Annotated in this window: 50 protein-coding genes and 1 rRNA gene (1 of these 51 running past the window's edge); 30 read left to right on the top strand and 21 right to left on the bottom strand. The window is 69.3% G+C overall.

Annotation, left to right across the window (positions count from 1 at the left end; genetic code table 11):
* The 4 genes from BO221_RS39130 to BO221_RS39115 all read left to right on the top strand — a co-directional run.
* A protein-coding gene (locus BO221_RS39130; protein WP_073566004.1) for an ELWxxDGT repeat protein crosses the window boundary here: on the top strand, positions 1-917 show its 3' portion. Its footprint begins 538 nt before the window's first position; only the last 917 of its 1,455 coding nucleotides appear in the window; its start codon lies off the left edge, out of view; its stop codon occupies positions 915-917.
* A 101-nt stretch (positions 918-1,018) separates the two neighbouring features.
* Positions 1,019-2,671: an ELWxxDGT repeat protein gene (locus BO221_RS39125; RefSeq protein WP_158079992.1), complete on the top strand. Its 1,653-nt coding sequence runs from the start codon at positions 1,019-1,021 to the stop codon at positions 2,669-2,671.
* 168 nt (positions 2,672-2,839) lie between these two features.
* Positions 2,840-3,166: a hypothetical protein gene (locus BO221_RS39120; RefSeq protein WP_073566002.1), complete on the top strand. Its 327-nt coding sequence runs from the start codon at positions 2,840-2,842 to the stop codon at positions 3,164-3,166.
* 81 nt (positions 3,167-3,247) lie between these two features.
* Complete coding sequence (locus tag BO221_RS39115) at positions 3,248-3,502, top strand: hypothetical protein (protein ID WP_073566001.1); 255 nt, start codon at positions 3,248-3,250, stop codon at positions 3,500-3,502.
* 117 nt (positions 3,503-3,619) lie between these two features.
* On the opposite strand, the gene BO221_RS39110 is transcribed toward BO221_RS39115, so the two are convergent.
* Both BO221_RS39110 and BO221_RS39105 read right to left on the bottom strand, forming a co-directional pair.
* Positions 3,620-4,339: a collagen-like protein gene (locus BO221_RS39110; RefSeq protein ID WP_073566000.1), complete on the bottom strand. Its 720-nt coding sequence runs from the start codon at positions 4,337-4,339 to the stop codon at positions 3,620-3,622.
* A gap of 198 nt (positions 4,340-4,537) precedes the next feature.
* A complete protein-coding gene (locus tag BO221_RS39105) occupies positions 4,538-5,275 on the bottom strand; it encodes an SDR family oxidoreductase (protein ID WP_073565999.1) in 738 nt (245 codons plus the stop codon).
* Between the two features lie 166 nt (positions 5,276-5,441).
* Between BO221_RS39105 and BO221_RS39100 the strand changes: the two genes are divergently transcribed.
* Together BO221_RS39100 and BO221_RS39095 are read left to right on the top strand one after the other, a co-directional pair.
* On the top strand, positions 5,442-6,374 hold the full coding sequence (locus BO221_RS39100) for an AraC family transcriptional regulator (protein ID WP_073565998.1): 933 nt from the start codon (positions 5,442-5,444) through the stop codon (positions 6,372-6,374).
* A 22-nt stretch (positions 6,375-6,396) separates the two neighbouring features.
* Positions 6,397-7,647 (top strand): hypothetical protein, encoded by a 1,251-nt coding sequence (locus tag BO221_RS39095; protein WP_073565997.1) that lies wholly within the window; start codon positions 6,397-6,399, stop codon positions 7,645-7,647.
* A gap of 2 nt (positions 7,648-7,649) precedes the next feature.
* On the opposite strand, the gene BO221_RS39090 is transcribed toward BO221_RS39095, so the two are convergent.
* The 10 genes from BO221_RS39090 to BO221_RS39045 form a co-directional block, all read right to left on the bottom strand.
* A complete protein-coding gene (locus BO221_RS39090; protein WP_073565996.1) occupies positions 7,650-7,982 on the bottom strand; it encodes a MazG nucleotide pyrophosphohydrolase domain-containing protein in 333 nt (110 codons plus the stop codon).
* Positions 7,983-8,028: 46 nt separating this feature from the next.
* Entirely contained in the window at positions 8,029-9,480 is a 1,452-nt protein-coding gene (locus tag BO221_RS39085) for an NAD(P)/FAD-dependent oxidoreductase (protein WP_073565995.1), read from the bottom strand.
* Between the two features lie 5 nt (positions 9,481-9,485).
* Entirely contained in the window at positions 9,486-10,874 is a 1,389-nt protein-coding gene (locus BO221_RS39080) for a radical SAM protein (protein WP_073565994.1), read from the bottom strand.
* Complete coding sequence (locus BO221_RS39075) at positions 10,858-11,730, bottom strand: hypothetical protein (protein ID WP_073565993.1); 873 nt, start codon at positions 11,728-11,730, stop codon at positions 10,858-10,860. The genes BO221_RS39080 and BO221_RS39075 overlap by 17 nt, the downstream gene beginning before the upstream one ends.
* Complete coding sequence (locus BO221_RS39070) at positions 11,727-13,130, bottom strand: hypothetical protein (protein ID WP_073565992.1); 1,404 nt, start codon at positions 13,128-13,130, stop codon at positions 11,727-11,729. Before BO221_RS39070 ends, BO221_RS39075 begins: the two co-directional genes overlap by 4 nt.
* Before the next feature lie 34 nt (positions 13,131-13,164).
* Positions 13,165-14,616, bottom strand: a complete 1,452-nt coding sequence (locus BO221_RS39065) for a ferritin-like domain-containing protein (protein ID WP_073565991.1) — start codon at positions 14,614-14,616, stop codon at positions 13,165-13,167.
* A gap of 98 nt (positions 14,617-14,714) precedes the next feature.
* Entirely contained in the window at positions 14,715-15,965 is a 1,251-nt protein-coding gene (locus tag BO221_RS39060) for an MlaD family protein (RefSeq protein ID WP_073565990.1), read from the bottom strand.
* Positions 15,962-16,780: an ABC transporter ATP-binding protein gene (locus BO221_RS39055; protein WP_073565989.1), complete on the bottom strand. Its 819-nt coding sequence runs from the start codon at positions 16,778-16,780 to the stop codon at positions 15,962-15,964. The genes BO221_RS39060 and BO221_RS39055 overlap by 4 nt, the downstream gene beginning before the upstream one ends.
* Before the next feature lies 1 nt (position 16,781).
* On the bottom strand, positions 16,782-17,549 hold the full coding sequence (locus tag BO221_RS39050) for an ABC transporter permease (protein WP_052517498.1): 768 nt from the start codon (positions 17,547-17,549) through the stop codon (positions 16,782-16,784).
* Positions 17,550-17,623: 74 nt separating this feature from the next.
* Positions 17,624-18,142 (bottom strand): hypothetical protein, encoded by a 519-nt coding sequence (locus tag BO221_RS39045; RefSeq protein ID WP_073565988.1) that lies wholly within the window; start codon positions 18,140-18,142, stop codon positions 17,624-17,626.
* Positions 18,143-18,333: 191 nt separating this feature from the next.
* Between BO221_RS39045 and BO221_RS39040 the strand changes: the two genes are divergently transcribed.
* Positions 18,334-18,708, top strand: coding sequence for a hypothetical protein (locus BO221_RS39040; protein ID WP_073565987.1), 375 nt, complete (start codon positions 18,334-18,336; stop codon positions 18,706-18,708).
* Positions 18,709-18,773: 65 nt separating this feature from the next.
* Here BO221_RS39040 and BO221_RS39035 read toward each other — a convergent pair whose 3' ends face one another.
* Positions 18,774-19,133 carry a hypothetical protein gene (locus BO221_RS39035; RefSeq protein WP_073565986.1) on the bottom strand — a complete coding sequence of 120 codons (360 nt, stop codon included), beginning with the start codon at positions 19,131-19,133 and terminating at the stop codon, positions 18,774-18,776.
* Positions 19,134-19,314: 181 nt separating this feature from the next.
* On the opposite strand from BO221_RS39035, the gene BO221_RS39030 reads away from it, so the two are divergent.
* Together BO221_RS39030 and BO221_RS39025 are read left to right on the top strand one after the other, a co-directional pair.
* Positions 19,315-20,397, top strand: coding sequence for a hypothetical protein (locus BO221_RS39030; protein WP_233166458.1), 1,083 nt, complete (start codon positions 19,315-19,317; stop codon positions 20,395-20,397).
* A gap of 156 nt (positions 20,398-20,553) precedes the next feature.
* The gene (locus tag BO221_RS39025) at positions 20,554-20,736 is read left to right on the top strand and encodes a hypothetical protein (RefSeq protein WP_073565985.1); all 183 of its coding nucleotides are present in this window, start codon (positions 20,554-20,556) and stop codon (positions 20,734-20,736) included.
* Positions 20,737-20,742: 6 nt separating this feature from the next.
* On the opposite strand, the gene BO221_RS39020 is transcribed toward BO221_RS39025, so the two are convergent.
* Entirely contained in the window at positions 20,743-21,621 is an 879-nt protein-coding gene (locus tag BO221_RS39020; protein ID WP_073565984.1) for a LysR family transcriptional regulator, read from the bottom strand.
* A 116-nt stretch (positions 21,622-21,737) separates the two neighbouring features.
* Here BO221_RS39020 and BO221_RS39015 point away from each other — a divergent pair, with 116 nt between their 5' ends.
* From BO221_RS39015 to BO221_RS39005, 3 genes are read left to right on the top strand one after another with little or no spacing between them, the layout of a single operon-like run.
* Positions 21,738-22,034: a YiaA/YiaB family inner membrane protein gene (locus tag BO221_RS39015; protein WP_043388374.1), complete on the top strand. Its 297-nt coding sequence runs from the start codon at positions 21,738-21,740 to the stop codon at positions 22,032-22,034.
* 22 nt (positions 22,035-22,056) lie between these two features.
* Complete coding sequence (locus tag BO221_RS39010; protein ID WP_198956276.1) at positions 22,057-23,616, top strand: AAA family ATPase; 1,560 nt, start codon at positions 22,057-22,059, stop codon at positions 23,614-23,616.
* A 3-nt stretch (positions 23,617-23,619) separates the two neighbouring features.
* Positions 23,620-24,348 (top strand): hypothetical protein, encoded by a 729-nt coding sequence (locus BO221_RS39005; RefSeq protein WP_073565983.1) that lies wholly within the window; start codon positions 23,620-23,622, stop codon positions 24,346-24,348.
* Between the two features lie 17 nt (positions 24,349-24,365).
* On the opposite strand, the gene BO221_RS39000 is transcribed toward BO221_RS39005, so the two are convergent.
* Positions 24,366-25,532 (bottom strand): DNA replication/repair protein RecF, encoded by a 1,167-nt coding sequence (locus BO221_RS39000; protein ID WP_073565982.1) that lies wholly within the window; start codon positions 25,530-25,532, stop codon positions 24,366-24,368.
* A 47-nt stretch (positions 25,533-25,579) separates the two neighbouring features.
* The gene (locus BO221_RS38995; protein WP_073566262.1) at positions 25,580-26,797 is read right to left on the bottom strand and encodes a hypothetical protein; all 1,218 of its coding nucleotides are present in this window, start codon (positions 26,795-26,797) and stop codon (positions 25,580-25,582) included.
* 150 nt (positions 26,798-26,947) lie between these two features.
* Here BO221_RS38995 and BO221_RS55110 point away from each other — a divergent pair, with 150 nt between their 5' ends.
* The 8 genes from BO221_RS55110 to BO221_RS38960 all read left to right on the top strand — a co-directional run bounded on the left by BO221_RS55110 (position 26,948) and on the right by BO221_RS38960 (position 34,937).
* Positions 26,948-27,094, top strand: a complete 147-nt coding sequence (locus BO221_RS55110) for a hypothetical protein (protein ID WP_158079991.1) — start codon at positions 26,948-26,950, stop codon at positions 27,092-27,094.
* 1 nt (position 27,095) lies between these two features.
* Entirely contained in the window at positions 27,096-28,031 is a 936-nt protein-coding gene (locus BO221_RS38990) for a LysR family transcriptional regulator (protein ID WP_073565981.1), read from the top strand.
* A gap of 68 nt (positions 28,032-28,099) precedes the next feature.
* Positions 28,100-29,674, top strand: coding sequence for an aromatic amino acid hydroxylase (locus tag BO221_RS38985; protein ID WP_073565980.1), 1,575 nt, complete (start codon positions 28,100-28,102; stop codon positions 29,672-29,674).
* A 164-nt stretch (positions 29,675-29,838) separates the two neighbouring features.
* Positions 29,839-31,149 carry a type II toxin-antitoxin system HipA family toxin YjjJ gene (yjjJ, locus tag BO221_RS38980; protein ID WP_073565979.1) on the top strand — a complete coding sequence of 437 codons (1,311 nt, stop codon included), beginning with the start codon at positions 29,839-29,841 and terminating at the stop codon, positions 31,147-31,149.
* 313 nt (positions 31,150-31,462) lie between these two features.
* A complete protein-coding gene (locus BO221_RS38975; RefSeq protein ID WP_073565978.1) occupies positions 31,463-32,218 on the top strand; it encodes a hypothetical protein in 756 nt (251 codons plus the stop codon).
* 43 nt (positions 32,219-32,261) lie between these two features.
* Positions 32,262-33,068 (top strand): hypothetical protein, encoded by an 807-nt coding sequence (locus BO221_RS38970; protein ID WP_073565977.1) that lies wholly within the window; start codon positions 32,262-32,264, stop codon positions 33,066-33,068.
* Between the two features lie 19 nt (positions 33,069-33,087).
* The gene (locus tag BO221_RS38965; RefSeq protein ID WP_073565976.1) at positions 33,088-34,152 is read left to right on the top strand and encodes a cysteine synthase A; all 1,065 of its coding nucleotides are present in this window, start codon (positions 33,088-33,090) and stop codon (positions 34,150-34,152) included.
* Between the two features lie 62 nt (positions 34,153-34,214).
* Positions 34,215-34,937: a TetR/AcrR family transcriptional regulator gene (locus tag BO221_RS38960; protein WP_073565975.1), complete on the top strand. Its 723-nt coding sequence runs from the start codon at positions 34,215-34,217 to the stop codon at positions 34,935-34,937.
* On the opposite strand, the gene BO221_RS38955 is transcribed toward BO221_RS38960, so the two are convergent.
* Positions 34,925-35,812, bottom strand: coding sequence for a hypothetical protein (locus BO221_RS38955; RefSeq protein WP_073565974.1), 888 nt, complete (start codon positions 35,810-35,812; stop codon positions 34,925-34,927). The two genes, BO221_RS38960 and BO221_RS38955, sit on opposite strands and share 13 nt — an antisense overlap.
* Positions 35,813-36,074: 262 nt before the next feature.
* Between BO221_RS38955 and BO221_RS38950 the strand changes: the two genes are divergently transcribed.
* The 5 genes from BO221_RS38950 to BO221_RS38930 all read left to right on the top strand — a co-directional run bounded on the left by BO221_RS38950 (position 36,075) and on the right by BO221_RS38930 (position 42,793).
* A complete protein-coding gene (locus BO221_RS38950; RefSeq protein ID WP_369865936.1) occupies positions 36,075-36,455 on the top strand; it encodes a response regulator in 381 nt (126 codons plus the stop codon).
* Positions 36,452-40,243 (top strand): SUMF1/EgtB/PvdO family nonheme iron enzyme, encoded by a 3,792-nt coding sequence (locus BO221_RS38945; RefSeq protein WP_073565972.1) that lies wholly within the window; start codon positions 36,452-36,454, stop codon positions 40,241-40,243. Before BO221_RS38950 ends, BO221_RS38945 begins: the two co-directional genes overlap by 4 nt.
* A gap of 216 nt (positions 40,244-40,459) precedes the next feature.
* Positions 40,460-40,927, top strand: coding sequence for a hypothetical protein (locus tag BO221_RS38940; protein WP_073565971.1), 468 nt, complete (start codon positions 40,460-40,462; stop codon positions 40,925-40,927).
* A gap of 136 nt (positions 40,928-41,063) precedes the next feature.
* A complete protein-coding gene (locus BO221_RS38935) occupies positions 41,064-42,347 on the top strand; it encodes a hypothetical protein (protein WP_073565970.1) in 1,284 nt (427 codons plus the stop codon).
* A 44-nt stretch (positions 42,348-42,391) separates the two neighbouring features.
* Positions 42,392-42,793 carry a hypothetical protein gene (locus BO221_RS38930; protein ID WP_073565969.1) on the top strand — a complete coding sequence of 134 codons (402 nt, stop codon included), beginning with the start codon at positions 42,392-42,394 and terminating at the stop codon, positions 42,791-42,793.
* 4 nt (positions 42,794-42,797) lie between these two features.
* Here the strand turns inward: BO221_RS38930 and BO221_RS38925 are convergent, their stop codons facing one another.
* The 3 genes from BO221_RS38925 to dnaN form a co-directional block, all read right to left on the bottom strand.
* The gene (locus BO221_RS38925; RefSeq protein WP_073565968.1) at positions 42,798-45,941 is read right to left on the bottom strand and encodes a sensor histidine kinase; all 3,144 of its coding nucleotides are present in this window, start codon (positions 45,939-45,941) and stop codon (positions 42,798-42,800) included.
* Positions 45,942-46,022: 81 nt separating this feature from the next.
* Positions 46,023-47,192 carry an acyltransferase gene (locus BO221_RS38920; RefSeq protein ID WP_073565967.1) on the bottom strand — a complete coding sequence of 390 codons (1,170 nt, stop codon included), beginning with the start codon at positions 47,190-47,192 and terminating at the stop codon, positions 46,023-46,025.
* A gap of 34 nt (positions 47,193-47,226) precedes the next feature.
* Positions 47,227-48,333, bottom strand: coding sequence for a DNA polymerase III subunit beta (dnaN, locus tag BO221_RS38915; RefSeq protein ID WP_073565966.1), 1,107 nt, complete (start codon positions 48,331-48,333; stop codon positions 47,227-47,229).
* 274 nt (positions 48,334-48,607) lie between these two features.
* Here dnaN and msrB point away from each other — a divergent pair, with 274 nt between their 5' ends.
* The 5 genes from msrB (at position 48,608) to BO221_RS38890 (ending at position 56,262) form a co-directional block, all read left to right on the top strand.
* Entirely contained in the window at positions 48,608-49,072 is a 465-nt protein-coding gene (msrB, locus tag BO221_RS38910; RefSeq protein ID WP_083682103.1) for a peptide-methionine (R)-S-oxide reductase MsrB, read from the top strand.
* Positions 49,073-49,158: 86 nt separating this feature from the next.
* A complete protein-coding gene (locus tag BO221_RS38905; protein ID WP_073565964.1) occupies positions 49,159-49,653 on the top strand; it encodes a DUF6748 domain-containing protein in 495 nt (164 codons plus the stop codon).
* A 146-nt stretch (positions 49,654-49,799) separates the two neighbouring features.
* Positions 49,800-52,043, top strand: coding sequence for a porin family protein (locus BO221_RS38900; RefSeq protein WP_143195942.1), 2,244 nt, complete (start codon positions 49,800-49,802; stop codon positions 52,041-52,043).
* Positions 52,044-52,058: 15 nt separating this feature from the next.
* Positions 52,059-54,374, top strand: a complete 2,316-nt coding sequence (locus tag BO221_RS38895) for a hypothetical protein (RefSeq protein ID WP_143195941.1) — start codon at positions 52,059-52,061, stop codon at positions 54,372-54,374.
* A 10-nt stretch (positions 54,375-54,384) separates the two neighbouring features.
* Positions 54,385-56,262, top strand: a complete 1,878-nt coding sequence (locus tag BO221_RS38890; protein ID WP_073565961.1) for an ATP-binding protein — start codon at positions 54,385-54,387, stop codon at positions 56,260-56,262.
* A 93-nt stretch (positions 56,263-56,355) separates the two neighbouring features.
* On the opposite strand, the gene rrf is transcribed toward BO221_RS38890, so the two are convergent.
* Positions 56,356-56,472: ribosomal RNA gene (rrf, locus tag BO221_RS38885) — 5S ribosomal RNA — on the bottom strand.
* Positions 56,473-56,531 lie beyond the last annotated feature (59 nt).

Here is a 56,531-nt window from a genome sequence, read left to right as displayed (position 1 = left end):
GAGAGCTGTGGGTGAGCGACGGCACGGCCGCGGGCACCTTCATGCTGGAGGACCTGAACCCGGGCGCCGGCAGGTCCAGCCCGCGCCGCATGACGCGCACGCCGGATGCCTTCTATTTCGTCGCCAACGTGGGCTTCGACGTGAGGCTGTGGCGCAGCGTGGGCGTGGCGGGCGCCACCCCGGTCTTCGAGGCCGTCGAGGACAACGTCGTCTTCAGCATGACGCCGGTGGGCAGCGGGCGGGTGTTCTTCCTCGTGGACAACGACGAGGGCGAGGCGAGCCTGTGGGTGACGCGGGGGACGATGGAGAGCACGCGGGAGCTGCGCTTCTTCCATGGGGTCTATCCGCATGACCTGACGGCCTTGAACGGGAAGCTCTACTTCAGTGCCGGAAGGGGGAGGAGCGGACTGGAGGGAGAACCCGAGGGCGAGGAGCTGTGGGTGAGCGATGGCACGATGAGAGGCACCCGGCTGCTCAAGGACATCCACCCGGGCCCGGGAGATTCCCGGCCGGGCTCGCTGAAGGTGCTGAACCGCAGGCTCTTCTTCGCCGCGGACGACGGAGTGAGCGGGCGCGAGCTGTGGGTGAGCGATGGGACAACGGGCGGCACGCATCTCTTCAAGGATCTCGAGCCGGGCGCACCGGGCTCGTCTCCCACGGAGCTGACGCCCATCTACGACACGCTCTTCTTCAGCGCGGAGACGTCGGGGACGGGCAGCGAGGCGTGGGTGAGCGACGGCACGCCCGGCGGCACACGTGCGCTCACGGAGCTGTTCCCGGGGCCCACGGGCTCCAGTCCGAGCGGCTTCATCCGCTCCGGCTGGGATGTCTTCTTCAGCGCGGATGACGGGGTGCACGGCCGCGAGCTGTGGGCCCTGCCATTCCGTCCCGAGGACCGCTGCGGCCCCGTGCGATAGCGAACCCTCGCGCACGTCCCGTGGCCAATGGGACAACACATGCCCCCTCGCCAGATTCGCCGCGCCGCATGAATCACCTCATGCGGCGGAGGGGGGAAAACATGAATCGACGTCATTCCTGGCTCCGGCTGGCCGGAGCCTGTGTGCTATTCGCCGCCTGTGGACCCGTGGAGGAGCCGGCGGAGGAGGCTGTGTCCGCCCCGGAGCAGGGGGTACTGGAGGCAGCCCATGAGCGTCCCGGTTGTGCCTGCCAGCCTCCCGTTCTGGCGGCGGAGATCACGCCGGGCGCGGCGGGCACGAGCGTGCGTGCCATCTTCGACCTGGACGGAACGCCGCTGGTCAACGTCGAGGATGAAACGGGCACCAACTCCCTGTGGAAGCTGGTGGAGCGCGAGGACGCGGAGTGCGGAGGGTCTCGCTGGGACGCGGTCTTCCTCCGGGGTGGCTTCATCGGGCTCCCGCTGGTCGTCGCCTTCGCCATCGAGGACGGGACGCTCTACTTCACCGCCAATGACGGAGTGCTCGGCGCCGAGCTCTGGAAGACCGATGGCACCCCCGAGGGCACGGTGCTGGTCGAGGACATCCAGCCAGGTGGCGGCGGCTCCCTGCCGCTGAACTTCCTCCTGCTGGGCGAGACGCTCTACTTCACCGCCGATGATGGTGAGCACGGCCGCGAGCTGTGGAAGAGCGACGGCACCGCGCGGGGTACGCGGCTCGTCGAGGACATCCGCCCCGGCCCCCTGGGCTCGGAGCCTTTCGGCATGGTGCGGGTGGACGACGAGCGCATCCTCTTCACCGCGGACGATGGCGAGCACGGCCGCGAGTTGTGGACGAGCGACGGCACCCGGAGCGGCACCCGGCTCGTCGAGGACATCTTCCCCGGCCCCATGAGCTCCGAGCCGAGCTCCCTGGTCCAGGTGAAGCCCGGCGTGGTCCTCTTCGCCGCGAACGATGGCGAGCACGGCCAGGAGCTTTGGAGGAGCAACGGCACCCCGGGCGGTACGCGGCTCGTCGAGGACATCCGCCCCGGCCCCGAGGGCTCGGACGCCCTGGTGAACAGCACCCAGTTCACCGTGGTGGAGCGGAGGCTCTACTTCTCGGCGAATGACGGCGTGCACGGTGAGGAGCTGTGGAGGAGCGACGGCACTCCGGGTGGCACCCGGCTCGTCGAGGACATCCGCCCTGGCCCCGAGAGCTCCCAGCCCGGCGGCCTGAAACCGCTGGATGGGCAGCTCTTCTTCTCGGCGGATGACGGCGTGCACGGCCGCGAGCCCTGGCGCAGTGAGGGGAGCGAGGACAACACGCTGCTGCTGGCGGATGTCTTCCCGGGCCCGGGCACCTCGTCGCCGAGCGGCTTCTCGGCACGCGGGAAGGTCTACTTCTACGCCGTCAGTCCCGAATTCGGGCACGAGCTCTGGGTGACGGACGGCACCCGGAGGGGCACGCACCTGGTGAAGGACATCCGGCCGGGCCCGGCGAGCGCCTTCGCGGGAGATCCCAACGACCCATTCCCGGTGGGAGGAGGCCTCATCCTCTCGGCCTTCGAGGACGAGCATGGAGTCGAGCTCTGGTGGACCGACGGGACGGAGGCGGGAACGATGATGGCGGACCTCTTCCCGGGGCCGGCGAGCTCGGATCCCGTCAATTTCTCGCGTGTCGGCGAGTGGGTGTTCTTCACGGCGGATGACGGCGTGCACGGGCGGGAGGTGTGGGCCCTGCCGGTGGCGTGCTTCCCGAAGACGGGCGGACGCTGAGCCCTCCGGAGGAAAGGACCCTGGTCGAATCCGGGCGAGCGGCGCATGGAGGGAGAGCCGCTCGCCCAGGAGGCAGCCAGGCGTGACCTGGCATCCGCGCCTCCGTCACGACTGGGATTGCCCGCCTGCTGGTGACTCCCCACGTTTGCGGCGGGAGAGGAGTGCGCCATGGTCCGTGGAGTCAGCCGCCCCAGCAACTACTTCAGAACCCGGACACTCGTGGCGTACGGCATCGCGTATGTCATCGCGGCCGTGGCGGTCGTGCTGGGCTACCTGATGCGCTCGGTACCCTGGCTGGCCGTGGGCGTCTGGCTCGCGGCGAGCCTCACGGTGCTGCTCATCGACCGGACCATCGTCGAGCGGACGCCCCACGGGGACCACCGCGAGGAGCCGGACAATCTCGGCGCCATCTTCCGGGGCACGCCCGCGGCCCTCACCGTCATTGGCATCATGGCGCTGGCCGCCCTGCTCGTTTCATTTTTAGCCCACTGGTAGGGAAGATTCCCGTCACAACCGGGAAGTGGACCCATCTGTGAGTGTGCGCAGTGAAACCCCACACAGCATGGAGCACTTCTCATGATGACCCCACCCAATACCTTCAAGAGCTTCGTGATGTACGCGCTGGGCTACGCGATCACCATCGCCGCGCTGCTGCTTGACATCCGCTACGGCCAGGCGATCTTCGCGTTCATCGCGTTCGTGGGCTCGATCGCGGTCACCGCCCACCTCCTGTACCGGACGGCCCGCGCCATGGCGTTCAGTCCGACCGCGGACCGCCTGCAGTCCGTTCCCGTGCGTGTGACGGCAGGCGGCCAGCGCCTGGCCGCCTGACCGCTGGTGCGAACTCCTCCGGGCAGGCATTCCGGGGATGAAACTCATCCCCCATCATGCCCCAGGTGGTTTGACCCTCACGCTTACATCAGGGACGTCAGCGGAGGGTCATGAAGCTCAGTAGAGCTTGCAGCAGATGGCGTTAGCGGTGGCCTTCGTAGTAGTCGAAGCCGCGCCGCGCAAGACACAGGCGTAGACAAGCTCTCCACTCACCGACATCACGTCGGAAGCCGTTCCGACGCCAGGCATATTCGAGTGGCACGAGCCACCCGTCAGGAATTCCCCAGGCACACAGCCCGCATAGGACCCAGGCAGGGAATAGCTATTCACCGCAGGTCCGCTCACGACACGGCAGGACATCTCCCTGGGGGTACCCGGCTCGCCTTGAATGCCCGGCGGCCCCTGCTCCCCCGTATCGCCCTTTTCTCCCTTCGGGCCCACCGCGCCCATGGTCACCGCAAAGGCATCGTTCTGCTCCACGTTGGAACCGGTCGACATCGTCAGCCGGTAGGAACCGGACCGCATGAGCATCGGAGGCAAGGTGACGACCACGGTGGAGGGACCGTAGATATTGACGGTCACCCCGATCTCCATGAGGTGGACGATGGGCGGGGCACCCGTGGGCGTATTGAAGTTACGGCCATAGATGAACATCTGCCCCTGGGCGTAATCCACCTCCACGTTCGTGATGGTCAGCCGGTTGAGCGTCTCCTGCGCCTGCGCCTGTGCCGAGATCGTGAGTCCCGCCATCAGGCCCGTCAGAATGCCCATCCGGGCGGTCATGGACGACATGCGCAGTCCGACCGCCAAGGTCCCATCCCTGAAGAACTTCATCATGAACAGTGATCTTCTCTTGTGATGTGTGAATTTGCGATGCGCATGGAGACGCGCACCACTGGCATCCACCCTACAAGGGCATCCACTCCACAGCAAAAGATTGTCATCCCAGGCGGGCTGCTGCTCAAAATAGCGAGGGCAGCCCGCATCAGGCACATTTGTAGGAAAATGAGATTCCCATTTGCCCGAGCGACGCAGTCAGTTCTTGTTGGCGGTCGGCCGCACGATGACTTCGCTGACGTCGACGTCGTCCGGCTGCTCGATGGCATACAGGATGGCCCGGGCGACAGCGTCGGCGGGAATCGCGATCCGGCGGAACTCCTTCATCCGATCACGCGCCGCTGGATCCGTGATGCTGTCCGCGAGCTCCGACTCGGTGACTCCCGGAGAAATCACCGTCACCCGGATGTCGCTCCCCGCTTCCAGGCGAAGCCCCTCGGAGATGGCGTTCACGGCGAACTTGGTCGCGCAGTACACGGCCGCCGTGGGCGAGACCCTGTGTCCCCCAATGGACGAGACGTTGATGAACTGCCCACGCCCCTGCTTCTTCATCACGGGCAGACCCGCCGCGATGCCATGCAGCACGCCCCGGATGTTCACGTCGATCATCCGGTTCCATTCATCGACCTTCAGCTCCTCCAGGCCGGACAGCGGCATGACTCCCGCGTTGTTGATGATCACATCCACTCGGCCGAACGTGGCCCGCGCGAACTCGACGAACGCCTCCACGTCCTCCCGGCGCGTCACATCCAGCGGCCGGTAACGGGCCGAGCCGCCTTCCGAGTTGATGGCGCCCACGAGCTTCTCGAGCTTGTCGGTGCGCCGGGCGCCCAGGACCACGTGCGCGCCGCTCCGAGCCAGCAGGCGAGCGGCCGCCTCGCCAATGCCGCTGCTCGCTCCGGTGATGACGATGACCTTTCCCTTGATTCCAGACATGATGCGCTCCTAGTTGGTTGTCCCAAAAACTCCCCGGCGAGTGGGTGCCGGGAGTGAGCAATCAATAGAAGGTGCGTAAAAAGGCCGGTAGCCCATTCCCGGCGGGTTCTTGCCTGATCCTGCAAACGGCCAGGAAAAGCCGCCGGAGCAGGAGTAGGTTGAGGGCATGGCGACCCCGCAGAACCCTCGTTCACGCAACCCGCGCATGGCCGAGCTGGCCCAGGCCATCGAACGATTCGCTCCTCGCGACGGCGTGCACCCGACGGCCATCGAGCGCATGGGCCTCATCCGCTCCTCGCGGCCCGGCGAGCCGGTCCACGTCCTCCATCAACCCGCCCTGTGCATCATCGCCCAGGGCAGCAAGCAGGTGATGTTGGGCGAGGACGTGTACGAGTACGACGCCTCGCGCCACCTCGTCGTCTCCGTGGACCTTCCCATCACCGGCCAGGTGCTTCAGGCCACGTCCCAGATGCCCTATCTCTGCTTCCGGCTCGACCTGGATCCGGGGGAACTCGCCGACATGCTCCTCCAGGCACGTCTGCCCGCCCCGGCCCAGCGGACCTCCGCCCGAGGCATGTACCTCGGAGACACCTGCCCGCTGCTGTTGGATGCGGTGCTCCGGCTGATGCGCTTGCTGGACACACCCGAGGACATTCCCGCGCTGGCGCCGCTCGCCATGCGAGAGATTCTCTATCGTCTGCTCAAGGGCGAGCACGGCTGGCGGCTGAATCAGATCGTCACGGCCAACAGCCAGGCACAGCGCATCGCCCGGGTCATCGGCTGGCTCAAGGAGCACTTCGCGGAGCCGCTGCGCATCGAGGACATCGCGCGCGAGGTGCACATGAGCACGTCCTCGCTGCACCACCACTTCAAGGCCGTCACGGCCATGAGCCCGTTGCAGTATCAGAAGCAGTTGCGGCTCCAGGAGGCTCGCCGGCTCATGCTCAGCGAGGACGTCGACGCGGCCACGGCGGGTTTCCGCGTGGGTTACGAGAGCCCCTCCCAGTTCAGCCGTGAGTACAGCCGCCTGTTCGGGGCACCGCCCGCGCGGGACCAGCGGCGGCTGCGGCAGCTCCAGGAAGTACAGCTCGCGTCCTGAGTGACGGCTCCGCGGATCCCTCATGGACTCCTCCTCCGCACTCCCCGTTGCCCGAGGAACGCGCGAGCTGCGCCGCCTGCTGCGGCAGGCCGTGGACCTCCGTGGCCTCGAGCTGGAGGGATTCCGGCGCTGGCTCACCCACCAACTGCCCTACTGGGAGTCGGACCCTGCTTTCGTTCAACGCACTCGAATCCGCGACCTGCGGCGGGCCCATCCCGAGCTCCGTGCCCTGGAGCGGGCCTGCCGTCGCGCCACCGCCGCGGACGAGGCCTCTCCCCAGTTCTCACGCCTGCTCCAGATAGCAGAGGAGCTCACCAAGGCTGGAAAAGCCATCGCCGGACTGGGGGCCGCGCTCGCTCGGGCCGAGCCGGAAGCACAACCGGGCCTGCGGCGGAAGCTCGCGGGCTTCCAGGACAGACAGCAGACACTTCAACACGAGCAGGGGCAACTGACCCAGGAGAGCCCTCCGCGGCAGGAGTTGCTCCGCCTGCGTGAGGAGTCGAGGCAACTCCGCTCACGCCTCGGGCTGGAGCGCGCGGAAGCCGAGCTGGCCGAGCTGTTGCTGAACCAGGGGCGCCGGTCCGGACACACGGGTGGAGACTTCGAGCAACAGACCCTCGCACTGACGTGGCAACACATCGTGCCCGAGTTGCTCGGGAGAGCACGGAGGGGGGCCACGGCGCGCCTCCGGGTGCTCACGGGCGTGGGGCTCGGCGCGGCGCGGACCGAGCTCGACCAGTTGCTCATCCGTCAGCCGCTCCGCCCCGGGCAGCCGGTGGAGGTGCTCGCCCTGGTCGAGGTGAAACGCAACCTCAATGACGTGGCCCACGGCTTCCGCCGCCGCCAGGAGAACCTGGCCTGGTTCACGGGGGATACCGCGCACTACGACCCGAAGGAGTACCGGACCCGCTCCTTCCGCTCCGGGCACTTCGACCGGGAGGCCATGCACGAGCAGGACGGCGAGCGCTTCGTCTTCGCGCGAGCCTCCTTCAGGCACTTCCGGCGAGAGCCCGGCCAGGGCCCGTACCTTCGCCGCCTGTACTTCATCACCCGCACGGGCACCCTGGCCGGAGTCTCGGCCGCGGCGCTGGCCCGAATCCGCCACCGCGTCGCGACCGATGAGCGCTTGCGGATCCAGGACGACACATCCCTGCGCGAGCTGCTGCACTGGTGCCAATCCCTCGCGGAGCCCCTGGAGGCTCCGGACGTGTTCCGGCTGTACTGCTCGGTCCCGGGGCGAGCCCGTCAGGTGCTGGTGCTCCGCCGGGAGTAACCTCAACTCCAGGTGCGCTGCTGGTTCTTGGCGTTCTTCTCGCGGAACGCCTGCTCCAGGTCCACGTCCACCCGGTTGGCGATGGCCACCAGGTAGTTGAAGACATCCACCAGTTCCTCGGCGAGGTTGGCCTTGGCCTGCTCGGTGGGCGTGCCCTGCCCCTCGTCGAAGAGCTTGTTGTAGCGGCGCACCGCCTTGAACAGCTCGCCCATCTCCTCGCCCATGAGGAAGCAGTTGTGCACCAGGTCCACCTTCAGCCATCCATGCATCGTCTCGAGTTCGTGGATGTACCGCTGGTAGTCCTTCATCGACGCGTTTTCGGGGAGGGTGATCATGCCCTCCTTCCTCGCTGGCGAGCCTCCCGGCTGTCAACCACGGTGCTCAGCGGGGACCGCCCGCGGTGACCTCGGTGAGGAGTCCCTGACGGTAGAGCCAGCCCATGATGGCCACACTCCGCCGGAACGGCATCCGCCTCGCCCATGAGTCCGCGAGCTGCGGCATCGTCAGCCCCTCACCGGGCACCTGGCCGAGCCATTCCACCAGCGGCGCCAGTTCGACCCCCTCCAGGTAGGCCACGGGCCTTCCGAGCCGGGGATGGCTCACTGCCCGGCGAAGCTCGATGACGTCTCCGACGATGCAGGGCGTGTCCACCACGGCCGCGTCGCTCGCCAGGCGCCAGCGGCGGTGGCTCAGTCCGTCCTCCGACAGGGGCGGCCTCACCTCGGGCGAAGCCACGGCGGCTGGCGCGAGGGCCCGCCGCTTCCAGAAGGGCCTCTCCTGGTAGCGCCTCGCGTCCCGGTAGTACCCCGCCGCCCAGGCCGCGTGCTGCCCGGCGGAGGAACGCTGGTCCTCCGTGTAGAAGCGCAGCGCGGCCTCCGCGTGCCCGGGCCGGGCGAGCAGCGTGTGCACCGCCACGGCGCCGCTCAGGGCCGTCTGCAACGCCTTCTGCACCCCCGAGGAGGACAATGGATCAATGGAGAAGCTGGCCTCGCCCACCTTGATGCAATCGCGCTCGATGGGCACGGTGTCGCGGTAGCAGGTCGCGTCGCAGGCGAGCACGCTCCCCACCAGGCGCGGTGCCGTCCAGGCCTCCAACAGGCTCGAGCGGCCCAGCAGCTCCCGGTAGAAGGACTCCAGCGTCCGCCGCCCGATGCCCCGCTCGCGCAGCAGCTCCGGGTCCACGAAGGCCATGGCGTTGAAGGTGCCATCCGGCAGGTGCGCGCCCCAATACCAGCCATCCGGCCCCGCCTCCACACGGGTCTCCGGGCCTTGAGGCGTCTCCCCCCTCCAATAGCCATACAACGCCAGGGTCCGCGCGGAGACCATCTGCTTCCGGCCCCCCAGGCATGCCGTCCGTCCGCTCGCGTCCGCGAGGAACCGCGCCGACACGACGAGCCGCCGTCCCTCGTGAAGCACCGGCAGCTCCCAGCCATCCGCGGTCCGCTCGGGCCGCTGCGCCACCGCCGGCTGGAGCACCCTCACGCCCGCCGAGGCCGCCGCGCCCAGCAACAGCGCATCGAAACGTCCCCGGTCCACCAGCAGTCCGGGCTCCCCCGCCCGCCCCCGGACGCGCCTCCCGGTGGGCTCCTCCCAGCACACGAGCGACTCCAGCGCGGGCAGGAAGCCTCCCCGCCGCACCTCGTCCACCACCCCGAGCGCATCGAGCAGCGGCCACACCCCAGGCGTCAGCGACTCGCCCACGTGGGGCCGGGGAAAGGCGTGGCGCTCCACCACGCAGACGGCATGGCCGAGCCTCGCCAGCCGAAGGGCGAGCGCGGCCCCCGCCGGACCTCCGCCGATGACGCACACCTCCGTCTCGAGCCGGGCTTCCACGCCACTCACCCGGCGGCGGGAGTCAGGCCGAAGTAGTCCGGCCGAGCCTGGGACAGCCGGCTGTAGGCCTCCAGGCAGTAGTGCAGCCAGCCGCGGATGTAGTCGCAGGCCGGGCGGCCCCGTTGGATGACCTCGTGGTGGCATCCTCCGCTGCACATGTACCGCGCCCAGCACGAGCGGCACGGCTCCTGGCGGTGCACGTGGCGATCCGTGAGCCAGCGCGACTGCCGCGTCCGGTCCACGCCCGTGGCCACGTCGCCCATGGCGCCCTCCTCGTCCCCCACGAAGCGGTGGCACGCGGCCAGCTCGCCACTGGCGGAGACGCCGAAGTAGCCCGCGCCGGCGCCGCAGGGATAGGGGCGGTGAGTGCCCTTGTGAATCTCCCGCATGGCATTGACCATGTTGGAGAACGGGTAGCGCTGACCGGCGATGAGCCGCCGCTCGAACTCCCGTCCGCAAGCCACCATCTGCTCGAGCATCAACTCCAGCTCGGCGTGCCCCATCTCGTCACGGCCCGTGGGCGAGCTCAGCATCGGCGAGAAGCCGACGCTGTGGAACCCCATGTCCACGAAGGCATCGAGCGTCTCGCGCAGTGCCAGGTTGCGCGGCGTGACGGTAACGCGCGCGGAGACCTGCATCCGCCGCTGCATGGACAGCAACGGCGCCACGTTCTCCATCACCCGCGCGAAGCTGCCCTGGCCGCCCTTGAAGGCGCGCAGCCGGTCATGCGTCTCCTGGAGCCCGTCCAGGCTCACCGTCACCGCGAAGCCGTGCTCCTCCAGGAAGCCGGCGTCCTCGGCGTTCAGCAGCGTGCCATTGGTGGTGAGTGACAGGGTCAGAGAAACACCCCGGGCCCGGGCCAGTTCCTGGGCCCGCTGCGTCGCGGCCCGGATGACGCTCCGGTTGAAGAGCGGCTCCCCTCCGAGGAACGACAGGTTGACGCGCTCGCCCTGGCTCACGTCGCGCAGCAGCAGTTCCACCGAGTCCAGCGCCGTTTGCAACGGCATGTTGCGCGCCGGGCCACCGAAGTCTCCCTGCTGCGCGTAGCAGTACGTGCAGCCCAGGTTGCACTTCTGCGCCACGGCCAGCGAGAGCGCCCGCACCGGTGGAGACTCCACCGGCTGGTCGTCGATGAAGGGCGCCTCGGAGACTCCCAATTCCTCCAACTGCCGCCGCAGCGATACCTCGTCCCGCGCCAGCCGCGCACGGTCGAGGGATTCGAATACCTCGGCGTCCACGTCGAAGAGCCGGCTGCCGTTCACCACCAGCAGGTGCTGGCCCTGCTCCGTCTGGAAGAGGTGCACTGAGGGCGCGTGAGGCACGGACAGCGAGAAGAGCCGCCGCGCCTCGGGGGTGGCCAGTGGAGCGGCCAGCACCTCACTTGGAGCGCGCATCCGGGGGGCCTCCCTCCGGCAGGGTCACCACGTCCTGGTCGTGCCCCTCCACCTGGAAGTGCAGGGACTCCTGCCAGTGGCGGAACAGGTCGTCATACGAGACGAGCCGGGTGTCCTCGCGGTTGTCCAGCACGTACTGCTGGGGAGCCTCGGGGCTCCGGTCCTTCTGGAGCCAGTTGATGCCCACGCTGGTGCCCTGCGGGCCCTGCTCCACGTTCACGTAGTCCGGGCGGCTCGCGGCCCAGTAGTAGCAGGCGCACTCGCGGTAGTCGTTCTGCCACGGCGAGCACAGGCCCTGGGTCAGCTCGCCCGGCTCGGCCAGCTCCTCGGCGATGACGGCCAGCGGGCCCTGCTCACCCTTCGCGAAGAAGGGCCGCAGCTCCAGTTCCTCCACGCGTAGCTGCTTCTGGTCCTTGGGGATGGCGGCCGGATACTTGGACTCCTTCAGGGTGAACTCGCACCGGACCTTCTTGCCCGCCTTGGTGTGCAGCAGCTCCGCCAGGGCGTTGGACCACTCCATGAAGGTGACGCCCTCGGGGTTGGTCGAGGTGGTGAGCTGGATGGGATCCGAGCCGGGGCGTTGGGGGCCCATGACAGGCACGACGAGCGGCTTCCCGTCCACGCGCAACAGCCGGTGGCCCACCAGGTCCTTGAAACGCGGCTCCGCGTCGAGCACGTAGTTGTCCGCCTCGTGCATGGTGATGCCCACGAAGATGCGGCGCCACACGTTGCGGAAGTCGAACTCCAGCCCGGGGAAGCAGTTGGAGATGGCGGACGAGGGCAGCGTGCCGGGAGGATTGCCGGCGGCCCGGTAGCGGAGCTGCGCGGACAGGTTCTTCGGATCGAGCTTCTTCATTCCTCGTCCCCTCCCGGCTTGGACTGCTGGAACTGGGCCCTGCGCGCGGCCTTGCGGATGATGTCCACCTGCCGGCGGGTGAGCGCCAAGGCGCGTCCGTCCGCCCCTCGCATCAGCGCGGGCATCTTGCGGCGTCCCTTGTTGCTCAGGTCTCCCACCTCGTCATGGCGCCGCAGCACGTCCGAGAACCACGGAGCCGCCCCGCTGCGCAGCGCCGTGAAGACGTTCTGGTGCAGGGACTTGATGGTGAGGTTGTCCACCAGCGAGGGCGCCATGATGGGCTCGAAGAGGCGGCCGGTGTCCGCCGTGTCCTGGCGCACCATGGTGCTGGCCACGTCCACCTGGCCATTCACCGTGTTGCCGTTCATCACCGCGGTGTTCATCAACCGGATGGTCTCGAAGGCCCGCCGGACGATGTCCTCGGCCGCCTCGAGCGAGGCGTCACGCGGCTGGGCCTCGGGGCCGTGGAGCGCCTGCTCCAGGTCATCCTCCACCGTGCGTACCGGGAAGCTGTCCGGCGCGAAGGCGGGCGGCCCCGCGCCAATACGGGCGAAGGCCTTCAGCGGCTCGGCCGCGCCCTTGAGCTTGAGTTGCACGTGCACCAGGCCATCGCACTCGTCGTCGATGTACCCGTAGCTCACCTGCTCCTGTTCGCCCGCCTGGTTGGTGCGCGAGAAGCCGGCGTAGATCTGCGCGGGCATGGTCAGCGTCGGGCCCGCGCTCTCGGCGTAGCCCTGCCACTTGCCCTTCTTCGGGTCGTACAGGACGTCCGCGATGTTCTTGTCCGGGGTGGGCTTGCCGTCCGCGCCCTTCAGGTCAGGGCTGGAGCCGTACACCTTGCCGTGGGCGGGGATGAAGCGCAGGCGGATCTCCGGAAACTCCTCGGTGGGCCGGATGTAGCGCACCGAGCCCAGCGGCAGCACCTTGCCCGTCCGGAAGTTGCGGCACTGGCCTTCCAGCTCATGGATGGCGTGGTCGGAGAAACGCCCGGTGCTCGCGATGATCTTGTCGTTGCGCTCGCCAGTGCGCCGGAAGATCTTGATGTTGCCGACGCGCACCTCCCACTTCACGTCCGAGGGGCCCAGCCCGTTCTCGGCGAGCAGCTCCAGGGTGAGGGGGACCAGGCTGTCCTTCGAGGTGACGGCCCACACCTCGAGGAACGGAGCCACGGGCCGGATGAGGTCCTCGGGCGACTTGAAGCGGATCTCCGTGGGCAGGAACGCCTCGGAGATGGCACCCGAGACCGGATCCACGCGGAAGGTGGGAGCGGGCTCGAGGCGCCGGAACCCGAGCGGATCCTCGGGGTCCACCGCGAGCTCGTAGTTGTCGAGCGGCTCCGAGGCCGCGCCAAGACGCGCGATGGCCAGGGGGGGAAGGATTCGCAATTCCTTGATGGTCACGCCAGTTCCTCCGGTGAGGCGGAGCGGGTGCGGCTCAGGACTTCGGGATCATCTTGCGGACGCTCGCGAGGGCCTCCGCGTCCAGGTCTTCCAGGGCTCGGAGATAGTCGGTGTGCCGCTGGGGGTTTTCCCTGCGCAGCTCCGCCGTGAGGTGCTGGGAGGACTCCAGCAGGTCGCGGTGGAGCCTCCAGCGGTCCGCCTCCGTGGCGGGCAGGTCCAGCGAGTAGGGCATCTCGAAGGGAGGCCCGGCCACCTTGCCCGACCCCGACGTGTCCAGCGGCAGCTCCACCAGGATGTTGGAGAGGGAGCGCACGTTGTACATCTCGCCGAAGGTGCGGTTGATGAGCAGTCCTCGCGCGGTGAGCGCATCCCCCTGGCCGAGCGCGCCGGCGAGCTCGTAGGCGTGCGAGAGGTTCACCAGCAGCATCCGGTAGCGCAGGTTGAACAGGTACGCCCACCGGGCGGTCTCGGGGTGGGTGATGGTGACGCCTGGAGCCGCCGCGGCGGCCGCGCGGGACGTGGCCTTGAGGGGGCTCACCACCCGGTTGGCGTCCAGGTCCAGCTCCGTCTTCGGGTTGATGGGCACCGGCCGCGTGGGCACCCACTCGCCCTCCGGGTAGTCCCGATAGATGTCCAGGAAGCGGCGGAAGTGCGATTCCTCGTCCACGTCCGGGTCGAAGAAGCGGGCCTCGCCCTGCTTGCCCACGGCGGCCAGCGCCTCGACGGCCTCGTCGCGGGTGCTCACCGGCCGGACGATGACATCGGGAGTCTTCTGGCGGCGGGTGGTGGTGCTCTGTCCCCGGGCGCCGCGCATGTAGCCGCGCCCCCACTCGTCCCACGAGGCCTGGAACGTCGTGGTGGCGGCCTGGAAGTCCGCGTCCTTCACATACTCGGGGTTGGCGAGAATCTTCTGCATCCGGTCATACAGCACCCCCACGCGGTGCAGGGTCTGACCGGAGGCACCCGCGCGCTTCTTGATCTCCCGCGCCTCCTCATCGTCCCAGCCGGCCGGAGCCTCCGCGAAGATGTAGCGGGCGAGGGAGTCCTTCGTCAGCGGCTCGAGGGTGAACTCGAAGGGGTAGAACTCACTGCCCCACGGGTAGTCCTCGCGGTCGAGGTTGAGCGGCCCGCCAATCAGTCGCAGCACGTTCTGCACGGTGATGAGGTGGCCCATCTCCTCCTTGGCGATGCCCAGCACCACCTCCTGCCAGTGGCGCACCCGGTCGCGGTGTTTCGGAGGCACCTGCGGCCCGCCCAACGAGTAGGCGGCGTACAGGTATTGCACCATCAGGGCGTGCTCGACCTCGGCGGCGATGTGGAGCAACAGCACCGCGTAGTCGTGCCAGGAATATCCGGGGGGAAGCTCGGGCTCGGTGCGCACCAGGAGCTTCGTCCCCTTCACGGCCTTGGCCGCCAGGGTGCGAACCTCCGGAGCCTGCCCGAACCGAAGGACCGAACCCAGGCGCCTGCTCATCCGTGAACGCATGTCCCCTCCCGCAACGTCGTGGATGCAGCGCTTTCACGAGACCATCCGTGTCTCGTGAAAGTCAATCCACGATTACGTTTTCGGAGAAGACCTGTCGTTCAGTGAGGATTCGAGCCCGAAGGCACGGGCGGCGGCAACGGCAGGGTGAGCGGTGTCTTCGGTGCGTCCGGCGAGGACTCGCCCGCGCCGCCGATTCCCGTCCGAGACTCGTCGTCCTTTGGCTGCTCGATGGGCCGGCCCACGTACTGCACGTTGTCGTTGTTGCTGATGGCGAAGCGCACGAGCGTGCGCAGCACCTTGTTGCGCCGCACGTTGCCCACCACTTCCCGCAGATCCTCGTACACCGTCGGATCCTTCAGGATGCCGCCCAGCGAGCCCTCACCCTTCGCCACCATGGACGTAATCTGCTTGATGTCCGCCGCCGCGCTCCCCAGGTCCGACAGCATGTTGCCCGCGTTCCCGTAGACCAACTGGTGCACCGCGCCGTCCGGATTCTTCCTCGCGTCCTCCATCAGCAACGCGAGCTGCCCCGCCGCCGCGCCCAGCTCGCCCAGCGCCTTGGCGCCGTCCTTTCCGTAGATGAGCGCGTGCGCCGTGCCGTCGCCGTTCTCCACCTCGTTGAGCAGGCCCTCCACGTGCCCCAGTGCCTTCTCCATCCGCAGCGCCGTGCGCGAGGCATTCGCCATCAACCGCTTCACCTCGTCGCCCGTCTGTTTGTCATAGATGAGCGCGTGCAGGGCGCCGTCTCCCGTCTCCACCTCCTCGAGCAGCTTGCGCAGGCTCTTCATGCTGGCGGCGAGGTCCTCGGTCACCTGCGGACTGGCGAGCTCTTCCACCGACTTGCGCAGCGTGCGGCTCACGGCCAACGTGTCATCCATCACCTGCGCCGCGCTGCGCAACAGCGAGGACATGTCCGCGCCGCCCGCGCTCGGAATCTCCGCCCCCGGATCCAGCGGTTTCTGGTCTGGCGAGCCGATGGTGATGTCCACGGCCTTGTCGCCCAGCACGCCCATGCTCGACAGCCGCGCCACCGAGTCTCCCCGCACCCGCGACGCGTGCTGCGCGCTCATCCGCAGCACCACCTCCAGCCGCTTCTCCCCGGGCCTCGAGGGGAAGTTCAACCCGGCCACCCGGCCCACCTCCAGGCCGCCCAGCCAGACCGGAGAGTCCTCGGACAGGCCCTCCACGTTCTCGAAGTAGGTGCGGTACTCCACATCCTTCTGGAACAGGCGGGTCTCTTCTCCGATGAGGAAGACGACGAGGCCCGCCAGCGCCAGCGCCATGGCCACGAAGGCGCCCACCCGCAGCGCCCGGCGCTTCTCCTCCGAGGTGGTGCTGAAGATGCTCATCGCGCTTCCTCCTGGATCCACAGCTCCTGCCGCCGCGCGTCCAGGAAGGCCCGGACCTCCGGCACCGTGGACTCCTTCATCTCCTCCGGCGTCCCCACCTGCACGATGCGCCGGTTGGCCAGCATCGCGATGCGATCGGACACCGTGAAGGCACTCATCATGTCGTGGGTCACCACGATGGACGTGCACCCGAGCTGCTTCTGCATGGAACGAATCATCTGGTTGATGTTCTCGGTGGTAACGGGATCCAACCCCGTGGTGGGCTCGTCCCAGAGGATGACCTCCGGATCCGTGGCGATGGCCCTCGCCAGGCCCACGCGCTTCTTCATGCCGCCAGACAGGTCCGCGGGCTTCATGTCCTCGATGCCCGGCAGGTCCACCAGCTCCAGCTTCCGGGCCACCCGCTCGCGAATCTCCTCCGGCGGCATCTGTGGGAAGTGCTCGCGCAACGGGTAGGCGATGTTCTCCCCCACCGTCAGCGAGTCGAAGAGCGCCGCGCCCTGGAACACCATCGCCACGTGCCGGCGCACGTCGATGAAGTCCTCCTCTCGGAACTCCGTGAGCTCCTGCCCCTCGAAGACGATGCGTCCCTCATCCGGCCGCAGCAGCCCGATGAGGCACTTGAGCAGCACGCTCTTTCCCGTGCCCGAGCCGCCAATCACCGTGAGCGTCTCGCCCGCGCGCACGGAGAGCTGAAGGTCATCGTAGACGCGCTTGGGCCCGAAGGACTTCTTCAGGTGCTCGAAGCGGATGAGCTCCTCGCCCCGGGTGGGCGGCTGGAATTTCAGACGAGGCGTGCGGTGACGGAAGAGCATCTCAGAGGGACAGGGTGAGCTTGGTGATGAAGAAGTCGGCCAGACACACGGAGACGGAGGTGATGGCCACCGTCTGCGTGGTGGCGCGGCCCACGCCCTCGGTGCCGCCCTCGACGGTGAGCCCCTTGAAGCAGCCCACCACTCCGATGATTCCGCCGAAGACGAAGCCCTTGAAGACGCCAGAGAGGAAGTCGCTCATCAGCACGACGTCGATCGCTCCCTGGAAGAACAGATGGAAGCTGATGTTGTACTGCACGTTCACCACGAGGGCGCCTGCCACCATGCCCACGACATCCGCCAGCACGGTGAGCGCGGGCGTGAGCAGCAGACAGGCCAGCACCCGGGGCACCACCAGCTTGCGCAACGGGTCCGCCCCCAGCGCGCGGATGGCGTCCACCTGCTCGGTGACCGTCATGGAGCCCAGCTCCGCGGCGATGCCCGAGCCCACGCGCGCCCCCACGGTGAGGGCGATGAGCACCGGGGACAGCTCACGGAAGAGGGTGAGCACCACCACCCGGCCCACCGTGTATTGCACGCCGAAGCGCGCCAGGAAGTAGCCGAACTGCAGCGCGATGACCAGGCCGGCGAAGATGGCCGTCAGCAGGGCGATGGGCAGCGAGCGCACCCCCAGCGCCTCCATCTGGTAGACGAGCGCGGACGGCGCATACGGCGGGCTCACCGCGCGCACCGCCACCTGGCCCGTCATCACCACGAGCGAGCCCAGCCGCTCCAGCCGCTCGCCCATGCGCTGGAGGAAGGAGCCGCCCATCGTGTTGATGGCCCCCGCCTGCGAGGCCTCCACCGGCCGGCGGGCCCGGTGGTGGTGGAGATCGGCACCCGTGCTCATGACGCGTCCTCCGCGTGGAAGCCGTGCACCAACGACTCGAAGCCCTCGAGCCGCTCCTCGTAGCGCCCCAGCGGCGCCACGTAGGTGAAGTCGTAGACACACTGGTCCTTCTTGAGCACCAGGAAGAGCAGCTCCACCGGCACCCCATCCAGCTTGGCGCGGAAGCGCGAGCGCAACGCCTCACGCTCGTCCACCACCACCTTCTGCTGCTCCACCTCCAGCCGCTCGGTGAAGCCGATGACGAGGTGGCGCGTGAGCACGTCCAGCGGCGCGTCCTCGTGCTCCCGGCAGGTGGAGTTCACCGAGAGCGCGTGGCCCGTCTCCCCGGTGTACCAGGCCAGGTCGTTGTTGGGCAGCTTCACCCGCTCCCAGCCGGGCGGCAGCGCGCCGAGCCGGTAGCGCACCCCGGGTTTGGAGAACACCTGGTGCTCGAAGCGCACCCCGCGGTGGCAACCCACGGCGGAGGCGAGCAGCAAGGACAGCGGAAGGACGTGGCGGAAGACAGCCCTGCTCATCGCCGCGAGGGTAGGCACCCATGCAAGAGGCGGTGAGTTGTCGCGGGAATGAAAGGTTGAATGCCCGCCACGCGGAGGGCTGCCGGACGTGCCGGGCGCACGCCGCGCCGAGCGTTCCTCCAATGGTGAACAGATGCGGATGTTAGGGCCTGAACCCTTGCTTCTGGGAAATCCGGAGGAGGAGGCACCTCATGGATGGTGGGTTGGGACTGTTCGGATTGGGATTGTTCCTGCTGTCGATTGCCCTCCTGTATGCCCGGGAGGCATTCGGGCTGGCGTGGCTGCTGTTGGCGATGTCGCTCGTCTCCATGGGGCTGGCCATGTCGGAGTCGCCCCGGCGGCGGGAGGTGGCACTGGGCATCGGGGTGGTGTGCGTTCTGTCGGCGCTGGTGAGTCTGGCCTTCGCGGTGTCGTGGTGGTGGGTGGTGGCCACGGCGGTGTTTGGCGTGGCCTACCTGGTGCTGTGGGCGGAGTTCCGCTTCCCCTACTTCCAGCACGTGACGCAGGAGGCCGCGGGGCCGAGCACCCCGCTCATGCGGCGCTTCCGCCTGCGCCGGAAGGCGTGAAGACACGGCGGCCCGCCGTGGCACCCACGGCGGGCCGGTGAGGAGACGAGGAACCTGGAAGACGTCTAGAGCTGGCCCTTCTGCTGGAGCACCCAGAGGGTGGCGGCGACGATGTCCGGGCAGTCGTAGACGCGCTGGGCCTCGCCCACGGAGCTCCAGCTGGAGCCCCCCTTGTAGATGCGGCCGTTCTCGATGGTGGCCTGGGTGCTGCCGCCCACCTCGACGGCGTAGTCACCGCCGCGTTTGACGGCCTTGCCCCGGGTGCTGCCACCCTTCTCGATGACAATGTCCGCGCCCGAGGTGCGCACGGTGTACTGGGTGCTGCCGCCCTTCTCCACCCGGTTGCCTTGGCACTTGTAGTCGGCGGCCAGGGCGGGCGCCGGGGCCAGCGTGAGCACGGCGAGCAGCATCGACATCTTCTTCACGAAACTCCTCCAGGGAATGGGACGCGCGGTCCCATGGACCCGACGTACCACCCGGGCCTGACATGCCGCGTCGTAACTGGAGGATTCTTTGAATTCACAGCACTCTCCGGCCGGGTCGCGCGGTGGCCTCCAGGGGGACTCATACTGGGCGTCCTGTAACGCCACGCGCCCCGGAGCCCCCATGCATCGCCTCGCCGCCTTCGTGCTCGTCCTGTCGCTGCTCCTGCCGGGGAGGGCCCTGCCCGCGGTGGCGCTGGAGCTCGCCGATGGGCAGAGCGTCGACCTGGATGCGCTCCAGCGGCAGGTGGTGGGCCCGGGGTGCTCGGGGAAGCTGCTGGGTTTGAAGGAGCACCCGTTCTCCGAGGCCCAGGTGGCGTGTGATGCCTTCCTGTCCTTCGCCCTCGTGCAGGCCTCGCTCGAGGGGAAGGCGCCACCGGATGTCCGCGAGCGGCTGGGGGCCCTGCTCACGGATGCGCTCGGCCGGGCCCGCTCGCCCTTCCGCAACACCGGGAGCACGCGGGTGGCCGGGCACTCGCTGCCGCGCAGCGTGTTGTACCGGGGGTTCCTGCTGTTGATGCTCGCGGGGGTGGAGCGCGCGGGCCTCGCGAGCGAGGAGCACCGGACGCTCTTCGACGCGCTCGCGGCCCAGACGGCGGAGGCAGTCGCGAAGCAGCCGCTGCTGCCGAGCTTCGGGGAGAGCATCTGGCCCTGTGACAACGCGCTCGCGGCCTCGGGGCTGCTGCTGCATGGGAGGCTGCGGGGCAGCGAGGCGTCACGGGCCGCGGGCGAGCGGTGGGTGGCGCACCTGGCGAAGCTCTCGGAGTCACCGGGCGGGTTTCCCACGCAGGTGGATGCGAAGGGGCGCATCCTGAAGAAGACGCCGCGAGGAACCGTGCTGGCCTGGACCGCCGCGTTCCTGGCGATGAGCGGGACCCCGGCGGCGAGGACCTTCGCCGACGTGTTGTTGAAGGACTTCTGCGAGCACGTGCCTCTCTTCCCGAGCGCCGCGGCCTGCCGCGAATGGCCCCGGGGCGTGGAGCGGGGCGCGGATGCGTCGAGCGGGCCCATCATCGGCGGCTATGGACAGGGAGCGACGGCGCTGGCGATCGCCGCCACGCGGGCCTCGGAGGAATTGGCCGGGTGGCACACGGCCCTGCGCACCACGGCGATGCTCGGAGGCATCCAGAAGCACGTCTCGCAGCCGGGGAAGTTCCCGCTGGAGACGTCGCTGTACCTGTGGGCCACGAGCCTGCGGCCCTGGTAGCATGTAGGAGTTCGAACCTGAATGGACCGGCCAGATGGCCTGTTCCCTCGCAACAGGCGGTCTGTTGCTGTTGCCGGACCCTGGCGTGAAACGGCGGTTCTCCGGTGTTGTAGAGGACCATGGACGTCGTTGAATCAGGAAGACGTGGAGGACTGAATGAGTGAAGTGATCGTCGTCTCCCTGGTGGGCATGGTGGTGTTCGGAGGCCTCTTCGTCCTTCTGTGCCCGGAGTGGTGGAGCAACAGCCTGGGCATCATCAAGGAGAAGCAGAAGAACGCCGAGCCCCAGGCCCCCCAGGCGGACAAGCAGGCGGTGGCTCGCCAGGCCGAGAGGCCGTAGGCGGCATCAGGGCTTCGGAGCGAGCCCCAGCAGTGCCTCGATGAGCGGATTGCGCTGCGCGCTCTTGCGCCAGGCCACGTAGATGGGGAATTCGCGCGCCGGCTCGGTGAGAGGCCGCGCCACCACGCCGGGGACCTGCGGCCCGCGAGGCTGCAACGAAGCCAGCAGCGAGTAGCCAAGCCCCGCCGCGACGAAGCCGAGGATGGTCTCGGACGAATCCGCCGCGTACATCCGCTGCGGCACCACGCCGTGGTGTGAGAGCGCCGCGAGTTGCAGGTCCCTCAACTGCGGATCCGAGCTGTAGGTGATGAAGGGCTCGTCCCGGAACGGCTCGGGGCTCGCCGGTCCCTTGCGCGCGAGCCGGTGGTTGGACGGGAACACGAGGAAGGCGCGCGTCTTGCCCACCTGCCGGGCCTCCAGGTCCGCGGGCACCTCGGGCAGGTGGTCCACCAACAGATCGGCCTCGCCCGAGCGCACCAGGGACACCGCAGGCACCTTCGCCTCGAAGAGGGCCACCTCGATGTCGGGCCGCTGGCCCTGCAGCCGCCGCAGCCACGGTGGCAGCAGGTGGCGCAGGGTGTGCCCCGAGGCGTGGATGCGCAGCCGCCCTCCCACCGTGCCCGAGCGCAACGAGCGCTCCATCGAGGACAGGCCCTCGTAGAAGGGGGCCAGGTACTCGTAGAGCACGCGGCCCTGCGGCGTGAGGATGACGCGATCCTTGCCCACCCGCTCGAAGAGGCGCACGCCCAGCTCGGACTCCAGCCGCTTCACCTGCTGGTGCACGCCGGGCTGGGTGATCGGATACGGAAAGGAACGAGCCGCCCGGGCGTACCCCTCGCAACGTGCCACCCAGTAGAAGCCCTCGAGACGCTGGAGCTGAATCATTCACTGGAGGTTATCGAAGGACGAGCCATTAGTTCCATGCGGTTTGCGAGGAACGGGTGCATTCTGTGTCTCGTCAACGCGCTTCCACCGGAAGCGCCCTTCGAACGAGGTTCACAATGGCCCGCCCCAACACCTCCGCCGTGCAGCCCACCCACAGTGGCGCCTGGATCATCCAGGCCTGGCTCTCCTTCGCGCTGGCTATCGGTGTGATGGCCATCGGCATCTACCACCTGCCCGTCGACGGCTGGCAGAAGGCCTTCCTGGGCATGGGCCTGCTCTTCAGCATCGGCTCCACCTTCAGCCTGTCCAAGACGGTGCGCGACCAGCACGAGCAGGACCGGCTCACCGCCCGCATCGACGAGGCCCGCGTCACCAAGCTGCTCGCCGAGGTGGACCCCGTGGCCCTGAAGTAAACCGGCCTGATATACCCAGGGCATGGTGTCCAGTCCCGCGCTGCCCCGCCCCGGGTCCTCCTCCGCTCCCTGGTTGGAGGAGCTCGACATCCTCATCCGAGCCCGCTACCCGCTCCTCTACCTGGTGTCGTGGGAGGAGCACCGTGTGGACTCGCTGCTCGCGGACATGGCCCGCGCCCACGGCAAGGTGCTCCTGTCCTGGTCCATCACCCGGGGCCTGCGCTACCTCGGCGGCTCCCGCGGCCCCGCGCTCCCCGAGGACACCCGCAACCCCATCGATGCGCTCGCCGCCATCGAGAAGCTCACCGAGCCCTCGCTCGTCGTGCTCAAGGACTTCCACCCCTACCTGGAGGAGAAGTCCGTGGTGCGCGCCCTGCGCGAGCTCGCCCACGCACTCAAGAGCACCTTCACCACCGTCATCCTCCTGTCCCCCACGCTCGTCATCCCCACCGAGCTGGAGAAGGAGGTGTCCGTCCTCGACGTCCCCCTGCCCGGCTTCCAGGAGCTGATGAACCTGCTCAAGGAGATCGTCGCGGTGGTGCGCCGGGGCAACAAGGCCACCATCGAGCTGTCTCGCGAGCAGGCCGCGCAGCTCATCCAGGCGGCCCAGGGCCTCACGCTGTCGGAGGCCGAGAATGCCTTCGCCAAGGCCATCGCCCACGACGGCAAGCTGAGCGCCGAGGACATCCGCCGCGTCCAGGACGAGAAGCGCCAGGTCATCCGCAAGAGCGGGCTGCTCGAGTACTACCCGCCGGAGCAGGACCTGGGCAACGTCGGCGGATTGCAGAACCTCAAGCAGTGGCTCACCCAGCGCACCGCCGCCTTCGGCGAGCGCGCCCGCCAGTTCGGCCTCCCCGAGCCCCGCGGCCTGCTGCTGCTCGGCGTGCAGGGCTGCGGCAAGAGCCTCACCTCCAAGGCCATCGCCGCGCACTGGAACCTGCCCCTGTTGCGGCTCGACATGGGCCGCATCTTCAGCGGGCTCGTCGGCTCCTCCGAGGAGAACCTCCGCAAGGCCATCCGCGTCGCCGAGAGCATCGCCCCCGTGGTGCTCTGGGTGGATGAGATTGAAAAGGGCCTGTCCGGCGTTGCCTCCTCGGGCACCACGGATGGCGGCGTCACGGCCCGCGTCTTCGGCACGCTGCTCACCTGGCTCCAGGAGAAGACGTCTCCCGTCTTCGTCGTCGCCACCGCCAACCGGATTGAGGGCCTCCCCCCCGAGCTGCTGCGCAAGGGCCGCTTCGATGAGATCTTCTTCATCGACCTGCCCGAGGCCGCCGAGCGCCGGGAGATCTTCCGCATCCACCTGCAGCGCCGGAAGCGCGACCCGGCCGCGTTCGATTTGAACACGCTCGCCAGCCTGGCCGAGAACTTCAGCGGCGCGGAGATTGAACAGGCCATCATCGCCGCGCTCTACGAGGCCTTCGGCCATGGCGTGGAGCTGGAGCAGCGCCACATCGCCGGGGCGCTCCAGGAGACCGTCCCGCTCGCCATCACCATGCGCGATGACATCGTCCGGCTGCGCGAGTGGGCCCGCGGGCGCACCCGTCCCGCCTCGTCGTCCGGCAGCTCGAAGAAGGAGTAGGCGATGTCCACCAACAAGTCCCGTTTCCTCCACCTCGAGCGCGCACGCGGAGAGAAGCCCGGCCCCGACGGACAGGTGCGGCTGCAGGACGGCGGCCGCTTCGAGTCCGTGGCCGGTCCTGGCACGACCGAGACACCCGCCTCCGTCTCCGTCCCCGAGGCCCATGTCGAGCGCTTCAAGCTCCATGGGCAGACGCCCCTGGCGCTCGATGCCGAGCCCACGCGGGGACAACACTTTCCGCGCTGCGTCCGGTGCGAGGCGGAGAACGGCCGCTTCGCCCGGGAGTGCTCGCGGTGCGGCGCGGACCTCCAGTCTCCCGAGCAGCTCGCCTACGACGTGGAGCGCGCCCAGGCCCGTGAGCAGGCCGAGGCCGAAACGCGGGAGCAGATGCAGGCCCTCCAGAAGGCCCACCAGGAGGCCACCGCAGAGCAGCTCGCCGAGAAGCAGCGGTACATGGAGCAGCTGAAGCTGGCGCTCGAGAAGGAGCGCTCGTTCATCGGCCGGCTCCAGCCCCTCTTCGACCCGTGTCTCGCCGTGGGGCTGCTGCGGAGCCTTCCCTCCACGCGCATGCGCTGGAGGGTCGGCGGCGGTGTCCCTGCCTTGACCTTCCTCCTCGTTACCTTCGGCAACAAGCCCCTGCGGATGATCGGGCTCTACCTGAGCGTGCTCGTCATCGTGAGCATCATTCCCACCTCGATGCTCACCGCCGGGCGCGGTGGGCGCTGGCGGTAGCGCGGCCGGAGATTGTTCTACGCGGGCTCGTCCGCGTGTTGCGCCTGTGCCGGGGGCTCCTGTACCGGCGCCACGCTCGTCACTGCTCCCGTCCGCACTCCCAGCCACAGCGTGTCCTGCGCCGCCGCTCCCCTCACCAGCCCCGCATCCGTCGTCGTCAGGAAGACCTGCGCCCCGCTCGCCGCCAGGTAGTTCATCAGGTACGCGTTGCGCTCCGGGTCCAGCTCGCTCGACACGTCGTCCAGCAGCAGCAACGGCAGGAACCCCATCGCCGCTTCCAGGTTCTCGATCTCCGCGATCTTCCACCCCAACACCAGTGCCCGCTGCTGGCCCTGGCTCGCGTACGCCCGCGCGCTCCTCGCCCCCAGCGTCACCGTCACGTCGTCCACGTGCGGCCCCACCGACGTGAAGCCCCGGTCCAGGTCCCTCCGCGACCGCGCCGCCAGCGCCTCCCTCAACGCCACCGCCAGCGCCGCCTCGTCCGCCCCCGCGAAGTCCACGTCTCCCAGGTGCGCCGGGTGGTACCTGTATGCCGCCGGCTCCGGCGTCCGCCCGATGGAGGCGAATGTCGCCTGCGCCCTCGGCGCCAGCTCCGCCATCAGCGCCCGCCGCCGCGCGTACACCCGCGCTCCCGTCTTCGCCAACGTCTCGTCGTAGGCTTCCAGGTACGCCGCATCCACCGGGCCCGACTTCAACAGCCGGTTGCGGTTCTTCAGCGCCCGCGCGTACTCGCGGCTCTCCCTCAGGAACGCCGGGAAACGGTTGAACACCGCCCGGTCCAGGAAGGCCCTGCGCGACTCCGGCCCTCCCTTCACCACCTCCAGGTCGTCCGGCGTGAAGGCCACCACCGACACGCCCCCGAAGTACTCCTCCAGGCTCGCCGCCTTCTTCCCGTCCACGAAGGCCTGCCGCACCCCTCCCGCCACCTCGACCGAAATCTCCCGCTCCGCTCCCTTGAGCAGGAAACGGCCCGTCACCCGCGCCGACGGAGAGCCCCACCTCACCAGCTCCGACAGCCGCCCCGCTCGCAAGGGCTTGAGCGTCGCCAGGAAGTAGAGCGCCTCCAGCAGATTCGTCTTCCCCTGGCCGTTCTGCCCCACCGCGATGGACGCGTGCACACTCGGCGCCAGGGTCACCTGGCCAAGGTTTCGGAAGTCCTGAACGTGGAGTGCCAGCAGCCGCACGGGAGGCCTTTCTCCCATCCGTACACGTGTGCGTCCAGGTTAAAGCCCTACCCTGACACCCTCCCCTCCCGAGACCGCCCGGCTGCTTCCCTCGCCCGCTGCACCAGCCCCGGCAGATCCTCCGGTTCGCTCCCCGCCTGTCCGCTCCCCGGCCGGACGAGGACATTCCGCTCCGGGGAGAAGAGCCGCGCCGGCATCTGCCCCTGCCCTCGCAGCCGGATGAAGAGGCGCAGCGACTCGCGCAGCCGCTCCGCGTCCGGGCCCGTCTCGGACCTCGCCCGCTGCGCCGCCGTCCACAGCCGCACCCACGCGGCCTCCTCGTTCCACGGCCCCTCCGGACGCGCCCGGGACAACGCCGCCAGCTCCGCCGCCACCTCCAGCAGCCCCGCCCGTCCCTCGCTCAGCACCTCCGAGGCCGCCAGCCGCGCCTGCGCCGGGCCCTCCCGCTCCACCAGCCAGCCGAGCAACTCCGGCCACTCCTCCTCCCGCGGCACCACGGGCGACAGCCGCGACTCCAGCAGCGCCTTCAGCCGCGCTCGCGCCAGGTCCTGCCAGAAGGCCGCGTGCTGCAGCAGCTCCGGTCCGCTGCGCGGAGGGTGCACCGGCGCCCGCTTCATCCCCTTCTCCAGGAAGGCCCTCACCCGGCCCGTGCCGTCGAAGCGGTCCAACCGCGCCCACAGCGCCGCCAGCGCCTCGTCCGCCAGGGGCAGCGCCCGCCGGAGCTCGTCCACCTCCGCCGCGTCGAAAGGCAGTGCCCCCTCGGGGGCCGGACGTTTGAAGACGCGCTCGAGGACCTCCGCCGCCGCGCAGGCGGCCCGAAGCTCCGTGAGGTTGCGCGGCAAAATCTCCACCGCCTGGGCCCACAGCCGCCGCCCCAGCAGCGGCCCCGCGTCCAACACCTCTTCCTCCAGCTTCAGCAGCGCCTCGCCGAGCAGCTCCGGCTTCTTCTTCGCGATGAGCCGCCGCTCCACCGTCCACGCGATGGCCTCGCGCAACCGGCTCACCTCGGCCAGCAGCTTCATCGGCGCCGAGCCCGCCGGCCAGCCCTCCGCCTCCGCGCGCCGGGCCACTGCCTCCAGCGTAGCGTCCACCTGGGGCTGGGCCAGCGCCACCTCGCGCAACAGCTCCAGGTTCGTCCGCACCCGGTCCTTCCAGAAGAAGGCCCGCAGCAGCTTGTGCAGCGCGCGGTAGCGCAGACGGGTGGCTTCGAGCAGATCCGCGCGCTCCTCCAGCCGCGCTCGCAGGTTGTCCGGATGGGTGGCCACGGTGGCGTCCAATATAGGGACACCCAGACGCCATGGCAGGCCCCCCCGGCGTCCTCCCGGGGTGACGAGTAAACGATGAGGCCCTCCGGCACTCGACGTCCGGCACGGTGCATGGGAAGAAGTGTCGGACCCGGGCGACAGGTTCCAGACATGGATCCGGACGTGCGCACCCTGGAGGTCTTCCGCCTCGTGGATACGAACTACACGCTGCTCACCTCATCCGCGGAGGACACCTTGATTCGTGCCGAGCCCTTCGATGCCCTGGAGTTCAGGCTGGGCATTCTCTGGGGCAGGTGAGATGGCCCCCCGCAAGCTCCCCCGGCACCTCGTCTGGCTCGAGTCCTTCGCGGCCGCCGTCGAGTCCGGCAGCATCGAAGGCGCCGCCGAGCACCTGGGCGTGGCCCGCTCCGTCGTCAGCGAGCACATCCGCGCCCTCGAGGAGACGCTCGCCGATGGTCAGCCCCTGCTGGAGCGCGGCCCCGGCCGCCGCCTCCACCTCACCGCCCGAGGCGAGAAGCTCTACGAGGGCACCCAGACGCCCCTCCACCAGTTGGACCTCAAGCGCCTGAGGGACCTGGCCAGCGCCGAGGCCAGCCTGCGCCTGGGCCTCAACCCCACGCTCTCCAACTTCCTGCTCGCCGGCATCGCCGGAGACGTGGCCCGGGCCGGCATCAAGCTGGAGGTCAGCTTCGGCGGTACCTTCGAGCTCGTGCGCCAGGTGCAGACGCGCCAGTTGGACCTCGCCGTGGACTTCACCCCCCTGCCCCCGCACCGCGGCGTCGAGGCCGAGCCCCTGCTGAACCTGCCCTTCGTCGTGCTCGCCGGCCCCGGCAGTGAGTTGTCCGCGCGCCACAGCGCACGCCGCACCCTCCACGTGCGGGACCTGGAGGGCCAGCCCTTCGTGGACTGGCAGCGCGAGGACCCGTACGGCAGCGCCAACAGCGCGCGCTTCGCCGCCCATGAGGTCACCGTGCGCGAGGTGTCGCGCGTGCAGAGCTTCCTGCACCTCTTCGATCTGCTGCGCGCCTACCACGCCTGCGCCATCGCCCCCGACCTGCGGCTGCTGCGCTCCTTCCCGGAGGACCTCTCCGTCTGGCCCCTGCGCGAGGAGCAGCCCCAATTCGTCGAGGTGGTGACACTCCGTCCCTCGGGCGGCCCTGGCTCCGAGGCGGCGCAGATCGTCCTTGGCGGGCTGCGTCAGCGCCTCGCGTCAAAACGGCGGAAAATCGAATAAGACGTCGGTTTTTATCGGATTTCCGTCGAGGCCTCTCGTGCGTAGATTTTCACCACGGAGGAGCCCCCATGACGCCCACTGAACGGACCATTGCCCGGTTGCCCGCGCATCTGCGGCGCTACGTGGTGAGTCAGGACTACGACGCCTATACGCCGAGGGACCAGGCGGTGTGGCGTCACATCCTCGGCCAGCTGCGCAGCCACTTGTCCGACAAGGCCCACTCCGTCTACCTGGAGGGCCTGGAGGCCACCGGCATCGGACTGGAGCGCATCCCCAGCCTGGATGAGATGAACGAGAAGCTGTCCAAGCTGGGCTGGGCGGCGGTGAGCGTGCGCGGCTTCATCCCGCCCGCGGTGTTCACCGAACTGCAGGCACTGGGCGTGCTGGCGATCGCGGCGGACATCCGCACCCACGAGCACATCCAGTACACGCCGGCACCGGACATCGTCCACGAGAGCGCGGGCCACGCGCCCATCATCGCCAACACGCGCTACTCCGAGTACCTCAAGCGCTGTGGGCTGGTGGGCTTCAAGGCCATCGCCACGGTGGAGGACGAGGCCGTCTTCCAGGCCATCCGCAACCTGAGCGTGGTGAAGGAGGACCCCAGCGCGACGCAGGAGGAAATCCAGCACGCCCAGGATCGCCTGGAGGCGGCCAACCAGAGCCGGCGCTACGTGAGCGAGAGCACCCGCGCCTCGCGGCTCTACTGGTGGACGGCCGAGTACGGGATGATCGGCAACCTGGAGCGTCCGCGCATCTACGGCGCCGGCCTGCTGTCGAGCATCGGCGAGGCGAAGCACTGCCTCACGGACGCGGTGAAGAAGGTGCCGCTGAGCGTGGCGTGCGCGGACACCGAGTACGACATCACCCGCATGCAGCCGCAGCTCTTCGTGGCGCGGGACTTCGAGCACCTGTTCGAGGTGCTGAGCGAGTTCGAGGCGACGCTCGCCTGGAAGCGCGGCGGAGACTACGGGCTGAACGAGGCCATCCAGGCGCGTACGGTGAACCACCTGGTGCTGGCCGATGGACGGGAGATCACGGCGCGCGTGGTGGAGGCGCTGCCCGGGGTGCGTCCGGTGGCCGAGGGACTGAACAGCGCGCTGGTGCGGCTGGAGGGGCCGGTGATGGTGTCGCGCGAGGGGAAGAACGGGAGCAAGCCGTGGCCGGGCCTGGCGCTGGTGGCATTCGGTGAGGGGACGCTGCCGGACAAGGGGCCCTTCAAGCTGGAGCTGGCCAGCGGCCTGAAGCTGCAAGGCTTCGCGGTGGGCGGAGGCGAGGTGCTCAACCTGCGCGGCGAGCTGGACGGCCGCCCGGTGGAGCTGCCGAACGTGGCGATGCTGTTCCTGAGCACGGGGCTGCCCTCGGTGGCCGGTGGGCCGGCGGATCCGGGCACGTGGGACCGCTGGTTCGGCGAGCTCAACGCCTTCGCGGAGGGCGAGGGCGAGGCCAAGGCCCGCGAGAAGAAGGCCACGGCACTGCACCCGTCGTTGGCGGCGCTCTACCGCGAGGTGCGCACCATGCGCGAGTCGAAGAGCCTCGACCTCTCGCGCCTGGAGCAGCTCTCCAACGCCGCCACCGACTTCCGGGATGACTGGCTCCTCAAGGTCGAGGTCGAGGAGCTGAAGAAGTCCGCGCGGGCGTAGCTACGCCGGGAGCCGCCTCCCGGGAGTACAGAGGGCCTGAGTCCCCTTCGGGGTGATTCAGGCCCTTTTTCTATTCACGTTTCATTGCAACCGACCAAACTACCCCTTAGGTTTCAAGTACTTACGCCCAGCACATCTCTAATTTTCTATTCATCTTTCTATTCATGGACGCCCTCGAACGAATGCTTGGGACACTCGCTCGGTTGGGCGAGGCACAAGCGAAGGAGCTGGCCCGGGAGTTGGGCGTGTCCCAGCCGACCGTGTCCCGGCTGATCGAGGCCGCGGGCGACCGCGTGTGCCGGATGGGGCAGGCACGCGCGACCCGCTATGCGCGGACGCGCACGCTTCCAGGGCTTGGAACGAGGCTCCCCCTCTATCGGGTCAGTGAGGCGGGGAAGGTCGAGCCATTCGGAGCCCTGCACCTCCTCAAGGGGGGACGACACTGGCTCAGCGTCCCAGGGGGAACGGGGACGCTGTTCGAGGGGCTACCTCCCTTCGCCTCCGACATGAGCCCTCAGGGCTACGTCGGACGGACATTCAGCGCGCGGTACCCCGAGTTGGAGCTGCCGTCCCGATTGGGAGATTGGACCGATGACCATCGGCTCATCGCGCTGGCACGCCGAGGCGAGGATTGCGTCGGCAATCTCATCCTCGGTGACGAGTCCCTGAACCGATGGCTCGCGAGCACACTCGAGCCTACTGCTCGCACGGACTACCCGGATCTCGCCCGCCGCTCGGCCCTGGAGCAGCCAGGCTCCTCCGCCGGAGGAGAACACCCCAAGTTCCTGACGTACTCGGAAGGCCGGCACGTCCTGATCAAGTTCGTGAGTGATGATGCGGGCGCGGTTGCTCGCAGGTGGAGAGAGTTGCTCGTCTGCGAGAGCCTCGCGCTCGAAGTCGTCCACGAGGCCGGGCTCGACGCGGCCAGGACACAGTGGTTCGACGAGCGAGGCTACCGATTCCTGGAGGTCGAGCGCTTCGACAGGCTCGGAGAGCGAGGCAGACGTGGAGTGCTCTCACTCGAGGCTCTGGACCACGAGTACATCGGTGAATCCGGCCGTGGCGCATCCTGGACGCGAGTCACACCGAAGCTGCTGGAGAAGAAACTCATTGGACCCGAGGACGCGCGGCGCATCCGTTGGCTCGATGTCTTCGGGCAGCTCATCGGCAACACGGACCGCCACTTCGGCAATGTGAGCTTCCTGGAGCAGGGAGACGGCACGCTGCGCCTTGCCCCTGCGTACGACATGCTCCCGATGCTGTTCGCGCCCTCGGGTACGACCGTCGTCGATCGCACGTTCGAGCCCGCGCCACCGAGCGCGGACACACTGGATGTCTGGGCGGACGCGGCCCTCCATGCACAGGACTTCTGGACCCGAGTCATCGACTGTGCGGCGCTCGGAGAAGAGCTCCGGACCCTGGCGCACCAGTGCAGGAACACGCTGGAGGCACTCCGAAAGCGGGTGCCTCTCTGATTCCAGCACGGTGGGTGCCTTGAGCCCATGGGGCCAGGGCATTAGCGTCCCAACTCCGAGCCCCATGCACTTCCATCAAGACGCGACCGAGCGAAGGCGTAGGACGCGACGATCAAGCGCCAGGGCCTTCCGCCGTCTGGTGGGCCTCGTGCTCATCACGGCCTGGGCGGGACGCGCCGCCGCGGAGCCCCCTGCCCCCGCATCTCCGCCAGTCCAATCGGCCTCAGGCAGCAGCCGACCATCGCCCTGCGGGAACCTCTCCACCCAGTCCCTCCAGGGCTACAAGGTGCCCGGCCGGAAGCCGGACTCACAGATGCCCTGGGAGATCTTCCTCGGCAACGCCTCTCACCGGCTCATTGCATATATCTACGGCACGAGGTATCCGGCGAACGTTGTTTATTACAACAACCAAAACATCAAACGCATTCTTCAGGAACAAGATATCGGTGATTGGTCACTTCTCTCCGAGCACGAACAAGACATGCGCCCTGACATCACCGATGTCAGCGCCAAAAGGCTTTTCGAGATCAAACCCTACAATGAAAAAGGTCTCCAGGAAGGCAGTCTGGAGGCTCAGACATACCTGCTCGTATTGAACCGGACCGCATTGCCCAAGCATAGATTCGTGGCGGGTAAAGCATTCGAGGGCGAGATCCTGATCCAGTTCGCCCAGGGCCAATATATCTGGCGTCTGGAATGGTGTACCACCACACCAGGAGTCACCCTGTATCATTGGACTCGCAGCCGGGAGCATTTCGCGTCGAATGCGGCTGCGTATGAGGCAGCTCAATGGGTGGAGATCTCCGAACAGGAGTTGAAGAAGTACGGAGGATGGGTGGCTGAAGCCAGTGATGAAATGGTTGAGAGGCGCGAGCGCCTCACCACACTCAGCGGAGCCATCGGCGTAGCCATCGACGTGGTGGGCCAGGTGGCAATGCTCGTCATCTCCACCACGACGTCCGGAGGCGAGCGCGGCACCGCTCCACAAGGAGCAAAGGTCCTCCCCTTTCCTTCGAGCCCCCAACCCGCCGCACCTCCGGCACGATTGCCCAGGGCCGCAGGCATGTGACACGTCCAGCGTGGCCCGAGCCACGAACAAGGCCCCTCACACCATGGAACCGCTCCAGACCACCACACTCCAACTGCCGTGCTTCCTTCATGGCTCCTACTCCACCATCGAGAGTGCGACGAAGGGAGAGGGACACCGCTGTGGAGAGCAGTATCAGCTCAGGGGTTCGTTTCCCCAGCCACATGAACTGAGGGCGGTTGCTCCCGGCGAGGTGGTGTTCACGCACAACGTCGTCGACTTCCAGGACGAACTCCCGGCCTGGCGGCTGTACATGCTCTCGGAGGTCATCATGAGCATGTGCGAGGTGGACGAGAAGAACCATCGCTACCTCAGCCGCCTGTACGAGACCACTTTTCGGGAGACCGCATGGGGCGCGCTGTACTTCGCGCTCTCCGGACATGCCCCGGAAAGCGCGGAGCGCGTGGCGCCGCGCATCCAGGCCGTGCTCCAATTCTGGGACTCGCTCCAACACGGACGCTATCTCCACAAGAAGCTCAATACGTTCATGTCCCTGGAAGAGCTCATGACCGCCGCCTGTGGGTGGGCCATGGATGCCTGGTGCCCCGAGGGAGGAACCTCCGTGCCCTCCCGCTTCAGGGTGGCCTCGGAGCGCATGGCCCGCGCCACGCGAGAGGACTGTGTCGAGGCCATCCTGCGCCAATTGCCCCGCATCCTCCCGTTCGCCGACAGGAACCAGCTCAATCACCCAGAGGTCGTGATGGACTCCACCGCCTGGCGCGAGCACCTCGCCACGCTGGATGCCGCGGAATTCGACCGCATCTCCGGTGTACGCCCGGGTGCCGTGCTCGGACGCCTGTATGGGTGGGACAGGGAACTCGACGTACACTGAGCGCCGTTGAAGGAGCTCCATGCACTTCCATCAAGACGTCATCGCGGCCATCGGCAACACGCCCCTCATCAAGCTCCGGCGCGCTTCCGAGCTCACGGGCTGCACCATCCTCGGCAAGGCCGAGTTCCTCAACCCCGGCCAGTCCGTCAAGGACCGCGCCGCCCTCTTCATCATCCGTGACGCCATCTCCCGCGGCCGCCTCCGCCCCGGCGGCGTCATCGTCGAGGGCACCGCCGGCAATACCGGCATCGGCCTCGCCCTCGTCGGCAATGCCCTCGGCTACCGCACCGTCATCGTCATCCCCGACACCCAGAGCCAGGAGAAGAAGGACATGCTCCGCCTCGTCGGGGCCGAGCTCCTCGAGGTCCCCGCCGTCCCCTACAAGGACCCCAACAACTACGTGAAGGTCTCCGGCCGTCTCGCCGAGGCCCTCGCCGCCCGTGAGCCCCACGGCGCCATCTGGGCCAACCAGTTCGACAACGTCGCCAACCGCCAGGCCCACCTCGACACCACCGGCCCCGAAATCTGGCGCCAGACCGGCGGCCGCATCGACGGCTTCATCTGCGCCGTCGGCTCCGGCGGCACCCTCGCCGGTGTCGGCATGGCCCTCAAGGAGCGCAACCCCAACATCGTCATCGGCCTCGCCGACCCCATGGGCGCCGCCCTCTACCACTATTACGCCCACGGCGAGCTCAAGTCCGAGGGCTCCTCCATCTCCGAGGGCATCGGCCAGGGCCGCATCACCGCCAACCTCGAGGGCGCCCCCGTCGACGAGCCCTTCCAGATTCCCGACGAGGAGGCCCTCCCCGTCCTCTTCGACCTGCTCGAGCACGAGGGCCTCTGTCTCGGCGCCTCCAGTGCCGTCAACGTCGCCGGCGCCATCCGCCTCGCCCGGAAGCTCGGGCCCGGCCACACCCTCGTCACCGTGCTGTGCGACTCCGGCAACCGCTACGCCAGCAAGCTCTTCAACCCCGCCTTCCTCCGCTCCAAGGGTCTCCCCGTCCCCCGCTGGCTCGATCGCGACCCGGAAGCCCCCTCGGCCCGCTCCATCCTGCCCGGCGTGCTGCTCGCCAAGGCCTCCTGAGTCACCCGCACGGCGGGCTTCCGCTCCCGCCGCGCCATGAGGTACTTCCCCACGCTCCAGCCATGCGGCGCAAAGACACCACCGGAGCAGGAGACGTGAAGACGCGCGGGCCTCGCGCGGCCAGGAAGGCACCTTCCCCCGAGCCGCGCGAGCGCATCCTCCAGGAGGCCACCCGCCTCATTGCCCAACGCGGCTTCGGCGCCATCTCCGTCAACGACGTGGCCCTGGCCGTGGGCATCAGCAAGCAGGCCCTCCTCTACCACTACCCCTCCCGCGAGGCCCTCCACGAGGCCGTCGTCGCCTCGCTCATCGAGCACTCCAACCGCCACCTCCTGCTGTTGCTCGGCGCCTTCTCCGGCAAGGGCGAGGAGCGGCTGGAGCGGGCCATGGCTCAGATCCGCCAGTTCTTCGACACGGATCCCCACGCCGCGCGCGTCATCCTGCGCGAGCTGTTGGATGGGGATCGCACGCAGGTCTCCCGGCTGAGCCAGGGCGTGGAGCCGTGGCTGCGCCTCATGGCGGACACGCTGCGCCAGGGCCAGCAGGAGGGCCACATCCGCCAGGAGCTGGATGTCGAGGCCGCGGTGGCGCACGTTGGCACGCTGCTGCTCACCACCTTCGCCCTGCTCCCCCTGGAGGGCTGGCCGGGGGTGAACGACGTGGAGTGGCGCGAGCGCCGGCTGGGTGAAGTGGTGCGCATCATCGAGCGCTACCTCTTCACCCAGGCCAGCCCCGGGCCCGAGAGCCCTCCGCGTCCCGCCTCCTCCCGCCGTCAGACGAAGTAGGCGCGGCGCAGCACTTCCTCGGGCAGCTGGTGCAGGTCGAAGCCGTTCACCTTGCCCATCTCGTGCTCGTTCAACCCGAGCGCCTTGTACTCCGGCGTGGTGCCGGACACGCCTCGCAGCACGCCGGCCGCCATGTTGCGCACCACCGCCAGGCCCGTGGGTCCCACCGCCATGCGGTTGAAGGCCACGTGGCCCACCTCGTCCACCAGGATTTCAATCAGCCGCTGCTCCATGGACTCACGCACCGCGGGCTGATCCCGGAAGATCTCCCCCACCCGCTGGAGCATCCACTGGAACATGAAGACGCCCGCGATCTCCGAGGCCAGCAGGATGGGATGGAAGAAGAGGCCCGGCGCGTGGGCCAGCGTGCCGATGAGCAGCCGCAGCTGCAGCGGCGGCCTCCACGCCCCCTCCACCTTGACGCCGAAGTGCTGCGTGGCGCCGATGAGGATGCGCGTGTGGTACGTCTCCTCGAAGCCCAGCAGCTTCTCTATCTGGAAGAAGAGCTTCGTCATGTCGTAGCGCTTCTGCCGCGCCTTCCCCACCACCTCCACCCCGTAGGCCTCGCCCGCGTTCGCCTTCACGAACGTCAGCAGCGCCACCTCCTGGATGGACAGGTCCTTCACCGCATCGAAGCTCCCATACGCCCGGTTGAAGGCGTTGCCGTCCACCTTCCCCTTGTACTCGCTGCTCCACCCCGCCGCCTCGCGCAGCCAGTCCTCCCGCAGCGAGAAGCCCCGCTCGAAGTTCATGTCGCCGTTGCGGCGCTCGAGGAACTGCCGGTACGCCTGCAGCAGATCCTCCCGCGCGGACTCGGGAATGGGGGAATAGAAGCTGGGGCGCAGGGACGTCGTGGACACCATTGCGTCGGCCATGGGGAACCTCGGTGGGTGGGCGACCAGGGGGGCAGGCACTTTCCAATCGGTCAGTTCCTATTTCCCATCTGGCAAGCCTCCCGTCCAGCCCCCCGGACGTCGGACTGTCTCATCCAACACTCGAAGTGTGTGGGGATTGCCCCTTCCCGGTGTTGGGTCCACAATGAGGCAAGCCCCCCCAGGTCCAATGGATTCCGCTCGAAAGCTGCCCCCGACCGAAGCCCCCGAAGCCCCCTCGGAGCCCCAACCGGGTGATTGCAAGGTGCTCGTCGTGGATGACTACGACGACGCCCGGGAGATGTACGCCGAGTACCTCGAGTTCCTCGGCTACCAGGTCCAGACCGCCCGGGATGGACAGGAAGCGCTCCAGCTCGCCCAGCAGAACCATCCGGACGTCATCCTGATGGATTTGTCGCTGCCCGTGGTCAGCGGCTGGGAGGCCACGCGCCAGCTCAAGCAGGACGCGCGCACCCGCCACATCCCCGTGATGGCGCTCACCGGCCATGTCCTCGCCATGCACTCGGAGAAGGCGAAGGAGGTGGGCTGTGACGAGTTCGTCTCCAAGCCCGCCCTCCCCGACACGGTGGCCGACAAGATTCGCGCCCTCCTGCAGAAGACGGGCAGCAAGCCCCGCTCGCGGTGAGCCCTCCGCCCCCGTCGCCCCAGAACCCGGCTCCCGGCGCCGGCTGGCAGCCGCCGCGCGAGTTCGACGAGTACCGCCTGCTGCGTCCCCTCGGACGGGGCCGCACCGGTCACGTCTACCTCGCCCATGACACGTTGCTCGAGCGCACCGTGGCGGTGAAGTTCATCCCCGCGCTCGATGACGAAACACTCTCGCGCTTCCTCGTCGAGGCCCGCGCCGCCGCCCGCCTCCAGCACCCCAACGTCGCCACCCTCTACCGCGCCGGCCAGTTCGAGGATCTGCCCTACCTCGTCTCCGAGTACATCCGCGGCACCAGCCTGGACCGGCTCCCCAGGCCCCAGCCCTGGCAGCGCGTGCTGGACATCGGCATCGGCCTGGCGCGAGGGCTCGCCGCCGCCCACCGCCGCAACGTCCTCCACCGCGACATCAAGCCCGCCAACGCCATCCTCGATGAGTCCGGCGAGGTGAAGCTGCTCGACTTCGGCCTGGCCAAGCTGCTCGACGCGCCTCCCGAGGCCCCGGGCGAGGCCCCGGATTCCGCGTCCGGGTCCGCGCCCGAGGTGCCGGAGTCCTCCGGCAATCTCGAGCTGCCCACCCTCCCCCATGGCACCGTGGTGGGGACGCCCTACTTCATGTCCCCCGAGTCCTGGCGGGGAGAGCCGGCCTCGGTCCGCTCGGATCTCTTCTCGCTGGGGGCCCTGCTCCACGAGCTCGCCGCCGGCCAGGGCCCCTTCCGCCATATCCCCCTCAAGGAGCTGCCCCGCGCGATCCAGGAGCAGGAGGCGCGTCCGCTGCTCTCGGCCGCTCCGGGGGTGGACCCACGCTTCGCCGCGGCGGTGGACCGCTGCCTGCGCCGCGAGCCCACCGAGCGCTTCTCCTCCGCCGATGCGCTGCTGGAAGCCCTGGAGGAGCTGCGCGCCCGGGACACCGCTCCGCCCATCCCCGAGGGCAATCCCTACCGCGGCCTGAATTCCTTCCAGGAGGAGCACCGCGCCCTCTTCTTCGGCCGCCGGCAGGAGGTGCGCGCCGTGCTGGAGCGGCTGCGCGCCAATGCCTTCGTGCTCGTCACCGGCGACTCGGGCGTGGGCAAGTCCTCGCTGTGTCTGGCGGGCGTGCTGCCCCACGTGCGCGAGGGCGCGCTGGAGGACGGCCTGTCCTGGGGCGTGGCACGCATGGTGCCCGGCCGCCGGCCCGTGGCCACCCTCGCCGCCGCGCTCGCGCCCCATGTCGGGCAGGAGGAGGCCCGCCTCGAGCAGCTCGCCCGCGCCGAGCCCACCACCCTCGTGCGCGCCCTGCGCTCCGCCCTGGGAGAGGGCGTCCGCCGCGGCGTGGTGCTGCACGTGGACCAGTTGGAGGAGCTCGTCACCCTGAGCGAGCCCACCGAGGCCGCGCTCATGGCGGAGCTGCTGGGACAGCTCGCCTCGGGAGTGACGGGTGTGCGGCTGCTGGCCACCTCGCGCAGCGACTTCCTCACCCGCCTGGGCGCGCTGCCCGGCCTGGGCGAGGCCCTGTCGCGTGCCCTCTACCTGCTGCGCCCCCTGGGCCGCGCCGAGGTGCGCGAGGTGGTGACGGGCCCCGCCCGGGCCAAGGGCGCGCACTTCGAGTCCGAGGCCCTCATCGACACGCTGGTGGAGTCCACCCTGCGCGCCGAGGGCAGCCTGCCCCTGCTCCAGTTCACCCTCGCCGAGCTGTGGGAGGCGCGAGATCAGCAGCGCGGCATCATCCCCGCCGCCGCGCTGGAGGCCCTTGGCGGCGTCAATGGCGCGCTCGCCCGGTACGCGGATGGCGTCATCGCCCAACTGCTGCCGGATCAGCAGGGGGCGGCGCGGCAGTTGCTCATGCGGCTCGTCACGGTGGACGGCACCCGCGCCCGCCGCACCGAGGCCGAGCTGCTGGGACAGGACCCGGCTTCGCGCGCCGCGCTGGAGGCGCTCATCCGCGCGCGCCTCGTGATGGTGCGCCGCAGCGAGGAGGGCACCACCTTCGACATCGCCCACGAGGCGCTGCTCACCGGCTGGCCCACGCTCGCCCAGTGGCTGGCCGAGGCGAACGAGGCCCGTCAGCTCCACGCCCGGCTGGAGCACGCCTCCGCCGAGTGGGAGCGGATGGGACGCCCGCGCGAGGCGCTGTGGGGTGCCCGGCGCCTCGCCGAGGTTGGTGGCCTCGCTCCGGAGAGCCTCACCCCGCGCGAAGCCTCCTTCCTCGAGGCCTCGCGCGGAGGCGTGCGCCGGGGGAGGATGCTCACGCGCGTGCTGGCCGCGGGCTTCGTCGCCTCGCTCGCACTGGTGTACGCCGGCCTGCGCATCCACGCCTGGTACAAGCTGGAGGGCCGGGTACGCACGCAGCTGAGCGAGGCCCGCTCCCGCCTGGAGCATGCCCGGGAGCGGGACCGTGCCCTGGAAGCGGCCCGGACGGAGGCCTTCACCCTCTTCGACGCGGGGAAGATGGACGAGGCCCGTCCCCGGTGGGCCGAGGCCCTGAGGATGCAGACCGGGACGCAGCAGGCCTACGCACAGGCCAGCGAGGAGATGGAGAAGGCGCTGGTGCTCGACCCGGGCCGCGAGGAGGTGCGCGGAGCCTTCGCCGACGTGCTCTCGGAGCGCGCCCGGCTCGCGGAGCGCACCTTCCGCACCAGTGAGCGCGACGAGTTGCTGCAGCGGCTGCGGCTCTATGACACCCCGGGCGAGCGCCTGGCCCGCTTCGAGGCGCCGCTGCGCGTGAAGGTGCGGACAAAGCCCGCTGGCGCCACGGTGACGCTGGCGCGCTACGAGTCCGCGAGCGATGGGCGGCGGGTGCTCACCGCAGCGCGCCAGGCGGGCACCACTCCCGTGGAGGGGCTGTCGCTGGAGCGGGGCACCTGGGTGGTGGAGCTGGGCGCGCCCGGGTATGCGCCGGTGCGCCACGTGCTGCGGGCCGAGCCCGGTCCCGAGCGCACGCTGGAGGTGGCCCTGCCCGAGGCGGCCAGCGTCCCCGAGGGCTTCGTCTACGTACCGCGCGGCACCTTCCTCTTCGGCACCGCCGCGGACGAGAACATCCGCCAGTTCTTCGACACGACACCGCTGCACGAGGTGGAGACGGGGCCGTACCTCATCTCGCGCACCGAGGTGACGTATGGCGAGTACGTGCGCTGGCTGGAGGCACTGCCGCCCGAGGAGCGGACCCGCCGCACGCCGCATGGCGCCAAGGTGGCCTCGTTGAACGCCGAGGTGGAGTTGAAGCGGCTGGCGGATGGGCGCTGGCACCTGAGCATCCATCCCAATGGGGTGACGTACGCGGCGCCCGAGGGGGAGCCCCTGCGCTACACCACCCGGCCGAACAGGGTGGAGCAGGACTGGCGGCGGCTGCCGGTGGGTGCCATCGACTACGCGGACGCCAAGGCCTACGCGGCGTGGCTGGCCCAGACGGGCCGTGTCCCCGGCGCGCGGCTGTGCAACGAGCTGGAGTGGGAGCGTGCCGCCCGGGGCGCGGACGAGCGCGAGTACCCCCACGGGGACGTGCTGCTGCCCCACCAAGCCAACTACGACGAGACATACGGCAAGGTGGGGGCGAGCTTCGGTCCGGACGAGGTGGGCAGCCACCCGGAGTCTCGCAGCCCCTTCGGCCTGGACGACATGGTGGGCAACGTCTTCGAGTGGACCGACTCCATCTTCCAGCCCGGCCGCTCGGCGGCCCGCGGGGGCAGCTACTACTTCGGCGCCAGCACCGGGCGCGCCCCCAACCGCGAGACACCCGAGCCCGGCTTCCGCGACCTCAGCGTCGGCCTGCGGCTGTGCGCGGACGCATCCTGATCCATCAGGAAGAGTGAGCCCTCCGGGCGCGGTCTCGCCAAACTTGTCCAACAGTTGGACAAGTTCGTGAAGAGCGCGCCCGGGAGGCGGGCTGAACTCGAGGGCATGACTTGCGCTCGCTGTAAGACTTTCGTCTGCGACTCCAGGGTCTGAAGAGCTGGCTTGCGGCCGCTCCCTCGCATGCCGACCCTGCCGGAACCACCCCAGGAGTCAACGATGCCCCAGCCCAAGAAGATCCCTCATGACGTGCCCGATGAGGTGAAGCTCGTCCTGGCCCACCTGCGGCCCGTCCCCGAGGCGTTGGCGCAGGAGCGCGAGCGGTTGCTGACGGAGCTCACCACCCGGCAGGAGTCCTCCACCGAGGCGCTCCAGCAACTCCAGCACCAGGTGGCGGCGGTGCTCGTGTCCCTGCGGCCCGGCACCCCGTTCCAGGCCCGGCTCGCCAGCGAGCTCTCCTCCGCGCTCGACAGCTACCTGAAACACCCCGGCGCCGTCATTCCACCTCCCGGCATCATCGGCGACTGCATGAACCACGTGCGCTCGTACCTGGAGGCCATTGGCATGAGCCCCCTCCTGGCGGTGGTGGATGAAATCCCCGACCCGCTACCCGCCCACTCCGGGGAAGAGGACCGGCAGGAGCACGAGCTCCAGATGCAGCACAAGTTCGGCAGCATCCGGGGCTGAAGCCCTACATGCCCCGCGGGACATTGCCATACGCAATTCCAGACAGCTCCCGCTGACGCCGCGCTGACAGGAAACTCCGCGAGACCGCGAGCGACAATCCCCACATCCAATCCCTTTCACGGAAAGGAATTCCGCCATGTTCATCAATCAAAAGAACTTCCAGCTCGCGATGTCCCACGCCTCCGCCAGCTTCTCGTCGCGAGGCGGCGGCTTCGCCAGCTTCTCCTTCAGCCCGGCCGTCTTCTCCTCCTCGGCCCTGGGCGGGCTGAATGGCGCCTACCAGAAGTGCCCCTCCAACCGCCCGCTCAACACGCTGGGCGGCCTCTTCAACTCCATCTCCATGCTGCAGTCCTTCAGCGCCAGCTTCCCCAACTGCGGCTGCCCCTCGCGGCCGCCGCCCTGCCCCTCGAGACCGCCGCCCTGCCCCACGGAGCCGCAGCAGCACGGAAAGGGGAAGATGTGGGACGTGTTCTTCGATGCCAAATCGGGAACGAAGACGCAGCAGTGGTCCCCCATCGTGCTGGACCTCAACGGCAACGGGAAGGCGGACATCACCGGCGGCAACATCAAGGGCAATGGCAAGCTGGAGGGCAACACGGTCAAGGGGTTCGACCTGAACCCCTCGGACCGCCAGTGGTCGACCAAGAGCTTGAATCGGCGCCCGGGCAACAACGCGCCCGCGCTGGGGGCGGGGGTGACCGCCAAGGTCTTCGACAAGGACGGCAAGCTGGTGAAGTCGCTGAACGCCGAGCAGCTCAAGAAGCTGCAGTCCAACAAGAAGGTCTGGAACAAGGGTGGCGGCGACATGGGCCTGGGGCTCGGCAGCAACATGCGGGCCGAGTTCCGTGACAGCAACGGCAAGCTGGTGGGCGAGCTCAAGCGCGACGGCACCAACAAGAACAAGCCCCTGTATTTCTGGGGCAACCAGAACCAGAACGAGTGGACCAAGCCCTGGGACTCGAAGACCGGTGGCGACGGCATGCTGGTGTGGGACGCGGACGGGGATGGGAAGATCACCAGCGGCAAGGAGCTGTTCGGCCACGTCGACTTGAACGGGAAGAACACGTTCAAGAACGGCTACGAGAAGCTCGCCCACTACTTCGACAAGAACGGGGATGGGCAGGTGAAGGGCTCGGAGCTGGCGGGTTTGAAGATCTGGGAGGACCGCAACGGCGACGGCATCACCCAGAAGGGCGAGCTCGTGGGCCTGGAGAAGCACGGCATCCGCAAGCTGAACACCCGCTACAACGAGGCGGACATGAGCTCGTCGTACAGCACGCGCAAGCCCGCCTCCACGCACGGCGCGCAGCAGGCGGGGCAGAGCCCGGTGCACCACGAGGCCATGCAGCAGGCCTGGCAGATCTTCCAGCTGGTCGAGGTCCTGCGGCGGATGCAGGCCGCGGGCTGTGGCTCGTACTGACCTTCCCCGACGTTCCCCCTCCAACCTCCAACGAGGAGCCCGCGATGTTCAAACCCGAGGAGATTCCCGCGGATCTGCCCGATGAAGTGAAGGCCTTCCTGGGCCACCTGAAGCCAGAGCCGGAGGCGTTGTGCCAGAAGCGGAAGCATCTGCTGGCGGAGCTCGGCAAGCAGCTGCCCTCCGCCAGGGGAAGCCTCCAGCGGCTGCTGAACAAGCTGCGGGCGGCGCTGCTGGCGATGGAGTCCCAGGCGCCCTTCCAGGCCACGCTCGCCGAGGACTTCAACCAGGTGCTCGCGCACTACGCGAAGGACCCCGCCGCGCCCAACCCGCCACCGGCCATCGTCCTCGAGTGCATGAACTACATGAGGGAGCGCGTGGAGGCGATGGGCATGGGGTCCCTGCTGGAAGCCGTGCAGGCCGCGTCCACGAGCGCTCCCCCGCGCTGAGCCCTCACGCCACCTTGCGCGGGGCGGACTCGTCCACCCCCACCAACGGCAGCCGCACCCGGAAGCAGGCGCCTCGCTCCACGGACGTGTCCAGCTCCAGCGTCCCGCCGTGGTTCTCCGTGATGAGCTGGCGGCAGATGGCCAGTCCCAGCCCCGAGCCCTTCCCCACGTCCTTCGTGGTGAAGAAGGGCTCGAAGATGCGGGCCCTCAGCTCCTGGGGAATGCCCGGGCCGTCATCCGCCACCACCAGCTCGGCCATGCCACCGCGCACGGCCGTGCTCACCCGCACCTCACCCTTGCCGCCCAGCGCATCCAGGGCGTTGCGCAGCAGGTTCAGCGTCACCTGCCCCAGTTGTCCCCGGTGGAAGGAGAACACCGGCAGCTCGCCACACCGCACCTCCACCCGCGTCCCCTCGGGCAGCGAGCGCCGCACCATCTCCACCGTCTCGCGCACCACCGCGTTGAGGTCTCCCGGCTCGAGCTGCGGGCTCTCGCCGCGCAGGAACGCCCTCAGGTCCGCCTGGATTCCGCGGATGCGCTCCGTGGCGTGCTGCATCGCCTCCAGCGCGTCCGGCGTGTCCTGGAGCAGGAACTCCACGTCCTGCTCCCGCCACAGCCGCGCCACCTCCTCCACGTCCTCGGGGTGCTCCTCCAGCCGCGCCTGGCAACGCCGCAGCACCACGGACAGCTGATCGAAGTACTCGCGCACCACCGGCAGGTTGGTGTGGATGGCCGTGAGCGGGTTGTTGATTTCGTGCGAGAGCCGCGCCAGCAGTTGCCCCATGGCGGAGAGCTTCTCGGCCTGCATCACCTTCTGGCGGGCCTGGTCCAGCTCGGCGGTGCGGGCCGCCACCAGACGTTCCAGCTCGAGGTTCCTGCGCCGCAGGGCGATGACGCGCCAGCGCACCACGCCCGCCACGGCCAGGCCCAGCAGCAGCACGCCCAGGCCTCGCGCCCACCAGGACGCCCACCACGCGGGGTGCACCACCAGGTCGAAGCCCGTCACCGGTCCCCAGGGCCCCCAGTCGTTGCGGGCGCGGACCTCGAAGCGGTAGCTGCCTGCGGGGAGCGTGCTGTAGCGCACCGAGCGGCCCGGCACGCCGTGCCAGTCATCCATCCCCACCAGGCGCACGTCATGGTCCACGTGCCCCTCGTCCAGGGAGCCCAGGTCGGCGAACCGGACCGACAGCGTCGTGTCTCCGTGCTCCGCCGCGAGCCCCTGGACCTCGGAGCCGGACACCTCGTGCGGCCCGAGCCGCGTGTTCAGCAGCACCACCCGCGGTGGCGTGGCCGGGCCGGTGTAGCGCGCGCCCTGGAAGCGGCCCAGCCCGCTCGAGGTACCCACCCACACCGTGCCGTCCTCCTCCGCCAGGAAGGAGTTGCCGCTGCAGTCATCTCCCGGCAGCCCTCCGGTGGCCCCGAAGTGCTCCAGCACCCCGTCCTCGCCCACCAGGTGCACGCCCGCTCCCGTCCCCACCCACAGCCGGCCCGCGGCATCCTCGCCCACCATGTACGTGACGCCGTTGAGCAGCCCCGTGCTCCGGTCCAGGCGGAATACCTCGGTGAGGCGCCCCTGCTCGTAGGTGAAGCAGCTCAGCCCCAGCGGCTCCACGTAGGACACGCATACGCGGCCGTCGCGCCGCGCCACCAGGTAGCGCACGCGCTCGTCCCGCAGCCCCTCGGCGGAACCCAGGCGGCGGAACACGCCCCCCTCGCGCACGTAGAGCCCATCCCCCGCCACCCACAGCCTCCCGGCCCCGTCCCGCGCCACGCCACCGAAGAACGTCCGCCGGCTGTGCGGCAACACCAGCTCGAAGGCCCAGTCCCCGTCCCGGTACACGCCTCGGAACAGGCCCGCGCTGGTGGCCGCCCACAGCGTTCCATCCGGCTCCCACTGCAGATCGAACGTGTAGCGCCCTGGCAGGCCCTCCGGCACGCCATACGTCCGCACCTTCCCACTCCAGGGCTCGTAGCGGTGAAGCCCCTCCGGGTTGCCCGCGGCCCACAGCGCGCCATCCGGGCCCTCCTCGAGCGTCTTGAGCGACCACCCGCGCAGCGCGGGAACGTGGACCCAGCCCTCGGACGAGGCCCGCGCCAGCCCATCATCCGTGCCCACCCACAGCGTCCCCCGGCTATCGCGGGTGATGCCCCAGATCATGCTCGAGTGCATCCCGGTGGAGGTGTCATGCACGGTCCACAGCCCCCGGCCCAGGGAGCGGTGCACACCCAGGCTCACGACCCAGAGCGTGCCCTCCCGGTCGTGCAGCACGTCCCGCATCCGCGTCGCGCGCTCCGAGAGGCCCAGCCGGTGCAACTCCACCCGCTCGCCCTCCACCGCGAGCAGGCCCCGGTAGTTGGGTACCAGCAGTTGTCCGCGCTGGCCCACGCGCAGGCGGCGCCCCGCGCCCATCATCCCGTGGATGAGGTGCGAGCGGTCCTCGAAGGACATGCCCTCGCGCGGCTGTACCGCCAGCCAGCCCTCGCTGCCCGCCCACAGCCGGCCCAGTCCGTCCCGCACCAGGTCGGTGACGGAATTGCGGAGCCCCGGCGCCTCATGGATGAGCCAGCGCCCCGCGGCATCCCGGCTCAATATGCGCGAGCCCGAGCCCACCTGCAGCGCCCCCGTGGCATCCGCCCACAGCGACATGGCGGGGCCGCCCGGCCATCCCGGCATCGGCACGAAACGCCCCGGCTCCACCTCCACGTACAGGCCCTGCTCGGTGCCCGCCACCAGCCGGCCTCCGGCGTCCACGCGGATGCTCCACACCTGCGTGGGGATGCCGGTCATCGGCACGGCGGCGAAGCGGCTCCCGTCCCAGCGCACCACGCCCTTCTGTGTGGCCAGCAGCAGCCGGCCCTGGGAGTCGAGCGTCTCGTCCCTCACGCTGGACGAGGGCAGCCCCGCGTCCAACCCGAAACGCTCGAAGCGCTCGCCATCGAAGCGGTACACCGCATCCGCGGCGCACACCCAGACGAACCCCGCCGCGTCCTGCAGCACGCAGGACATGTCGTGGTTCTCGATGCCGGAATCCGTGCCGTAGCTGCGGAAGCCGATGCGCCCCGGAGGCTCTCCGCTCCGAGCCTCCCTCCCCCACAGCAGGACCGTGAGGCCCAGCGTCAGGAGCGTGGCGATCCGGTACGACGGCATGGGCTCCCGTTACCTCTCAGGAAAAGCGGGGCCCGTGTCCCCGGACCCGGAGGTTCAGCCTAGCACAGCCCTGGGTCCACTCTACGGGCTCAGCCTGGGAGCCTCGGAACCCTCACTCCGTCCCTCTCCCGGAGGGCGAGGGGTGGACTCACGGTGTGGGGCGGTGGGTTCCTGATGTGGACCCGGACGGGCGGACCCACGGTTGCGCCTCCGCCAGCGGCCGTGGAGCTTCTTCGCGGGCAGGGCAATCAACAGCGACACCGTCAACACGGACAGTGCCAGACCCAGCGCGGGCAGCGCCTCCTGCGAGCGGCCCAGCCGGGACGCCAGGCCCGCGACATTGGACCAGCCGTACGCCAGGGGCAGGTGCACCACGTAGACCCAGAGCGACGCGCGTCCCACGGGCGCCATCCACCGGTCCAGCCTCGAGGGCAGCAGCATCGCCACCCCGGCCGCCACCGACAGCAGCCCCACCCGCCACGCCACCAGCGTCGGGTCGCTCACCCGAGGGTCTCCGCCCCACAGCGACATCAGCGCCAGGATGACCGTGCCCGTGCCCATCAGGCACAGCCAGTGCTGTACCCGCTTCACCTCCGCGAGCCACAGCCCCGCGAGGCCTCCCATGAAGAAGTACGAGGACCAGGGGAAGATGGGGAAGTTGGACGTCCTGCTCGCCAGCGCCTGCTCCAGCGCCAGGGGCCATCCACCCGCCAGCACCGTCGCGCGCACCCACGGGCTCGCCAGCGGTACGAGCACCGCCAGTGCCGCCAGCGCCCCCATCCGCGCCGTCCGTCCCTTGAGCGCCGCCATCACCCCCGCGCCCATCAGCAGCGACGCCGCCACCCCGTGCAGCGCGTCGAAGGCCAGGAAGTGCCGCCACACCGTCTCGTCGCCGGCGAAGAGCAGGGGCAGCCCCCAGCCGGGCCAACGTAGGAGGTAACCCCAGCCAAGCAACAATCCCACGCGCGGCAGGTACCGGCGCAGCACGCCCCAGCCGTGCGCGTCCGTGCGCTGCACCGTCGTCGCGAAGGCCCAGCCGGCCACGAAGAGGAACAGCGGCGCCGTCACGGCCCGGAGGGACCAGTACGTCACCATGCCCACGCCATCGCGCGCCGCGTCCGACAGCACGGCGTCCAGCGTGTGGCCCATCACCATCGCGATGGTGGCCACTGCCCGCGCACGGTCCAGGCCCGTGTTGCGCGAGCCCGGCACCTGCGGGAGAGGCTCGGCGCTGGAGGCCTGGTCACTCATGTCTTCAGCACTTCGCGAGGCACGACGCCTGGGCTCAGACGCGCATCGGCATCACCACCGCCGTGAAGCTCCGGTCCCCCGGCGCGTGCAGCACGCCCGGGCTGTGCTCGTCACCCAGCTCGAAGGCCACCTCGTCCGTGTCCGTCACCGTCAGCACGTCGATGAGGTAGCGCGCGTTGAAGCCGATGGTGATGGCGTTGCCCCGGTAGGCGATCTCCAGCGCGTCCTTCGCCTCGCCCAGGTCCGGGTTGTTGGCGGTGATGAGCAGCTGGTTCTCCGCCAGGCCGATGCGCACCGCGTAGCTCTTGTCCGCGCTCAGCAGGGCAATGCGCTTGAGGCCCTCGAGCAGCCGCGTCTTGGGCACCAGCACCGACTTCTCGCCCTCCTTGGGGATGACGCGCTGGTACTCGGGGAACTGCCCGTCGATGAGCCGCATCACCATCGTCAGGCCCGTCTTCTTGAAGAGCGCCGAGTTCTCCGCGAACCCCAGCTGGCACTCCGCGTCCGGCGCCTCGTCCAGCAGCCGCTTGAGCTCCAACAGACCCTTGCGCGGGATGATGACGCCGCCCTTGAGCTTGAAATCGCCCTGCAGCTCGCGCTCGATGAGGGACAGGCGGTGGCCGTCCGTGGCCACCATCCGCACCTTGCCGCCCTGCTGCGGCTCGAAGTACACGCCGTTGAGGATGTAGCGCGTCTCGTCCGTGGAGATGGCGAACTGCGTCTTCTTGATCATCTCCAGCAGCGTGTTGCCCGTCACCTGCACCAGCGGCGCGCTCTCCTCGCGCGGCAGCTTCGGGTACTCCTCGGGCGCCGTGCCGACGATCTTGAAGTGCGCCGAGCCGGAGGAGATCTCCACGTAGTTGTTCGCCAGCTTCTTGAGCGTGACGTGGGCGTCCGGCAGGTTCTGGACGATGTCGAAGACGTACTTGGCGCTGAGCGTCACCGCGCCGGGCTTCACCACCTCGGCCGGGTGCTCGGACACGATGCCGATCTCCAGGTCGAACGCGGTGACCGTCACCCCCGCCTTGTGCGCCGTGACGAGCACGTTGGCCAGGATGGGCATCGTCGTCTTGCGCTCCACGATGCCCTGGGCGCGGTAGAGGGCCTTCTTCAGCTCGTCGGCGGCGATGCGGAATTCCATCTCGGGGGTCCTTGAAGAACCAGGGGTACGGGAAAGAGTCGCGGCCCCTCGGCCGCGTCGGGCGGATGTAGCCCGGGGGCATTAGGCCGTCAACGAACCTGACGTCTGCGGTCATGCTCCTTCGTCCAGCACTCGGCCGAACGGGCACTTGCGCCCACTCCCCGACCTCCAGCGTACAGGTAGGAGCCACACCTACCGACCCGTCAACCGGTTGGTGCTTCCTGGCAATGCCGCCCCCATCACTAGGGAGGGTCGAGCGAGTGAGGAGAACGCCATGCACGACAGGGTCTACAAGACCGACGACGAGTGGCGACAGGATCTCACCCCGGAGCAGTACCGGGTAATGCGGCAGGGGGAGACCGAGGCGCCCTTCAGCGGGGTCTTCGTGGACCACCATGCCCGTGGCATCTACTGTTGCGCGGGTTGTGGACAGACGCTCTTCGCCTCGAAGGCGAAGTTCGACCCGGGCACGGGCTGGCCCAGCTTCTGGGCGCCCATCCGCTCCGGCCACGTGTCCCACCACGAGGACCGCTCCAGTTTCCTGCGCATCCGGACGGAGGTGGCATGCGACCGCTGCGGCGCCCACCTGGGTCATGTCTTCGACGACGGGCCTCCGCCCACCGGGCTGCGCTACAGCATCAACTCGGCGGCGCTGGCCTTCGAGTCCGAGGAGCAGTTCATGGAAGAAGGGTTCTTGGAGGAGCAAGCGCTGGAGGAGGACGCCGGCGCGCCCGCGTGAATGACGCCGGTGGGCCGCGCGTCGGAAGTGGCATCTGTCCCGGGAGGCGGCGAGACTGCGCGGCCTCCCTTTCCGGAGCCCGTCCCATGACCTTCCGTCAGCCCCTGCTCACCGCCGCCCTCGCTCTTGGCCTGCTCGCCGGTTGCAGCAAAGGCAACACCCCCGAACCCCCCCGAGCCGCCGAGTCCGGCGGCACTGCTTCCGCGCCCATGGACAAGCCCACCACCGACAAGCCCGCTCCCGCTCCCGAGTCGCCCTCGGGTGGCACCGCCGCCGCGCCCTCCGCCGAGCGAGGGCCCGCCGTCTTCTTCATCCGCAACAGCGGGGTGCGCTGCATGACCACGCCCTGCCCCTACTTCATCGCCACCCGGCCGGACCGGCCCGGCGACGAGCCCATCCAGGTGCACGAGGTGGACACGGCGGCGCTCGGCGTCAGCGACGAGAAGCGCAACAGCATCATGGAGGCCGCCAACGGGAACCCCGGCCTCAAGGTGGAAGGCACGCTGGACACGGTGCCCAACGCGGGCCCCGCCGGCGCCGCCACGGTGCTGCGCATCCGCCGGGTCGTCGAGGGACAGTAGTCCCACCTCCCACCCGGGGGGCTTCGTCCCGCGCCGTCCCCCGGAAGTCACTTCCCCTGGCCGCACGCCCCACGTCCATTCTGTAAGGAGTATCCTGCCCTCACTCTTTCGAGACTGGGGGCGCTTCCGGGATGACGGGGCGAGCGGTGGTCACACCCCAAGGCGGGCGCGGGGCCGGGTGGAGCCTCGGGCCGCTCGTCCTGTTGTGCCTGCTGGGTGCCAGCCCCGGCCGTGCGGCCTCCCCCTTGCGCCTGGAGGCCTCGCCGCGCCAGCTGCTCTCCGGGCGTGACACCCGCGCTACCCTCACCGTCTCCGCGCCCGGGTTGCCGCCGGACGTGCGCCTCGCGTGCAGCGCGGGCCGGGTGCTCGCGGCCCGGCGCTCCGCCCCGGACACGCTCCAGGCATCCTTCGTCCCGCCCCGCACCGATACGCTCGCGCCCATCCTGTGCGCCGCGGTGTCGCCGTCCTCGGGAGCTCACGCCACCGTGGTGCTCGAGGTGCAGCGCCGCCAGGTGTTGCCCCTCTCCGGGCTGCCGCCCCTGGGCCGCGTGGAGGTGCGCATCGGGGACACCCTCCACGGGCCCGTGCGCGCCAACGCCACCGGCCAGGCCGAGGTGCCCGTCCTGCTCTCGCCTGGAGTGACGCAGGCCACCGTCTCGGCCGCCGCGCCCGGCCAGCCCGCGCGGCAATGGCCCATGCCCCTGCCCGTGTCGTCCAGGCCCTCGGTGCTCCTGCTCGCCGAGGAGTCCTCGCTCGAGGCCAATGGCGAGCGAGGCCTGCGCGTATGGGCCTTCGGTATCGACAGCCGCGGCGAGCCGCTGGAGGCCGCGCCTGGATTCTCGCGGACGGGAGGCACCTTCGAGGCGCAACGCATCGGCCCGGGCGTCCACCTGGGCACGCTCGTGCCCCCGCCCCGGGCCACTCCGGGCGAGGCTGTGCTCACGGCCCAGGCTGGCAACGGCGAGCCCTCCAGCGTCCGGGTGGAGCTGCGAGCCGGAGTGAAGCCCACCCTCGCCCTCGAGGTCGAAACGCTGGAAGGAGGGGCCTCGGGAGCGTTCGTTCACGTGTCCGCCCGCGACGAGCGGGGACGTGCGCTGCCTGGAGAGCCCGTGCGCCTTCAGGCCACGCTCGGCGAGGTGGGGCCGGTCCAGGACCAGGGAGATGGCACCTACCTCGCGCGCTACCGCGCACCTCCCGGCGGAGGCGAGGAACGGTTCGTGGCGAGGCTCGACGGCGCGCCACCGGTCTCGTCGAGCGTGACGTTCCTTCCCATTCCCCGCCTCACGCTGGAACTGAGTGGAATGGAGCGGACCGGGCACGAACTGCCGGCGGATGGCCTCTCCCGGGTGGGGCTGAAGATCTCCGCCCGCGACACGAAGGGGTTGCCGGCGCCGGACGGCACGGTGCTCGTCCTGTCCACCACGCTCGGCCGGCTCCCCGCCTCCGTGACGACACACGAGGGCCGCGCGACCGTGGAACTAGAGTCGGTCCGTCAGACGGGCGAGGCGCGCGTCGAGGTGCGGTGGGAGGATCAAAGCGTCGGCACCACCGTGCGGCTCGTTCCCGGAGAGCCCGCCCGGATGCGCGTGCGCACCGAGAAGAACGAGGTGCTCTGCGACGGGAGGGACAGCACGCAGGTGCACCTGATGGTCGAGGACCTGTACGGCAATCCGCTGGACGGCGTGCCCATCACGCTGAGCGCCGCGGGCACCCAGGCCGAGCACGGGCGCTTCGAGCGCGTGGCCTCGCTGGGTGGAGGGGAGTTCGTCACCCGCTTCCATGCGCCCGCCCGGTGCGAAGGAGGCGTGGCCACGGTGCTGGCCGCCGCGCGCGAGGCTCGGGGGGATGCTCGCCTCAAACTCGCCTCGCGCATTCCCCGGGGATTCACGGTGAGGCTTGGGGCGCAGAGCAACCTGGGCCGGCTGGTGCAGCCCTCGCTGGAGCTGGAGGGAGACGTGCGCCCCTATGCGCTCGGAGAGCGGCTCGCCGCCAGCGCCTCGGTGCAGATGGCGTGGGGACGCTTTTCGCTGCGCGGCGAGAGCGCGGCACACGAGCCCTTCGATTTGAGCGCTCGAGCCATTACCACCACCGTGTCCGTGGGGGCGCGCTGGCTCGTCCCCGTCACGGGCGCGCTGTCCGGCTATGCGGGAGCCGGGCTCGACGCGCACCTCGTCCACATCGACTGGCGCATCAGTCTGGACCCGGGCGCACAGCGCCAGTTCTCCCCGGCCTTCGGCGGACATGTGCGGCTCGGGGTGGCGTACGCGCTCGGCCCCGGGGAGCTCCTGTTGCAGGGGCGCTACGGCCTCGCCCGGCTCCCCGAGGGCGGCACCTTCCAGGGCCCCATTGGCGGGCTCTCCACCTCGCTCGGCTATCGCTTCGCGCTCTGACGAATGGAGGCTCGGATGCGTTCCCGTACCGGCATGTACCCCCTCGCCCTGGCCCTGCTGGCCTGGGTGCTTTCCTGCAGCGCCTCGCCGGATACACCGAGCCTCCAGGCGGTGTCCCCGGAGCGCACCGCGTTCGGCACGCCCGAGCGCTTGCTGCTCAGTGGCGCCTTCGCGCCGGACGTCGCGGTGGACCTGGGCTCGGAGACCCCGCCCTCGCTGGAGAACCGCTTCGAGGTGCGCATCGGCACTGAGCGCGCATATGCCGTGCGCTTCCGCTCACGCGACGCGCTGGAGGCCACCGCCCCGGCCACCCTGCCGCCTGGCCGCCACGACGTCACCGTCACCGACGCCCAGGGCCGCTCCTCCACACTCTCCGGGGCCTTCGAGGTCATCGACCGGGGCGTGCACCGGCTCGTCTTCGTCACCTCGATGCGCGCGGCCCGCCCGGGGGAGTGGACGGAGCCCATCCGCATCGAGCTGAGAGATCCCTCGGGCCAGCCCGCTCCCACCGCCACGCCGCGTGTACTGCGCATCACCAGTGACTCGGAGACGGGCCACTTCACCCGGCTCGGGCAGGAGGACGAGGCGGGGCGTGAGTTGGAGGTGACGCTCGCCCCGGGGGAGTCCGGGGTGGACGTGCTCTACCGGGACACCACATCGGGCTATCACACGATGGAGTCCAGCTGCCATGACCTGCCTTCCATTGCCCAGACGGTGGCGGTGGGACGGCTCGGTCCGCCCACCGCGGTGCGCTTCACCCGCGTGCCCACCTCGCCGCTGGTGGCCGGAGAGCCCGTGGCCCTCACCGTGGATGTGCTGGACTCCAGTGGAGGCCCGGCCTCGCTGCCCGCCACCGGCATCCAGCTGACGCTGCGCACCAGCTCGTCCGCGGGAGGGCTGGCCGTCAGTGAGGGCGACCCCTACCACCCGGACCTCACGCTCGTGCTGCAGGGTGCCCAGGGCCGCCTGCCCCTGCTCTACAAGGACACGCGGAGCGGAGCGGAGGTGTGGCTGTCGGCCAGCGGCTTCAACCGGGACACGTACGGCGCGCTGACACCCCACTCGGTGAGCCTCGCCGTGCAACCCGGCACCACACAGCGCTTCGAGGTGCTGCGCACCGGCACCGGGCCCCTGCAGGCGGGAGTCCCCGAGCGCTTCATCCTCACGTCGCTCGACGCCTGGAACAACCGCACGCCGTACACCGGCGCCGTGCGGCTGGACACCTCGCCACCGGACCCGGGCTTCTCGCCCGGCGAAGTCGAGCTGGAGGTGGGCATGGCCTCATTCAACGCCGAGTTCTCCCGTGTGCAGCGGGTGTCCGTGGTGGCGGAGGATCCCCACACGCCGAACGTGCGAGGCGCCACGCCGGAGCTCACCATCCAGGCGGGGCTCCCCACGCTCCTGGCGGTGTCGCCGGTGGTGGGGCCGCAGTTGGCGGGGAAGGCCTTCCTCCTCACGCTCGAGGCGCTGGATCGCTTCGGCAACCGGGTGGAGACGCCGCTGTCCGTGACGCTCTCCGCCTCGGGGGTTCCCGAGGGGGCGCTGAGCCCCACCACGAGTGGCACCTTCACGGGCGCCATCACCTTTCCGGTGACACTCACGGCCGCGGTGGAGGAGACGCGCATCAGCCTGGTGGAGGGGACCGCCACGATACCGGGAGCGCTGCGAGCCACCACGGGAGGCTTCGCGGTGCTGCCCGGAGCCACGCAGCGTTTCGTGGTGGAGGACACCACCGGGGCCCAGACGGCGGGAGTGCCCTTCCGGGTGCGCATCCGCGCGGTGGATACCTACGGCAACACCACGCGGGACGTGCACGAGTTGGAGCTGGATGCCCAAGGCGTCCACGCGCACCAGTTCGCGCCCGCGCACTTCTCCGGCTTCCAGGGCCAGGCCGACGTGGACGTCACGGTGTTGCTGGCACTGTCCAGCACACGGCTGAGCGTCGTATCCGGCACGGCCAAGGGACAGCAGCCCGGCACGTTCGCCGTGAATCCGGGTCCTGTCGCGCGGTACCAGGCGCAGGTGCCGCCCTGCATCACGTCGTCGGACCGCTGGAAGCTCGGCCTGCAAGCCGTGGACAACTGGAACAACGCCGTGACGTCCTATTCGGGAGCGGCCCGGCTCGCGCTCTCTCCGTTCGGCACCATCAGCCCGAGCGCCACGCCCGCCTTCACAGGAGGCACCCTCACCCTTCCCAATGTCACGTGGAGCGACGTGGCGGGCCGCGAGCCACAATCCTGTCTGGAGCTCATCGTGACCGACAGCGCGGACGCGAGGAAGACGGTCAGACAGTGCCTCAACCTGCAGCTGAGCTGTCCCAAGCATCAATGAGCCCGAGCCCATGAGAATCCGCACCCGGCTGCTGCTGCTGCTCATCGTCACCGCGGCGGTGCCCACACTGGCGGTGGGCTTGCTGGCCTGGCGAGACGCGGAGCGGGCACTCTCGGAGGCGGTGGCCGAGCAGCACCGGCGTACCGCCCTGGCCGAGGCCGAGCATGCCGCCACCCATGTCCTGTCGCTGGCCACGGAGCTGGGAGGAGCGCTGGTGCACCAGGAGCCGCTCGAGCTGGGCCCGTCGGAGGCCCAGGAGTTCCTCATCCGGGTCTTCCTGCGGCGCGACCGTATTGCCCAGGTGGGGCTCTTCGATGCCCGGGGCCAGCTGACGGCCTCCGTCTTCGTGGATGATCCCGAGGCCTTCGCGCGGCAGGAGCCACAGTTCCGCCGCCACGACACGGTGGCAGCCGGAGAGGTGGAGGACTTCCAGCGGCGGGCGGCGGAGCTGTTGTCGCAGGTGCCCGAGGGCCGAGCGTACGCCATCTCGGCGCCCTACCTGACAGGGGTGCGACGCCGGCCCGCGGTGGTGGTGGCGGCGCGAGCACCGGGGACGCGAACGGGAGGACTCGCCGCCGAACTGGGCTTGGAAGAACTCTCCCAGCGGCTGGCCGCGCGAGGGGTAGGCGACGAGCGCGTCTTCCTCCTGGATGGAGCGGGCCGGCTGCTGCTGGACGGAGAGCCAGAGCGCAAGCGCCGTCAGGAGGATTTCACCGGGAAGCTGCCAGGGGCGTCGAACGCGAAGCGGACGGGGCTGGCGGAGTACGAGGAGGAGGGGCACGCATGGCTGGCGGCATTCAGTCCGGTGCCGGAACTGGGCTGGGTGGCGGTCGTGGCCCGTCCGCGCGAGGCCGCGCTCGCGCCGCTGCATGCCCTGGCGCGGAGCACATACGGAGTGCTGGGCCTGACGCTGCTGGGGGTGCTGGCACTGGCGCTGATGCTGGCACGAGCGCTGGCCCGTCCCATCGCCCGGCTGGCTGAGGGCGCGCGCGCGCTGGCGCGGGGAAACCTCGCCCACCGGATCGCACTCAAGCGCCGGGACGAGCTGGGAGACCTGGCGCGAGCCTTCAACGACATGGGGCAGGCGCTGGAGCAGGCGCATCGGGAGCTGCTGGGCTTCAACGAGCAACTCGCGGCGCAGGTGGAGGAGCGCACGCGGGAGCTCCAGCAGACCCAGGTGCAGCTCTCGCGCAGCCAGCGCCTGGCGGCCATGGGAGACCTGGCGGCGGGTATGGCGCACGAGATGAACAACCCACTGGCGGCGGTGTTGGGCAACGTGCAGCTGATGCTGATGGATCTGCCGAAGGAGGACCCCTCGCACCGGCTGCTGGGCACGGTGCACCAGCAGGCGCAACGCATCGCCAACATCGTCCGCGAGCTGCAGCTGCTCTCCGAGCGCCAGCAATTGGGGCGGCTGCCGTTGGACCTGCACCGGATGCTGCAGCGGGTGCTGGAGTCACGGTGCGCGGAGGTGAGCCAGGTGGGGGTGCACGTGGACTGCCGCTTCCACCCGGGAGAGGTGAAGGTGTTGGGCGACACCCAGGCATTGGGAGATGTCTTCGGCCGGCTGCTGGGCAACGCCCTCAATGCCATGAGGGACAGACCGGAGCGCAACCTCGTCTTGAGCACGCAGGTGGTGGACGCGGAGGTGGTGCGAGTGGAGATGAAGGACACGGGCCGGGGGATTGCGCGCGAGCACCTGGAGCGCATCTTCAACCCCTTCTTCACCACGAAGCAGCAGTGGACGGGGAAGGGCCTGTCGTTGGCCGTATGCCACCGTGTCATCGAGGACCACGGCGGCACCATCACCCTGGACAGTGTCGAGGGAGTGGGGACAACGGTGACCCTCATGCTGCCCGCGGCGCCCGCCTCGAGCGGCCTGGTCTGAAGACAACCAGAGAGCACCGGCCTGAGCAGCAGCCCGCAAAGGCGAAGGCCCCGAGTTCTCACGTGTTGTGAGGACTCGGGGCCTTCAAAAAAAATCCGGCAGCGACCTACTCTCCCGCGCGGTTTCCCGCGGAGTACCATCGGCTCTGGAGGGCTTAACTTCCGTGTTCGGGATGGGAACGGGTGGGACCCCTCCGACATTGCCACCGGAAACTGAGTGACTCGTGCATACAAAGGGTAGTTTTCAATTCTGCTTCAGAGAAGCTGGTG

It is taken from the genome of Archangium sp. Cb G35 (assembly GCF_001896145.1).
GTDB lineage: Bacteria > Myxococcota > Myxococcia > Myxococcales > Myxococcaceae > Archangium > Archangium violaceum.
The sequence above is the reverse complement of the archived record's forward strand: the minus strand, read 5'-3'. Positions and strand labels throughout refer to the sequence as shown.

Excerpts from the sequence above, each read along its gene's own strand:
- BO221_RS38960 (WP_073565975.1), top strand. The coding sequence starts at position 34,215 with ATGCGGCGCAAAGACACCACCGGAGCAGGAGACGTGAAGACGCGCGGG.
- BO221_RS39055 (WP_073565989.1), bottom strand. The coding sequence starts at position 16,780 with ATGCTCTTCCGTCACCGCACGCCTCGTCTGAAATTCCAGCCGCCCACC.
- BO221_RS55110 (WP_158079991.1), top strand. The coding sequence starts at position 26,948 with ATGGATCCGGACGTGCGCACCCTGGAGGTCTTCCGCCTCGTGGATACG.
- BO221_RS39080 (WP_073565994.1), bottom strand. The coding sequence starts at position 10,874 with ATGCGCGCTCCAAGTGAGGTGCTGGCCGCTCCACTGGCCACCCCCGAG.
- BO221_RS39005 (WP_073565983.1), top strand. The coding sequence starts at position 23,620 with ATGTCCACCAACAAGTCCCGTTTCCTCCACCTCGAGCGCGCACGCGGA.
- msrB (WP_083682103.1), top strand. The coding sequence starts at position 48,608 with ATGCACGACAGGGTCTACAAGACCGACGACGAGTGGCGACAGGATCTC.
- BO221_RS39075 (WP_073565993.1), bottom strand. The coding sequence starts at position 11,730 with ATGAAGAAGCTCGATCCGAAGAACCTGTCCGCGCAGCTCCGCTACCGG.
- BO221_RS39110 (WP_073566000.1), bottom strand. The coding sequence starts at position 4,339 with ATGATGAAGTTCTTCAGGGATGGGACCTTGGCGGTCGGACTGCGCATG.
- BO221_RS39105 (WP_073565999.1), bottom strand. The coding sequence starts at position 5,275 with ATGTCTGGAATCAAGGGAAAGGTCATCGTCATCACCGGAGCGAGCAGC.
- BO221_RS39100 (WP_073565998.1), top strand. The coding sequence starts at position 5,442 with ATGGCGACCCCGCAGAACCCTCGTTCACGCAACCCGCGCATGGCCGAG.
- BO221_RS38955 (WP_073565974.1), bottom strand. The coding sequence starts at position 35,812 with ATGGCCGACGCAATGGTGTCCACGACGTCCCTGCGCCCCAGCTTCTAT.
- BO221_RS38965 (WP_073565976.1), top strand. The coding sequence starts at position 33,088 with ATGCACTTCCATCAAGACGTCATCGCGGCCATCGGCAACACGCCCCTC.
- BO221_RS38990 (WP_073565981.1), top strand. The coding sequence starts at position 27,096 with ATGGCCCCCCGCAAGCTCCCCCGGCACCTCGTCTGGCTCGAGTCCTTC.
- yjjJ (WP_073565979.1), top strand. The coding sequence starts at position 29,839 with ATGGACGCCCTCGAACGAATGCTTGGGACACTCGCTCGGTTGGGCGAG.
- BO221_RS39015 (WP_043388374.1), top strand. The coding sequence starts at position 21,738 with ATGGCCCGCCCCAACACCTCCGCCGTGCAGCCCACCCACAGTGGCGCC.
- BO221_RS38905 (WP_073565964.1), top strand. The coding sequence starts at position 49,159 with ATGACCTTCCGTCAGCCCCTGCTCACCGCCGCCCTCGCTCTTGGCCTG.
- BO221_RS39045 (WP_073565988.1), bottom strand. The coding sequence starts at position 18,142 with ATGAGCAGGGCTGTCTTCCGCCACGTCCTTCCGCTGTCCTTGCTGCTC.
- BO221_RS39010 (WP_198956276.1), top strand. The coding sequence starts at position 22,057 with ATGGTGTCCAGTCCCGCGCTGCCCCGCCCCGGGTCCTCCTCCGCTCCC.
- BO221_RS38895 (WP_143195941.1), top strand. The coding sequence starts at position 52,059 with ATGCGTTCCCGTACCGGCATGTACCCCCTCGCCCTGGCCCTGCTGGCC.
- BO221_RS39060 (WP_073565990.1), bottom strand. The coding sequence starts at position 15,965 with ATGAGCATCTTCAGCACCACCTCGGAGGAGAAGCGCCGGGCGCTGCGG.
- BO221_RS39040 (WP_073565987.1), top strand. The coding sequence starts at position 18,334 with ATGGATGGTGGGTTGGGACTGTTCGGATTGGGATTGTTCCTGCTGTCG.
- BO221_RS39030 (WP_233166458.1), top strand. The coding sequence starts at position 19,315 with ATGCATCGCCTCGCCGCCTTCGTGCTCGTCCTGTCGCTGCTCCTGCCG.
- BO221_RS39115 (WP_073566001.1), top strand. The coding sequence starts at position 3,248 with ATGATGACCCCACCCAATACCTTCAAGAGCTTCGTGATGTACGCGCTG.
- BO221_RS39025 (WP_073565985.1), top strand. The coding sequence starts at position 20,554 with ATGAGTGAAGTGATCGTCGTCTCCCTGGTGGGCATGGTGGTGTTCGGA.
- BO221_RS39095 (WP_073565997.1), top strand. The coding sequence starts at position 6,397 with ATGGACTCCTCCTCCGCACTCCCCGTTGCCCGAGGAACGCGCGAGCTG.
- BO221_RS39050 (WP_052517498.1), bottom strand. The coding sequence starts at position 17,549 with ATGGGCGGCTCCTTCCTCCAGCGCATGGGCGAGCGGCTGGAGCGGCTG.
- BO221_RS38975 (WP_073565978.1), top strand. The coding sequence starts at position 31,463 with ATGCCCTGGGAGATCTTCCTCGGCAACGCCTCTCACCGGCTCATTGCA.
- BO221_RS38930 (WP_073565969.1), top strand. The coding sequence starts at position 42,392 with ATGTTCAAACCCGAGGAGATTCCCGCGGATCTGCCCGATGAAGTGAAG.
- BO221_RS38925 (WP_073565968.1), bottom strand. The coding sequence starts at position 45,941 with ATGCCGTCGTACCGGATCGCCACGCTCCTGACGCTGGGCCTCACGGTC.
- BO221_RS39090 (WP_073565996.1), bottom strand. The coding sequence starts at position 7,982 with ATGATCACCCTCCCCGAAAACGCGTCGATGAAGGACTACCAGCGGTAC.
- dnaN (WP_073565966.1), bottom strand. The coding sequence starts at position 48,333 with ATGGAATTCCGCATCGCCGCCGACGAGCTGAAGAAGGCCCTCTACCGC.
- BO221_RS39120 (WP_073566002.1), top strand. The coding sequence starts at position 2,840 with ATGGTCCGTGGAGTCAGCCGCCCCAGCAACTACTTCAGAACCCGGACA.
- BO221_RS38985 (WP_073565980.1), top strand. The coding sequence starts at position 28,100 with ATGACGCCCACTGAACGGACCATTGCCCGGTTGCCCGCGCATCTGCGG.
- BO221_RS38920 (WP_073565967.1), bottom strand. The coding sequence starts at position 47,192 with ATGAGTGACCAGGCCTCCAGCGCCGAGCCTCTCCCGCAGGTGCCGGGC.
- BO221_RS39020 (WP_073565984.1), bottom strand. The coding sequence starts at position 21,621 with ATGATTCAGCTCCAGCGTCTCGAGGGCTTCTACTGGGTGGCACGTTGC.
- BO221_RS38940 (WP_073565971.1), top strand. The coding sequence starts at position 40,460 with ATGCCCCAGCCCAAGAAGATCCCTCATGACGTGCCCGATGAGGTGAAG.
- BO221_RS38890 (WP_073565961.1), top strand. The coding sequence starts at position 54,385 with ATGAGAATCCGCACCCGGCTGCTGCTGCTGCTCATCGTCACCGCGGCG.
- BO221_RS39065 (WP_073565991.1), bottom strand. The coding sequence starts at position 14,616 with ATGCGTTCACGGATGAGCAGGCGCCTGGGTTCGGTCCTTCGGTTCGGG.
- BO221_RS38970 (WP_073565977.1), top strand. The coding sequence starts at position 32,262 with ATGGAACCGCTCCAGACCACCACACTCCAACTGCCGTGCTTCCTTCAT.
- BO221_RS39125 (WP_158079992.1), top strand. The coding sequence starts at position 1,019 with ATGAATCGACGTCATTCCTGGCTCCGGCTGGCCGGAGCCTGTGTGCTA.
- BO221_RS38935 (WP_073565970.1), top strand. The coding sequence starts at position 41,064 with ATGTTCATCAATCAAAAGAACTTCCAGCTCGCGATGTCCCACGCCTCC.